The organism is Sphingobium sp. L-44, assembly GCF_056859495.1.
In genome coordinates this window covers 1-57,671 of sequence record NZ_JBSXOQ010000039.1, presented here as the reverse complement: position 1 = coordinate 57,671, position 57,671 = coordinate 1, and the positions used below count along the sequence as shown (strand labels likewise).

Genomic DNA, 57,671 nt, shown 5'->3' with positions numbered 1-57,671 from the left:
CGGCTCGATGCAGGCGCTCAGCCAGGAGGATTTCGACGCCGTGCTCGATGTCCATTTGCGCGGCGCCTTCCATGTCGCGCGCGCTGCCTTCCCGCATATGTGCAAGGCGCGCTATGGCCGCATCATCCTCACCAGCTCGATCGGCGGCCTCTATGGCAACAGGGATTGCGTCAATTACGGCATGTCCAAATCGGGCATGATCGGCCTCAACAATGTGCTGGCGCTCGAGGGGGAGGCCGAAGGGGTCAAATCCAACATCATCGTGCCCGGTGCCGTCACCCGCATGGCCGAGGGGCTGGATATCTCCCAATATCCGCCGATGGGGACGGAACTGGTCTCGCCGGTCGTCGCCTGGTTGGCGCATGAAAGCTGCTCGGTCACCGGCGAGATGCTGGTGTCGATCGCCGGCCGCGTCGCCCGCGCCTTCATCGCCGAAAGCAAGGGCGTCTATCAGCCCAGCTGGACGCCGGAGGATGTCGGCGCCCGCATCGACGCGATCATGGACAGCCAGGATCCGCTGGTCTTCGGGCTGGAGGGCCATGTCGACCATATCCGCTACAGCTTCGGTCGCGCCGTCGCGGGGGAATAAAGGCCGCGTTCCGACTGTATCCGGCCGGTCGAATCCCGGCGGTCGATGCGCTATGGACCGGGCATCCCCGTGCGGAGTCGGAACCCATGAAGGCGGAACGGATCGACGAGGCCAGCCTGCGCCAGCTGGTCGAAAGCTTCTATGCCCGCGTCCGCGCGGACGACCGGCTTGGTCCGATCTTCAACGACGCCGTGGATGACTGGCCGGCGCATATCGACCGGCTGGTCGATTTCTGGTCGTCGGTGATGCTGTCGTCGGGCCGTTACAAGGGACAGCCCGTCCCGGTGCATATGGCGCATCGCGACCGGATCACGCCCGCCCTGTTCGACCATTGGCTGAATCTCTGGTCGCAGACGACCGACGCCGTCATGGTTCCGGCGGCGGCCGCCGCCTTGCAGGACAAGGCGCAGCGGATTGCGGAAAGCCTGCAACTCGCGCTGTTCTTCCGGTTGGGGGCGCCGTCGGCCGCGGGGGCATGAAGGGCGCGCCGATACGCGCCCCTGTCCGCCCTATTCGATCGTCACGCCGACCACGCGCCAGGCCCCATTTTCGCGATCCAACGTCACCGTCTCGATCGCCTGCGCCTGGTTGGCGTAGCTGGCGCGGAACTTCACTACTTCATAGCCATGGGGCGGGGCGGGCAGTTCCTCCTGGCTCAGCAGGCTGCGCGACTGAAGGGCGCCGAACCGGCCGCGCATCGTCTGCGACACCTCGGTCCAGACCTGCACCGTATTGAGTTTCTGGAAAGCGCTGCCGGTGCCGCGATAGCTCTCGGCCCATTCGTCCTGGTCGATCAGCGCCAGCCATTGGCGCGCAGCGTCGACGACCTCGGCATTATGCGCCTGGGCGGCGGCCGGCATCGCTTGCGGTGTGGGGGCGGCATCGGGCAGGGCGGCGAGCGCCAGCAGGCCAAGGACAAAAGTCATGAGAAGCACTCCAAGCAGGATCGGGCGCCGGCGATCGGCCGGCCCCACGCCGACGACCGGCGCCTCGTCCTGATCCGCTTCGACCGGGGCTGCGTCTGCCCCCAATAGCCTGTCCCCCAGAAAATCGGGGGGCGATGTCTCGGGCGCACCTTCGGCTTCCAGCAACAGCCGGGCCGCCTCGCGGCTGCTCGACACCGCCATCTTGCGCCGGGCGTCGCGCAGCCGTTCGTTGATGGTATGGACCGACAGGTCCAGGCTGCGCGCGATGGATTTCGCGTCATGGCCCCGGACCATCAGGCGCAGCGTCTGCTTTTCCTTCTCGGTCAGCGCCCAAAGGCCGTCTGTCATCCCGCTGGTCATGGCGCCAGATGTACGAAGCCCCCGACGCGCCAGCTACCCCAAAAAATTCGTATCTTTGGCGGGGCCGGTCAGTCCGACAGGCTGCGCAGATAGGCGATCAGGTCGGCGCGCGCGAGCGGGTCGGGGATGCCGCTGAACTGCATCTTGGTGCCGGGCACGAAGCGCTGCGGATTGGCGATCCAGGCGTCGAGCGCCTTGTCGTCCCAAACGCCGCCCTTGGCGCGCAACGCGGCGGTATAGCCGAACCGGGCGCTGTGCTGGCCGATCGGCTGGCCGTAAATGCCGTGCAGATTGGGTCCGCCAGTGTCGGGTCCGCCAGCGCTGCTGGTGTGGCAGGCGGCGCAGGTGCCGAACAGGCGGGCGCCGGCCTTGGCATCGGCCACCGTCATCAGCTTTTCCAGCGTCGGATTGGGGCCGGCGGCCTTCAACCGCTCAGCGCGGCGATCATCGGAACAGCCGATCAGGCTCAGGGTCAGCAACAGGGCGGCGGAGGCGGGACGCAACATGGCGCGCCCATGCCCGATCGCACGGCGCGCGGCCAGCGGACCAATTGTCCTACGACGTTGCCGGTGCGGCCTCTTCCACCAGCCGGGCGCGGATCTGCTGTTTCAGCACCTTGCCGGCGTCATTCTTGGGCAGGGCGTCCCACAGCGCCACCGCCTCGGGATATTTGAAGCGGGCGACGCCATGGCTGGCCAGATGCGCAGCCAGCGCGGCGACATCCGGCGTGGCGCCGGGGCGCGGCACGATCACCGCCACCGCCCGCTCGCCGGTGCGCGCGTCGGGGACGCCGACGATCGCGATCTCGGCAATGGCGTCATGGCCCACCAGCAGATCCTCGATCTCCTTGGGCGCGATATTCTCGCCATTGCGGATGATCAGATCCTTGATCCGGCCGGTCACCACCAGATGGTCGCCATCGACCCAGGCGCCCTGGTCGCCGCTGCGATAATAGCCGTCCGGATCGAAGCTCGCGTCCTCATCCGCCTTGTGGATATAGCCGACCATCATCTGCGGCCCGCGCGCGCGAATCTCGCCATCCGGCGCGATGCGGACGGTGGCGATGCCGGGGCGGCCATCGGTCTCGGCGGCATGGGTGACATCGGCCCGGTCGATCACCCCCACTGTGGTCACCGGCAATTCGGTCGATCCATAGACGCGGCTGACCACCGCCTGCTCGAAATAGCCGGCGGCTTCGCGGATCAGCGCCGGCGGCACCGACGCCCCGCCACAGATGAACAATTTGAGCGCGGGCAACCGCGTATCCGCCGCGCGCGCCGCCGCCAGCAGATGCTGCAGGAAGGGGGTGGCGCCGGCCATATGGGTGCAATCGGCCTCGGCCATGATCCGCACCGCATCGTCCGGGTTCCACTGCTCCATCAGGATCGCCGTCGCGCCCAGCAGCAGCGGCGTCTCGAACGCATAGATCGACCCGCCAATATGGCTGATCGGCGACGGCACCAGGAAGCGGTCGCCCGGTTCGACCAGCCAGTGGCGGCCGATCTGGCGGATCAGCGCATTGATCGAATTATGGCTGTGCATCACCCCCTTGGGCCGGCCGGTGGTGCCGCTGGTGTACATGACCATGCGCACCTCGTCGGCATCCAGCGCGGGCAGCGGCCGGCCGGTGGTCGGGGCCGAAGTCAACAGGGCGTCATAAGCGCAAACTTTGCCCTCTTCCGCCCGGACGATGACGATCTCCGGCGGCCTCTCCATCTCCGTCGCCACCCGTTCCAGCATCGCGCCATAATCGTGGCCGCGGAAGCTTTGCGGCACGAAGATCATCCGGCAGTCCACATCCGCCAGGATGAAGCGCAGATCATGGTCGCGCAGCGACGGCAGGATCGGGTTGGCGACCATGCCGGCGAGCGTCGCGCCCATGTAGATGACCGCCGCCTCCTGCCAGTTGGGCAGCATGAAGGATATGACGCTGCCGACCGGGAAGCGCGCCAGCAGCGCCTGCGCCAGCCGCTGTGCCTGATCGTGCAGGTCGGCGGCGGTCAGGCAATGGTCGCCGTCGATCAGCAGGATGCGATCGGGCGTGTCGCGGGCGGCGCTCACCAGCGCATCGGCGGCGGTGTCCGATCGCCACCAGCCATCGGCATAGGCCTGCGCTGCCTGATCGGCGTCCCAGCGTATGTCCCATCCTGCGGCGGTGATCCGCCGTCCTGCTCCTGTCCCGGCCATGCTCGCTCCGCTGTCGATGGACGAGCCATGCGAAAGAAGCGCCGACCGGGCAAGCGCGGCGCTGATCCACCGTCCCCGCGATCAAATCGGCTGGCCGGTTCCGACCCTTCCGATCCTCCTTTATGGCCGACCCGATCCGTTTCGAGAGGGCAGCATGCGCATAGTCGACAATTTCATCGGGGGGCAGCATCGCGCATCGGCGTCGACGCGCCTGGGCGACATCTTCAACCCCGCCACCGGCCAGGTGCAGGCGCAGGTTCGCCTGTCGGCGCCCAGCGAACTGGATGAAGCGGTCGCCAATGCGCAGGCCGCGCAACCCGCCTGGGCGGCGATGAACCCGCAGCGCCGCGCCCGCGTGATGTTCAACCTCAAGGCGCTGATCGAACAGCATATGGACGAGCTGGCCGAACTGCTGTCGGTCGAACATGGCAAGGTTCATTCCGATGCCAAGGGCGATATCCAGCGCGGCCTTGATGTGGTCGAATTCGCCTGTGGCGTCCCGCATCTGCTGAAGGGCGAGTATACTGAGGGGGCAGGTCCGGGCATCGACGTCTATTCGTTGCGCCAGCCGATCGGCATCGCGGCGGGGATCACGCCGTTCAATTTCCCGGCGATGATTCCGATGTGGATGTTCGCGCCGGCGATCGCCTGCGGCAATGCCTTCATCCTGAAGCCCAGCGAGCGCAATCCCTCGGTGCCGGTCCGTCTTGCCGAACTGGCGATGGAAGCGGGCTTGCCGGCCGGCATCCTGAACGTCGTCCATGGCGACAAGCAGGTGGTGGACGCGATCCTCGATCATCCCGCAATCAAGGCGGTCAGCTTCGTCGGCTCGTCCGACATCGCCCAATATGTCTATGGCCGGGGTGCATCGAACGGCAAGCGGATGCAGTGCATGGGCGGCGCCAAGAATCACGGCATCGTCATGCCCGACGCCGATCTGGATCAGGCGGTCGCCGACATTCTGGGTGCGGCCTATGGTTCGGCGGGCGAACGCTGCATGGCGCTGCCGGTGGTGGTGCCGGTGGGCGAGCAGACGGCGGTGGCGCTGCGCGCCAAGCTGGAGGCGGGTATCGCCGGGCTGCGCGTCGGCGTGCCGAGCGATCCTGACGCTCATTATGGCCCGGTGGTCAGTGCCGCGCACAAGGGGCGGATCGAAAATTATATCCAGATGGCGGTCGATGAAGGCTCCGAACTGGTGATCGACGGTCGTGGCTTCGCACTGCAGGGCTATGAGGATGGCTTCTTCCTCGCGCCGACCCTGCTCGACCGCGTGACGCCGCAGATGAAAAGCTATCAGGAAGAGATTTTCGGTCCCGTCCTGCAGATGGTTCGCGCCGAGACGTTCGAGGAGGCGATCGGCTATCCGACCAGGCATCAATATGGCAACGGCGTCGCGCTCTTCACCCGCAATGGCGATTTCGCGCGCCGCTTCTGCGCCAATGTCGAGGTCGGCATGGTCGGGATCAACGTGCCGATCCCGGTGCCGGTCAGCTATCACAGCTTCGGCGGCTGGAAGCGCTCGGGCTTTGGCGACATGAACCAATATGGCATGGACGGCGTGCGGTTCTACACGCGGGTCAAGACCGTGACCCAGCGCTGGCCGAGCGGCGGCGCGGTGCTGGACCAGAGCTTCGTCATCCCGACCATGGGCTGACACGTCTCCTGAGGGGGAGAAGGCAAGGGCGGGCCGGGCAACCGGACCCGCCCTTGGTCCTTTTGCCGCGTGGTGAAACGCGCGCCGGCCGCTATAGGTTAGGGATCGACCACAGGAGAGAGGCGATCCATGACCCCAAAGGGCGACCAGGCATTATATCAGCAGACACGGCGTTCGGCGCAGGAGGCGGCTGCGCTGATCCCGTCGGGCGCCAAGATCTGCATGGCTTTGGGGACCGGCCAGCCGCCCGCCCTGCTCGCTGCCCTTGCCGAACGCGCCCGGTCCGCTTCTGTCGCTGATCTGCGTATCTATTATATGCTCTGCACCGGGATAGCCGGGGCCAGCCTGTTCGACTTCGCGCTGCGCGACCGGATCACGCCGATGAGCCTGTTCCATGGCGGCGTCGAACGGACGCTGGATCGCCAGCTGGGCGACGCGCATCTCCCGATGATCGATTTCCTGCCCTGCCATTTCAGCCAGGTGCCGCGCGCCATGGTCGAGCATGTTGGCGTCGACACGCTGATTGCGACGGTCGCGCCGATGGATGCGGACGGCAATTTCAGCCTGGGAACCGATGTCGACTATGCGCTGGCGGTGGCGCGCAAGCCGGGCACCCGGATCATCCTGGAGGTGAATGCGCATATGCCCTATGTCCAGGGCGACTGCATGATCCCCTTGTCGGCCGTGACCGCGCTGGTCGAGCATGATGTCGCGCTGCCGACTCTGCCGGCCATCACCCGCACGGCGGTCGACGACGCGATCGGCGCCACCGTCGCCGGTCTGATCCGCGATGGCGACTGCCTGCAGATGGGGATCGGCGCGCTGCCGGAGGCGGTGTGCGCGGGTCTCGCCAACCATCGGCATCTGGGCATCCATACCGAGATGATGACCACGGGCCTTGCCGGGCTGATGCAGTCGGGCGTGGTCGACAATAGCCGCAAGCAGATCCATGCCGGCAAGGCGATCTACACCTTCGCGCTCGGCGACCAGGCGCTGTATGATTTCCTGCACGACAATCCGACGGTCGAGGCGCATCCGGTCGATTATGTGAACAGCCCGTTCCTGATCGCGCGCAATGACAATATGGTGTCGGTGAACGCGACGCTGCAGGTCGATTTCCACGGCGCCTGCAATTCCGAATTCGTCAACGGGCGACAATTCAGCGGCACCGGCGGACAGGTGGATTTCGTGCGCGGCGCCTATGCTTCGCGTGGTGGACGATCGATCATCGCCTGCCATTCCACCGCCGCCAAGGGCACGATTTCCCGCATCACCCCGCGTCTGGACGGGCCGGTGACGACGCCGCGCATGGACACGCATCTGATCGTCACCGAATATGGCCTGGCCGACCTCAAGGGCAAGTCGGTGGGCGAGCGGGCCAAGGCCTTGATCGCCATCGCCCATCCCGATTTCCGGGAACAGTTGGAGCGTGCCGCGTTCGAGGCAGGCTTGTTCGCCGGCTGATCAGCGCGGACGGATCGTCAGCCATTGTGAGACGGTGCCGATCGCGCCGTCCCGGTCATGCAGGATGCTGTGAGTAAGGCCTATGCCGTCGGTGCCGAAGGAAACGGTGACGTCGCAACCCAGCCATTCGCCGACCGGTGCGCGGAAGATATGGGCGGTGAGGTCGAGATTGGGAAAGGCGGCGTCGGCAGTCGATACCAGAGGCGCCAGGCCATTGGCGGTATCGACCAGCCCCATGGCGCGGGCGAGCGGCGATACTGCCTCATCCTCGATCAGCGCATGGGGCGTGCGGATCCAGCCAATGGCGCGGCCCGGCGCGACATATTGGCGGCGGGCATCGATGCTGGCGATGAAGCCGCCGGGCCATTCGCCGGTGCCGTCCCAGGGTGCCATGGTTTCCGGGCCGGGAATGGGATCGAAGCCGCCGCCGGCGATCGCGCTTGTGTCATAAGCCTGGGCCAGCCAGGCGCGCAGCAGGATTGCCGGCCGGCCGCCATGGCTGAGCCGCGCTTCGACCAGTTCGATGGTGCGGCCGGGTCGGATGACGGTGACATCAATCTCGACCGTATCGAGCGGGATGGTGCCCAGGATATCATAGGACAGGCGCCCCAGTTGCAGCGGATCGGGCCGGCGCGCCTTGGCGTCCACCTCGATCGCATGGGCCAGCAGGCCGATTGCGGGGGCGACATGCTGTTCCGTCACGTTCCAGGCGCCGCCGACCAGTTCCGTCGGGGTGAAATGGCGGGCATCAAGCCGCCGGAAATAGGCCATGGGGTCCTCTTCATTGCCGTCTGGGCGGGTCGGATTTCCCCTATCAGCAGGAACCGGCCGCCCGCAAGCTGACGGCGATGATGACAGTCCGGCGTCGGTCGGATGACGATTGCCGCCTTCAAAATTTAACCCCACTGCCGCGCGAACGACACGAGCGTGACTCATGCGCCCGCTAGGGAGGAGGCAGGGGAATGAGGGATGGCGAAGCCTTTGCGTGCGATATTGGTCGCGAGCCTGGCGGTGTTGGCCGCCACGGGATCGCAGGGCGAAAGTCGGCGGAGCGATACTGCCGGGCTGGCGGCGACCGCGCCACAGCCGGATAGGCCGCTGTCGGTGATGACCTATAATGTGATGGGGCTGCCCTGGCCGATCGCCCTTGGCCGGGACGAGGCACTGGGCCGCATCGCCGATCGGCTGGTGGCGCTGCGCCGGGCCGGGCGCCAGCCGCATATCGTCCTGCTGCAGGAAGCCTTTTCGCCGCAGGCCGCGCAACTGGCGCGCCGTGCGGGCTATGCCCATGTCGCGACCGGGCCGGACATCGGGTTGCGCACGGCGATTGCGGCGGGATCGGATGACCGCGCCTATGTGCAGGCGGCGCGCTGGGACCGCGGCGAGACGGCGCCCAAGCAGCTGAACAGCGGTCTGCTCATCCTGTCCGATTATCCGATCACCGGCATCGATCGCATGGCCTTTCCCGATTTCGCCTGCGCCGGCTTCGATTGCCTGGCGAACAAGGGCGTGCTGATCGCCCATCTGGCGGTGCCGGGCTTCGACGGGCCGGTCAGCATCGTCAACACCCATCTCAACGCGCGCAAGGCGGCAGGCGTGGCGATCGCCCGGTCGCAGCGGGCGTTTGATCGGCAGGCCGGGCTGCTGGCCGACTTCGTGCGCGTCCATGTTCCCGCCGGACAGCCGATGATCCTGGGCGGCGACCTCAATATCGGCGGCGATCGCAACCGCATCCACGCCTTCTTCACCCGCTGGGCGCGGGCGGGCATGGGCTTTGTCGCGGCGCATCTGGGCGGCGCTCGGCGGGCTTTGGCGGACAGCCTGCCATCCGATGCCGGCACGCACCGGGATCTCGAACAGGCCAGCGCGCGCGGCAAGGATTGGCTGTTCGCGCGCGACGATCATGGTCGGCCGATGCGGGCCATCCACGCGGCCGTGCCCTTCGGTACGGAGGTGGAGGGCGCGCCGCTGTCCGACCATTTCGGTTACATGATCGCCTATGAACCGGAACGTCGCGCCGGGGCCGCTATCCAATTGGCGCAGGTGGCGTCATGACGATGATCCGCTGGATGGTGGTGTCGCTGGCAGCCCTGGCGTTCGCGGTCCCGGCATCGGCGCAGACGATTACCCCCGATCATGGCGGCTTTGTGCTGAAACGGCCCTTGCGTTTTTCCCTGCTGCCCGCGCCGCTGGACGGTGCAGCGAAGCCGGCGCGCATCTATGCGATCGAACTGGCGCCATCGCCGGCCGAGCCGGCGGCGATCGGCATCGCCGTCCAGCGCAAGCGCAACCGGATGGTGGCGCTGCCGGCTCGTCGGATCGGCGCGGTGCCGCTGCCTACCGACCTGTCTGGCGATGCCCAGCCGCGCAGCAGCCTGATGCTGGTCGACGCATGGCAGCCTGTCACTGGCGGACGGCTTGCAGGCCGAACTGGGCTGGCAGGGGGCCAAGCTCAACAATCGCGGGGCCAATGTGACGGCGCTCTATGGCAGCGACTCAATCAAGAGCCGCGACCTGTTCTTGCCGACGGGGCGGCTGGCCTATGACGCCGCGCCCGGCGTCACCCTGCGCGCGGATTATCGCGAGACGATAGAGGCCTATGCCGGGGTCGGCCTGTCGGGTGCGCTGGGGCTGACGCGGGAGGCGTTCCGCACATTGCAGGCCGGTTTGCGGCCGGAACGCGACAGCCGCATGCGGCTGGGCAGCGACTGGATGGTGGCACCGGACCTGACATTGGCGGTCGATGCCTTTGACGGCGAGGTCGAGGACCGGCTGGCCTTTGTCGAGGACGGCTATCTGCCGGTCAATCGCGGGTCGGCGCATGTGCGGCGGCTGGCGATGCGGGCGGAGCATCGGCTGACGCCCGCGCTCAGCCTGTCGGCGCGCTACCATATGGCGCAACTGCGCCAGGAGCGGGGCGGCCGCGTGCAGGAACAGCAACTGATTCTGGAAGGTCTGTGGGCGCAGGGCCTATGGCGATGCCGGGTTGCCGCGGCGCAGAGCAGCGCGCCGGCGCTGATGCAGGATGATGCTGGCCTGCGGCTGGAGGCCGGCGTCGATTATGCGTTGGCCGGGCGTCGACCGATGCGGGTCGGCCTGCACCTCACCGACCCCGACCAACTGGCGAGCAGCCGGCTCCTCCGCGCCGATGCCTCCGGCGCGGCGCGGCCGGAGGATCAGGCGCAGGCACTGATGCTGACCGCCGCCCTCGCCTGGTAAGGCAAAGGGCGGCGGCAGAGTATCTCATTAAAGCATCTCAGTTCAGGGCATAGGCGATCAGTTCATCGCCCACCGGCGTCTGCATGAAATGATGACCGCCGGCCATGATGACCAGATATTGCTTGCCATTCTGGCTGTAGGTCATCGGCGTCGCCTGACCACCGGCGGGCAGCACGTCCTGCCACAAAGTCTTGCCGGTCTTGAGGTCGATCGCGCGGATCAGATTGTCGGTCGCGGCGGCGACGAAGATCAGCCCGCCGGCTGTTACCACCGACCCGCCATTATTGGGTGTGCCGATCGTCAGCGGAAGCATCGAGGGGATGCCGAACGGCCCATTGGTCCGTGCCGTGCCGAAGGGGCGATCCCAGATGGTCTTGCCGGTGGCGATGTCGATCGCGCGGATGCCGCCATAGGGGGGCTGCTTGCAGAGCAGGCCGGTGAAGGGCAGGCGCCAGCCGGCATTGACGTCGATCGCATAGGGGGTGTGCGCCTGCGGATCGCCCGCGCCTTCCGCCCCGCCAATTTCGCCGCGTGCCTGATCGCGCGGTGCCCAGCCCTTCTTGTTGGCTTCCTTGCGGGGCACCAGCCGGACATAATTGGGCATGTCGTTATAATTGGCGACGATCACGCCACGCGCCGGATCGACGGCGATGCCACCCCAGTCGGTGCCGCCATTATAGCCGGGATATTCGATCGAGCGCTTGTCGGCTTCGGGCGGAGTGAAGAAGCCCTTGTAGCTCGCCCGGCGGAACTGGATGCGGCAGATCATTTGGTCGATCGGCGACATGCCCCACATGTCCTTTTCGGTGAGGTCGGGCTTGCGCAGCGTGTGGTAGAGCGAGATGCGCTGGGTGGCGGCGCGCTGCGCTGGCTCGACACCGATCTGCGGTGCCTTGATATCACCGATCGGGGTCAGCGGCCGGCCGGTGCGGCGATCGAGCACATAGATGTCACCCTGCTTGCTGGGCAGCAGCATCGCGGGCACCGGACCGCGCGCCGTCGGGAAATCGATCAGGGTCGCCTGGGCGCCGAAATCATAGTCCCACACATCCTTGCGCACCGCCTGGAAATTCCAGCGCGGCTTGCCGGTCATCACGTCGATCGCGACCAGCGAGGTGGCGTAGCGATTTTCCTCCGGCCGGCGCAGGCTGCTGTAATAATCGGCGGCGCTGTTGCCCATCGGCAGATAGACGAGGCCAAGCTGCTCGTCGCCCGAGGCGATCGTCCACATGTTCGGCGTGCCGCGGGCATAGGTCTGGCCGGCCGGCGGCGGACCGCTGCGTTCCGGGTGCATCATGTCCCAGGCCCAGCGCATCTTGCCCGTGACCGCGTCATAGGCCTGAATCACGCCGGACGGCGCCCAGCGATCCTGCCCGTCCAGCACCTGATGGCCGGTGACGATCACGCCGCGCACGATGGTCGGCGGCGAGGTGATGGAGACATAGCCCGGAGGGACCTGGCCCATGCCGTCGGTGATGCGGACCTGGCCATTATTGCCGAAGTCGCGGCACTGCACGCCGGTGCGGGCGTCCAGCGCCATGATCCGTGCGTCGAGCGTGCCCAGGATGATGCGCTGGGCGCAGGGCGTGTCGGCCGCAGCGCCGGGCACGGCATAATAGCTGACCCCGCGACAGGCGGCGGTGTATGGAATGGCCTCGTCCGACACCTTGGGATCGAAGCGCCATTTCTGCTTGCCGGTGGCGGGATCGAGCGCGATCACCATGCTCTTGGGCGTGCAGACATAGAGGGTGTCGCCGATCTTGAGCGGCGTGTTTTCCGCGCCATAGGTGTTGCGGATCTGGGCCGAGGCCGGCAGGTCGCCGGTGTGGATCATCCAGGCGCGCTTGAGGTTGCCCACATTGGCGGTGGTGATCTGGGCGAGCGGCGAGTAGCGACGGGCGCTGTTGGTGCCGCCATAGGCCGGCCAGTCGGCGCCGGTGGTGCCGATCGAGGGATCGGCCATGGCATAGCGGGCGTCGGGCAGACCCTGCAGCACCGGCGGAATGAAGTTGCTGGCGATGCTCCAGAAAAAGCCGATCGCGACAGCGAAAGTGACAGCCACCCCGACCCATGCACGGCGCCAGCGACCAGCGCTGCGGTCGAGCGTCGGCCACACCAGTTGCAGCGTGATCAGGAGGACCAGCGGGGCGACGACGCGCGGCACCAGCGCCCAGGGATCAAGGCCCACTTCCCAATAGGCCCAGAGCAAAGTGACAGCGAAGATGACAATGTAGAGCCAGCCGCCCGCCTTACGCCCGCGCGCCAGGAGAGTGCCCGAGACGATCAGGGCGATGCCGGTGACCAGATAATAAGGCGAGCCGCCCGAGATCAGCAGCCAGGCGCCGCCGCCGGTCAGCACCAGCCCGATAAGGCCGAAGACGATGCCCAATATCAGGGCGGCGATCGATCGGCGGGGCGGTGCGTTTGTCATGGTCGGATACTCCCTGGGCAGGAGGCACGGGCAGGTGCCGGTTTACAAAGGAGAAACCGACCAGCTTCGTTCCAGACATGAACAAAATTTCATCTTCGTGGCGCGATTGTCGCGCACATGCAATGCTAATGCGTTTGACTCGCATTCTGGACATGCCTAACGCGCGGCGCAGATAGAGAGCCATCGGGGAAATCAAAATGCGTCTGTCCTTGCGCCGCCTCCTGTTGAGCAGCGGCTTTGCCCTTGTCGTGATGCCGCATGTCGCCCGCGCGGCAGAAGCCGACAGCGCCGCAGAGGACGCGTCGCGCATCGTCGTGACCGCCGCCAACCAACCGTCCAGTTCCGCCACTGCCCTGTCGCTGTCGGTGCGCGAGACGCCGCAGTCGGTGACGATCATCAATCGCGAGCGGATCGAGGATTTCGCGATCACCAATGTCAACGACCTGCTCGACCAGACGATCGGCATCAATGTCGAGCGAGTCGAGACGGACCGCACCTATTTCAACTCGCGCGGTTTCGACGTGTCCAACTTCCAGGTCGATGGTGTCGGCCTGCCGCTCGCCTGGGGCATCCAGTTCGGCGACCTCGACACCGCCCTGTTCGAGAATGTCGAGGCGGTGCGCGGCGCCAATGCGATCATGACCGGCATCGGCAACCCGTCGGCGACGATCAACTATGTCCGCAAGCGGCCGCTCGACGAGTTCCAGGCCAAAGGCACGGCCCAGGTCGGCTCGCGCGACCTGTGGCGCGTGGAGGGCGACGTCAATGTCCCGGTGACCGATACGGTATCGGCGCGCTTCATCTATGCGCATGAGGATCGCGATACCCATCTGGACTATAACCACATCAATCGCGACGTCTTTGGCGCGATCGTCGCCTGGCAGGTGACCCCCGATCTCAAGGCGACGGTCGGATATACGCGCCAGGAAAATGACGCCGACGGCGTGCTGTGGGGGGCGATGCCGCTGGTGTTCACCGACGGCACCCGGATCGACTATGCGCGCTCGGCGACAACCTCGGCCGACTGGACCTATTGGAACACGAAGGACCAGAATAGCTTTGGCGAGCTGGTCTATACCATGGGCCAATGGACGCTGAGCGGGATGTTCACCTACAAGCGCTTCCAGGAGAATGCGAAGCTGCTCTATGCCTATGGCTATCCCGACAAGGAGACCGGCGAGGGCGTCTATGGCATGGCGGGCATCTACCCGTCCGACTATAAGCAATATCTGGGCGATTTCAGCGCCACCGGTCCGTTCAGCCTGTTCGGCCGCGAGCACAAGCTGGTGCTGGGCCTCTCCTATGCCAAGTCGAACGCCAAGGAGTGGGAGAATTTCGCCGAGGACAGCGCGCTGGTCTATCCGTCGGTCTATGACTGGGGCAGCGCGCAGGTGACCGAACCGGATTATCCGGGCGAATATCTGGCCGCCAAATATAGCGACGAGCTGACTCGCCTCTATGGCGCGGCCCATCTCAACTTCACTGACCAGCTGAAGGGCGTGGTCGGCGCCAGCGCGATGTGGATCAAGTCGTCCGGCTATTCCTATGGCACCGACCAGGCGCGCGACGACCACAAGATCAGCCCCTATCTCGGCCTGCTCTATGACGTGACGCCCAACGTCACCCTCTATGCCAGCTATACCGACATCTATAATCCGCAGGCGGAGGTCGACGCCAATAATCGCAAGCTGGACCCGGCCAAGGGCACCAGCATCGAGGGCGGCATCAAGAGCAGCTGGTTCGGCGATCGCCTCTATGCCACCGCCACCGTGTTCCGCGCCAAGCAGAAGGGACTGGCCGACTATGCCGGCACCTTTGGCGAGGATGGACCGGGCAAGGCCGGCGGCAGCTATTATGCCGGCGTCGATACCACCTCGACCGGTTTCGAGCTGGAAGTGGCGGGCAAGATCACCGACCAGTGGACGCTGAGCGGTGGCTATACCCAATATGATATCGAGGATGACGAGGGCAACGACACCCGCACCTGGTTGCCGACCAAGTCGCTGAAGCTGGCCACCACCTATCAGGTGCCGCAGCTCAACGACCTGAAGCTGGGCGCGCAGCTGCGCTGGCAGAATGCGATCAAGACGACGCTGACCGATGTCTATGACGGCGATGTTTACATGGGCGATGTGGTCGTTAAGCAGAAGAGCTATGCCGTGCTCGACCTGATGGCGGGTATCCGGGTGGTCGATCATCTGCGGGCGAGCGTGAACGTGAAGAATGTCACCAACACCAAATATCTGGGCAGCCTGATGTGGGGCCAGGCCTTCTATGCCGCGCCGCGCACGGCGGTGTTCACCTTGAGCGTCGACTATTGACGAAGGCGGCGGCTCTGCGCGCCCGTAGCGGCTGGCGTTATCGCGGCAATGTCGCGCTGCGCACGCTGGCGGGCACAGTGGGCGCCTATGCGGTTGCGGCGCTGGCGGCGATGTTGCTGGCCCGCACCCTGCCGATGGGCCGGCTGGAGGCTGTCACGGTCGCGACCATGTTCTCCTATCTGTTCGCCCCGGCGGCCAGCGTCTGGGCCTTTCTCGCGCGTGGGCCCTGGGTCGCTCTGGGCGGCGTGATAGTTCTTTCCGCACTGTTGGCGGGGCTGGTCTGGACGAGCGGAGGCTTTGCATGAGCGGGGCATCGGCCATGGTGCGCGACGGCGTGCGGCAGGCGATGGCCTGGCTGCACGGCTGGACCGGGCTGCTGCTGGGCTATGTGCTGTTCGTCATATGCCTGGCCGGGACGCTCAGCGTCTTCAAGCCGGAAATCGGCCGCTGGATGCGGCCCGAAGTGACGGCGCAGGCGGATAGCAAGAGCGCGATCGTCGCGGCGACCGGCTGGCTGTCGAAACATGCGCCGGGTTCCACCGGCTGGTATCTGACCGCGCCTGACGGCCGGGCCAACACGGTCGAGGCCTCCTATGACCAGGGCAGCGATTATCTGTATCGCGCGCTCGATCCGGTGACCGGCGCGCCGGTCGCGCGCGAGACGCTGGGCGGCGAATTTTTCTATCGCCTCCATTTCGAGCTGGAGATTCCCTATCCCTGGGGTCGGCTGCTCGCCTCGCTGGCGGCGATGGTCATGCTGGTCGCGCTGGTCACCGGCATCATCGCGCACAAGCGCATCTTCAAGGACTTCTTCACCTTCCGCCCGGCCAAGGGCCAGCGGTCCTGGCTCGACGGGCATAATGCGACCGGCGTGCTGGCCATGCCCTTCCACCTGATGATCACCTTCACCGGGCTGCTGACGCTGGCGTCGCTCAACATGCCCTGGCCGATCAGTGCCGGTTATGGTGACAAGGTGATGGAGATGTACGAGGCGCTGGCGCCGGGTTCGGTGACCCGTCCGGCGGCCGGCAAGCCCGCGTCGCTGGCACCGATCGCACCCATGCTGACGGCGGCCGAGCGCGCATTTGGCGGCGGCCATGTTGGCCGCGTCTATGTGTTCAATCCCGGCGACGCGGCATCGGTCGTCACCGTCTACCAGTCCGATGCCGACTCGATCGGCTATATGCGGGGGCAGGCGAGTTTTGACGGGACCACCGGCCGGCTGCTCAAGAGCTGGGTCGAGCGGCGGCCGGCGATGCGCACCTATCAGGTAGTCTATGGGCTGCACATGGCGCGCTTCGCACCGATGGCGACGCGCTGGCTCTATGTGCTGGGCGGGTCGATGCTGACGCTGGCGATCTCGACCGGCATGGTGCTGTGGATCGCCAAGCGGCGCGAGCGCCAGCCGCTCTCGATCGGCAATCGCATCCTTGAACGGCTGAATGTCGGCGTGATCACCGGCGTGCCGCTGGGCGCGGTCGCCTATTTCATCGCCAATCGCCTCTTGCCGATCGGCATGGCGGGGCGCCCCGAAGCGGAAGTGTCCGTGGCCTTGTGGACGGCGGGTGCGGCACTGCTGGCCGGGCTGGCGCTGCGTCCGGCCATCGGCTGGCCGTTGATGATGGGGCTGCTGGCCTTTGCCTGCGTGCTGGCGGCAGTGCTGGGGCCGGTCTGCTCGACCGAACCGGTCCTGCTGGCCGGCAATCTTCTGTTCCTGGCCATGGCGGCCGCGCTGGCGCTGATCGTGCGTCGGCAGATGCGACGGCGGCATGCGCCGACTCCGGCGCGTCGGCGGATGCGGGAGCAGCCGGCATGATCGTTGCGGGACTGCTCTATATCGGTTTCTTCGCATTGGCGGCGGCGATGACGCGGCATGGACCGGCGCTGCTCGGCCCCTGGCAGCGCCATGGGCTGGCCCGGCATCTGCCGCTGCTTGGCTGGAGCGCGATTGCCCTGTCGCTGCTCGGCGCGATCCTGTCCGGCACCGACGGGATCGGCATCGTCACCTGGTGCGGGCTGCTGCCGCTGATGGCGGGGGCGGTGCTGCTGGCGCTGACCTATGGTCCCCGGCTGGCGCGCGGCGGGCTGCTGCTGGCATTGGCGCTGATGGTCGTCGGCGCGGTTTAGGCCGCCTTCATCTCGATACTGGCGATCAGCCCGCCATCGGGTGCATTGCGCAGCGCGACGATCGCGCCGAAACTGAGGCCCAGCGACCGCGCGATGGTGAGGCCGATGCCGGTGCCGTGGCGGCCGCCAGGCTGGCTGCTGGCGCCGCGGGTAAAGGGTTCGAACATCTGGTCCAGATCCTGCGGCGGGATGCCGGGACCATGGTCGCGTATCTCGATCGTGACATGGCCGGGCGTGCGCAGGCAGCTGATCTCCGCGCATCCGCCATATTTGACGGCATTGTCGACCAGATTGCTCATGCAGCGGGTCAGCGCATTGGGCTTGACCCGGACCGACGCGCCGCAACCGGCGGCGAACTGGACCGGGGCGCCCAGTTCCTGCGCATCCTCGGCCATGCTGGCGAGCAGGGAATCAAGGTCGATCACTGACCATTCCTCATGCGTCTCGGTGCTGGCGGCAAGGTCCAGCCCTTCGCGCACCAGCCGCTGCATCGCCTCATGATCCTGCAGCAGGCGGGCGCGCAGTTCCTCATTCTCGACCAGTTCCAGCCGCAGCCGCAGCCGGGTGAGCGGGGTCTGGAGATCATGGCTGATCGCCGCCAGCAACTGGGTCCGTTCGGTGAAGCCGGCGCGGACGCGGCGCTGCATCAGGTTGAAGGTGGAGAGGGCGGCGCGCACCTCCTCCGGCCCGCGCTCGGGAATTTCCTCCGGATCGCGCGACACGGAAAAGGCTTCGGCGGCCTGGGACAGACGACGCAGCGGCTTGGCGGCGATCCGGCCGATCAGGATGGAGAGGCCGGCGGCCGAAAGCAGGATGACGACCAGATAGGCCGGGCTGAACAAGGAGCTGGGCGGCCGGGCGAGGCGCGGGAAGGTGAGCGCCATGCCGCGGCGCTGGCCGGTCGCGTCGGTCATGCGCACGATCCAGCAATCGGGCCGGGGCGCATCGATCAGGCCGGCAGCGCGGCTGCGCCCGGCATCCTTGTCGGGGAAACAGAGGCCGAAGGGCACCTGTCCCGCCTCCGGCTGGGCGCGGGGGCCGAAACGCCGGGCGAGCGCGGCTTCGAGATCGGGATCCGGCTCGTTGATGGAGATGCCGTCAGGGGCGATGGAAGCGCCGACAATGCCGTGATTTTCCAGCATCTGCTGAACGCGCACCGGATCGCGGCGCAGCCGGTCGGCGACGTCGAAGGCGCTGGCCAGCACGCGCTGGCGGCGGACGCGTTCGAAATCATGGCGGCGACCCTGTTCCGACACAGCGAGCGCGAGGATGGCCGAGAGCGAGATGCCGACGGTCAGCAGCACGAAGATATGCCCCGCCATCGAGCGGAAGAAATCCCGCACGCGCTGCACCGGCTGGCCGATCATTCGTAGCGCACCGGGCTGGCGAGAACATAGCCTTCGCCGCGAACGGTCAGGATCAGGTCGGCGCCGCCGGTGGCGCCGGCCAGCTTTTGTCGCAGGCGGCTGACCTGCAGGTCGATGGTGCGGTCGAAGGCGGCGGTGGCGCGCCGTTCGGGCAGCAAAGTCTCACGCGCGAGCACGACATTGGGCTCCTCTATGAAGCGGGAGAGCAGGCGGAATTCGGCGGAGGACAACATCACCAGCCGGTCGTCCGGGGCGATCAGCCGGCGTTGCAGCAGATCGAGCCGCCAGGGACCGAAGACGGCATAGCGGGACTGGTCGGCGGGCGCCGGGGGCTCGACGCGGGGGCGGCGCAGCAGGTTGCGGATGCGCACCAGCAGCTCGCGCGGCTCGAACGGCTTGGTCAGATAATCGTCGGCGCCCAGTTCCAGCCCCAGCACCCGGTCGATCGCGCTGCCGCGCGCCGTCACCATGATGATCTGGATGCCCGATCCTTCGGCGCGCAGCTCGCGGCACAGCGACAGGCCATCGCCATCGGGCAGGTTGAGATCGAGCACGATCAGGTCGACCGGCTGGTCGCGCAATGCCTGGCGCAGTTCGGCTAGGTTCGAGGCGGAAAGCAGGTCGTAATTTTCCTGCCGCAACTGATCGACGATCAGACCGCGAATATCGGCATCGTCGTCGACGACGATGACGCTGTTGCGGCGGGGATCGGACAGGTCAGCCATGTTGCGCTTCTAGCGGCGGATATTGCAAAAGTCTGTGCCTCTACCGGGGATGATACAGGGCGATACAAAGCGATACGCGTTCGGATGTCGCGCGACATGATGATGCGTCAGGATATCAACTTGGTCTAGCAGGATACGCCTCAAATCGCGATCAGGCGATCGTCGGCGCTGCCTGCCGGCGGTAACGATGTGAAGCCATGCCCATTTTCGCAGAGCTCCGGAGCCTCCGGGTCGCACCGATCGCATTATGCATCCTGATCACCGCTTGCGGACAGGAAAAGGCGCCAAAGAAAGGGCCTGTGGAAGTGGGCGTGGTGACGCTGGCGGCACAGAATGTGACCGTCTCGTCCGAATTGCCGGCGCGCACCGTGTCGACCATGCAGTCGGAAGTCCGGCCGCAGATCACCGGCGTGATCCAGAAAAGGCTGTTCACCGAAGGATCGATGGTGACGGCCGGCCAGCCGCTCTACCAGATTGACGAGAGGCTCTATCGCGCGTCGCGCGACGAGGCGCAGGCGGCGCTGGTCAGCGCGCAGGCGACGGCGGTGGCGGCACAGGCCAAGGCGCAGCGCTATCGCGGCCTGGGCGATACCGAGGCGGTGAGCGCGCAGGACCGCGACGATGTGATCGCGACGGCGCGCCAGGCAGCGGCCGCCGTGGGCCAGGCGCGCGCCTCGCTCGACACCGCCAATGTCAACCTGACCTTCACCCAGGTCCGTGCGCCGATCAGCGGCCGGATCGGCCGCACCCTCTTCACCCCCGGCGCGCTGGTGACCGCCAGCCAGACCGATCCGCTGACGACGATCCAGCAGCTTGACCCCATCTATGTCGACGTCACCCAGTCGAGCAGCCAGCTGCTGCAGCTGCGGCGATCGCTGGCGGCGGGCAAGACGCTGCCGGCCAGCGCGACGATCCGGCTGAAGCTGGACGACGGCAGCGAATATCCGCTGGAAGGGCGGATCGAATTTGCCGAGCCGATCGTCGATGTCGACAGCGGCACGGTGACGCTGCGCGCGCGCTTCCCCAATCCCGACGGCATGCTGCTGCCCGGCATGTTCGTGCGCGTCGTGGCGCCGCAGTCGGTCGTCCCCGGCGCGATCCTGGCGCCGCAGCAGGGCATCGCCCGCGACGCCAAGGGCAATGCGACCGCGCTGGTCGTGACCAAGGACAACAAGGTCGAGCGCCGCACCGTCACCGCCGCGCAGGCGATCGGCGACAAATGGCTGATCACCGCAGGCCTGAAGGCCGGCGACCGGCTGATCGTTGAGGGCACCGACAAGGTCCAGCCCGACGACAAGGTAAAGCCCGTCGCCGTCGCGGCGAAGAAGTAGGAGAGGCCCGGTGCTGAGCCGCTTTTTCATCGACCGGCCGATCTTTGCCTGGGTCATCGCCATCGGCATCATGCTGGCGGGCCTGGGCGGCATGCTGTCGCTGCCGGTCGCCCAATATCCCGACATCGCGCCGCCGGGCGTGGGTATCAGCGCCACCTATCCGGGCGCGTCGGCCGAAACGGTCGAGACCAGCGTCACCCAGGTCATCGAGCAGCAGCTGACCGGCATCGACGGGCTCATGTATTTCTCCTCCTCGTCGACATCGACGGGGCAGTCGCGCATCACCGTCACCTTCCAGAAGGGCACCGACCCCGACACCGCGCAGGTGCAGGTGCAGAACCGGGTGCAGCAGGCGCTGAGCCGCCTGCCCAGCGCCGTGCAGCAGCAGGGCCTGTCGGTCACCAAGCAGCAGACCGACTTCCTGATGCTGGTGGGTCTCTATGACGAGACCGACAATGCCACCCAGGCGGACATTGCCGACTATCTGGTCAACAATTTCCAGGATTCGATCGCCCGTATCGACGGCATCGGCGCGACCCAGATCTTCGGATCGCAATATGCGATGCGCATCTGGCTGGACCCCTATAAGCTGGCCGCGGTCAAGCTGATGCCGTCGGACGTCGAAACGGCGATCAAGGCCCAGAATATCGAAGTGTCGGCCGGCCAGATCGGTGCCGATCCGGCACCGGCGAACCAGCAGATCAACGCCACCGTCACGGCGCGCGCGCGCCTGGAAACGCCGGACCAGTTCCGCAATATCGTGGTGAAGACGCAGAGCGACGGGTCGGTCGTCCACCTGTCCGACGTGGCCCGCGTCGAGCTGGGCAATGAAAGCTATACCACCAGTGCGCGCCTCAACGGCCATCCGGCATCAGGCATGGCGTTGCAGCTGGCGCCGGGCGCCGACGCGCTCAAGACCGCCGAGCTGGTGAAGGCGCGCGTCGCCGAACTGGGTGGCAACCTGCCGCACGGCTACAAGATCGTTTATCCGCGCGACACCACGCCCTTCATCAAGCTGTCGGTCGAGGAAGTCGTGCAGACGCTGATCGAGGCGGTCGTGCTGGTCGTCATCGTGATGTTCGTCTTCCTGCAGAGCTGGCGTGCGACGCTGGTGCCCGCGATCGCGGTGCCGGTCGTGCTGCTCGGCACGTTCGGCATCCTTGCGCTGTTCGGCTATTCGATCAACACGCTGACCCTGTTCGGCATGGTGCTGTCGATCGGCCTGCTGGTCGACGACGCGATCGTCGTGGTGGAAAATGTCGAGCGCATCATGGAGGAAGAGGGGCTGTCGCCCCGCGACGCCACGATCAAGTCGATGATGGAGATTGGCAGTGCGCTGGTCGGCATCGCGCTGGTGCTGTCGGCGGTGCTGCTGCCCATGGCCTTCTTCGGCGGATCGACCGGCGTCATCTATCGCCAATTCTCGATCACGATCGTGTCGTCGATGCTGTTGTCGGTCGTGGTCGCATTGATCCTGTCGCCGGCCCTGTGCGCCACCATGCTGAAGCCGATCGACAAGGCGCATCGCGAGAAGGGCTGGTTCGGCAAGTTCAACCGCTGGTTCGAGCGGCTGACCAATGGCTATGTCCGCCGCACCCAGGGCGTGATCGGCAAGCGGGGCATCTTTTGGGGCCTCTATGTGGTGGTGCTGGGTATATTGGTCGTGCTGTTCATGCGCCTGCCGACCAGCTTCCTGCCGGTCGAGGATCAGGGCCAGGTGATGGTGCAGGTCACGCTGCCGTCCGGCGCCAAATCGAGCCGCACCAATGCGGCGATCGACCAGGTGCAGAGCTATTTCCTCAATGACGAGAAGGACAATGTCGCCTTCGCCTTCATCATGACCGGCTTCAGTTTCCAGGGGCAGGGCGAGAATGTCGGCCAGGGCTTCATCAACCTGGCGCCATGGGACGACCGCAAGGGCAAGACGAACGAGGCCGGCACGATCGCCAATCGGGCGACCAAGCAGCTGGGCGCGATCCGCGATGCCAAGGTGCTGGCGATGACCCCGCCGGCGATCCGCGGCCTGGGCCAGTCCAACGGCTTCACCTTCGAACTGCTGAACAGCGGCGGCCTCAGCCGTGAGCGCTTCCTGGAGCTGCGCAACCAGCTGATCGCGTCCGCGCAGCAGGATCCGGTTCTGGCAGGTGTGCGTGCGGCCTCGCTGGAGGATACGCCGCAGCTCAAGATCGACATCGATACCGAGAAGCTGACCGTGCTGGGCCTGACCCAGGCCAATGTCGACGATGTGCTCAGCTCCGCCTGGGGCAGCACCTATGTCAACGACTTCGTCGATCGCGGCCGGGTGAAGCGTGTCTATATGCAGGCCGACGCCCCCTATCGCGCCTTGCCGAGCGATCTCGACAACTGGATGGTGCGGTCGAGCACGACCGGCGAGATGGTGCCCTTCTCCGCCTTCGCCACCAGCCATTGGGTGATGGGGCCGAGCAGCGTGCAGCGCTTCAACGGTCTGTCCTCCTTCGAGATCCAGGGCCAGTCGGCGCCGGGCGCCAGCTCGGGCGATGCGATGGACCGGATGGTGGCGCTGCAGAAGCAGCTGCCGGCCGGCACCAGCTATGCCTGGAGTGGCCTCAGCTATCAGGAGCAATTGTCCGGCGGACAGGCGCCCCTGCTCTATGGCCTGTCGGTGCTGGTCGTCTTCCTCTGCCTCGCGGCCCTCTATGAAAGCTGGTCGATCCCGCTGTCGGTGCTGCTGGTCATTCCGCTCGGCCTGATCGGTGCGGTGCTGGCAGTGACGCTGCGCGGGCTGGAGAATAATATCTTCTTCCAGGTCGGCCTGCTGACCACCATGGGTCTGGCGGCGAAGAATGCGATCCTGATCGTCGAGTTTGCCGAACTGGCGCATCGCAATGGTCGCAATGCGCTGGAAGCGGCGCTGGAGGCGGCGCGGCTGCGCTTCCGTCCGATCCTGATGACCAGCCTGGCCTTCATCGCGGGCGTCATTCCGCTCGCCATCGCCACTGGGGCTGGCGCGCAGAGCCGCGTCGCGATCGGCACGGCGGTGGTCGGCGGCATGGTGACGGCGACGGTGCTGGCGATCTTCTACGTGCCGCTCTTCTTCGTCTCGATCGCCCGCCTGTTCGGCATGGACAAGAAGAAGCCGGGTGGCGAGCCGCCGGCCCAGGAACCGCCCGTGGACGGAGTGCCCGCATGACCCGCGCTGCATGGATGATGATGCCGCTGTCGGCGCTGGTGCTGGCCGGGTGCGACATGGCGCCCAAATATGTCCGGCCGCAAACGCCGGTGGCGCCGGCCTTCCCCACGGGTGAGGCCTATGCCCCGGCCAGCGCCGAGCCTGCGGGCCTGCCTTGGACCGCGCTGATCGGCGACGCGCGGCTCGAGACCGTGATCGAGCGGGCGCTGGCCAATAATCGCGACCTGCGGGTGGCGCTGGCCAATGTCCAGTCGGCGCGGGCGCAGTACAAAGTCGAGCGGGCGGCGCAGCTGCCGACGATCACGGGTGACGCGGCGGCGAGCTTCAGTCGCCAGAATGACAATCGGCAGAACAGCTATAGCGCCGATGTCGGTTTCAGCGCGTTCGAGATCGACCTGTTCGGCCGGGTCAAGAATCTGACCCGATCGGCGCTGGAATCCTATCTGGCGACGCAGGAAGGCATGCGGTCGACCCGCATCACCCTGATCGCCGAGACGGCGAGCGCCTATGCGACGATGGCGGCGGACCAGGAGTTGCTGGCGCTGTCGCGCCAGACGCTGGCGAGCGCGGAGCGCAGCCTGAAACTGACGCAGACGCTGAACACATCGGGCCTGGCCGGTAAGCTGGACGTGCATCAGGCCGAAACCACGGTGGAGCAGGCGCGCTCCGACATCGAGGCGAATGTCACTCAGGTCGCGCAGGACCGCAACGCGCTGGAACTGCTGGTCGGCGCGCCGGTCGAGGATGCGCTGCTGCCGCAATCGCTCGACAGCCTGTTGCAGTCGACCGCGAAGGTGCCTGCCGGCCTCTCCTCCGACGTGCTGTTGCAGCGGCCCGATGTGTTGCAGGCGGAACATCAGCTCAAAGCCGCCAATGCCGATATCGGCGCGGCGCGGGCGGCGATGTTCCCCAAGATCAGCCTGACCACGGCGATCGGCGTGGCCAGCTCGGCCCTGTCCTCGCTGTTCAGCGATGGCGGCTTTGCCTGGTCGGCGGCACCATCGGCCAGCATGCCGATCTTCGGCGGGGCGGCGCGCGGCAATCTGGACTATAGCAAGGCGCAGCGCGACCTTTATGTCGCGCAATATGAGAAGGCGATCCAGACCGCCTTCCAGGAAGTGTCGGACGGGCTGGCGCGGGCCGGCACGATCGACCGGCAGCAGGCGGCACAACAGGCGCTGGTGACGGCGAACCAGCGTTATTATGCGCTGGCGGACCAGCGCTATCGCGCGGGCATCGACACCTTCCTCAATTCGCTGACCAGCCAGCGGTCGCTCTACAGCGCGCAGCAGTCGGCGATCGCAACTGAGCTGGCGGCGGTGCAGAATCGCATCCTGCTCTACCGGGTGATCGGCGCCGACCAATAGGCGCCGATCCGCCCTCTTCTCCCGCTTTTCTAGGCCCGCGAATCCTGTTATTCTGCGGGCATAAAGAAGAAGGAGAGGGCCATGGCATTTCTGGCTCGGTGTCTGGACTGGCTGTGCGGCATCTGTGCATCCGCCGCGCAGGATGAGTGCGTCATCAACCAGCTGATCTCCAGCGTGACGCGATCCCGACATACGCCCTGATCCCTTCGCAGCCGCAACATAGTTCTTCACCTGCGCGCGCCGCCGTGTAGACTGGCGCTGCGGCACGATGCGCCGCAGGCTTGGGACATGGGGTGGCGCAAATGGCTCCCGACAGTCGTGATGCAGGCGATCGGCCCTGGTGGAAGGGCGCGGTCCTCTATCAAATCTATCCTCGCAGCTTTCAGGATTCGAACGGTGACGGCATTGGCGACCTGCCGGGCATCACCGCGCGGCTGGAGCATGTCGCCCGGCTGGGCGTGGACGCGATCTGGATTTCGCCTTTCTTCCCCTCGCCGATGCGCGATTTCGGCTATGATATCGCCGATTATTGCGGGGTGGATCCGATCTTCGGCACGCTCGCCGATTTCGACGCGCTGGTGGCGCGCGCGCATGAACTGGGGATCAAGGTCACGATCGACCAGGTCTATGCCCATAGTTCCGACCTGCATCCCTGGTTCGCGCAGAGCCGGCAGGACCGGGACAATGACAAGGCAGACTGGTTCGTCTGGGCCGATCCCAGGGCGGACGGCACGCCGCCCAACAACTGGCAGTCGGTGTTTGGCGGCCCGGCCTGGACCTGGGATGCGCGGCGGCGGCAATATTATATGCACCAGTTCCTGACCAGCCAGCCGCAGCTCAACGTTCACAATGTTGCGGTGCAGGATGCGCTGCTGGGCGCGATGCAATTCTGGCTGGATCGGGGCGTCGACGGCTTTCGCCTCGATGCGCTGAATCACGCGATGCACGACCTGGAATTGCGCGACAATCCGCCCGCGCCCGAGGGGGAAGGGCCACGCACCCGGCCGTTCGACTATCAGATTCGCCGTTACAGCCAGTCGCATCCCGGCGTGGTCGATTTCGTCGCGCGCATCCGCGACCTCACCGATCGCTATGGCGCGATCTTCACCGTGGCGGAGGTGGGCGGCGACCTCGCCGAGCAGGAGATGAAGGCCTATACGGCGGGCGAGGATCACCTCAACAGCGCCTATGGTTTCAACTTCCTCTATGCCCCGGCGCTGACGCCGGGCCTGATCGCCGATACGCTGGCGCGCTGGCCGGATGAGCCGGGCATGGGCTGGCCCAGTTGGGCGTTCGAAAATCATGATGCGCCGCGCGCCCTGTCGCGCTGGTGCGCGCCGGAGGATCAGCCCGCCTTCGCCCGGCTCAAGATGCTGCTGCTGATGGCGCTGCGCGGCAATGTCATCCTCTATCAGGGCGAGGAACTGGGCATAACCCAGGTCGATATCCCGTTCGAGAAATTGCAGGATCCCGAGGCGATCGCCAACTGGCCGCTGACCCTGTCGCGCGACGGCGCGCGCACGCCGCTGCCCTGGTCGGTCGATGCGGCGGAGGCGGGCTTTACCGATGGCGAGCCCTGGCTGCCGCTGGGTGCGGAGAATGTCGCGCGGGCGGTGGCGGCGCAGGAGGGCGACCCCGCGTCGCTGCTGCACTTCACCCGTGCGATGATCGCGCTGCGCAAGGCGAATCCGGCGTTGCGCCATGGGAGGCTGGACATCATGCGTGCCGACGACCAGTGCCTGGCCTTCCGTCGGGTGGCAGAGGATCAGGCGCTGACCTGCATCTTCAACCTGTCGCCGACACCCGCGCCCTGGCCGGAGGAAGTGGAGGCCGATGGCACGATCGTCGCGGCGATCGGCGACGCCGCGCCGGGGATGGCATTGCCGCCCTATGCGGCGCTGCTGCTGGCGCAGGATTAGGTCACACCTGCGTTCCACCGGGCAAAGTATATAGTGTCGTGCGGCCAAAAGGGCCGAATGCGCCCCACATGCCCCGGCAACGCCGCACCGACGCGACGCCTGGGGCACATTCGGGTCATGACGACGCGCCGGCCAAGCGACAGCCTCGCACCGCCCACGCTTCGGTTGGGGCACGAATGTTCGTTGGGAATCAAGGGCGCAGTGGTGCGATCCATCGTCGAGGATAGATCAGAGACGCGGCGAGTCGGACAGGGCTGTTGGAGATGCGCCAGACGTTTATCGTGAGACAGGCGCTTCTCGATCTTCGATAGCTGCGGCTCGTGAATCGGGTTAGATTTTCAATATGAGCATCGCCGACATCATCGAACGGGTCGCTGTCCTGCGGGCAGAAGCGGGTTTTGATGTGCCCGACTTATGGTTGACCTTCTATCTTTCGGGTTCTCTGGCGTCACTTGATAGGGTGGCGGAGGCATTATCCCGGATGGAAGCCGTCAATCTTGCCGACGGCGAAGGTGGCTTCCTCTATCCGAAATTGCGGGCGCCCGAAGCCACAGAAGATATAGCCGCCCTTATCGGGCAGGTTGGTCAGATTACGAAACAGTGCGGCGCTACCCTGCTCTCGGTCGATCTGGACACAAGCCGCGATCCATCGACATCCCGTTTTGCAGAAATCATCCGATATGATTGAGGGAGAGGAGCCGCCTCTCCCTCAAATTTCGCTTTAGCCTACTGCCGCCAGTTCCGGCGTGACGAAGCCGGCAAGGCGGTGTTGGATGATGGCGGTGGCGTCGTCGACGATGCGGGTGATGAGCTCCTGGCAGGTCGGGATGTCGTGGATCAGGCCCTGAATCTGGCCGGCCCAGATCAGGCCGGCGTCCAGATCACCGGTTTCGAGCGCGATCCGGCCCTTGGCGCCGGATACCAGGGGCTGGATGTCGGGGAAGACCGATCCTTCGCGCAGCGAGATTTCGACCACCTCGTCCGACACGCTGTTCTTGGCGACGCGAGCGCTATTCTTGAACTTGCGGAAGATGAGGTTGGTGCCGCGCTCGTCATTGTCGACCAGGAACTGCTTCACATTCTGGTGGATCGGCGCCTCGACCGTGGCGCAGAAGCGGGTGCCCATATTGATGCCTTCCGCGCCCAGCGCCAGCGCGGCGGCGAGGCCGCGGCCGTCGCCAAAGCCACCGCTGGCGATCATCGGGATGCTGAGCTTGTCGGCCGCCGCCGGGATCAGGATGAGGCCGGGAATATCGTCCTCGCCGGGATGGCCGGCGCATTCGAAACCGTCGATCGAGATGGCATCGACGCCCATCCGCTCGGCCGAGAGGGCATGGCGGACGGCGGTGCATTTATGGACGACGATGATGCCATGCGCCTTGAAATCATCGACATGTTCCTGCGGCTTGTGGCCGGCGGTCTCGACGATCGTCACGCCGCTGTCGATGATCGCCTGGCGATACTCCGCATAGGGCGGCGGATTGACCGAGGGCAGGATGGTGAGGTTCACGCCCAAGGGCTTGTCCGTCATCGTCCGGCAGCGGTCGATCTCGCGGCGCAGATCGTCCGGCGTCGGCTGGGTCAGGGCGGTAAGGATGCCCAGGCCCCCGGCATTGGAGACGGCGGCGGCCAGTTCGGCGCGGCCGACCCACATCATGCCGCCCTGCACGATCGGATGTTCGATGCCGCACAATTCGGTGAAACGCGTCTTCAAAGCCATCACAGTGCCTCCACGATCGTCACATTGGCGATGCCGCCGCCTTCGCACATGGTTTGCAGGCCATAGCGCTTGCCCCGCGCCTTGAGCGCATGAACGAGCGTGCTCATCAGCTTGGTGCCCGATGCGCCGAGCGGATGGCCGAGCGCGATCGCGCCGCCATGGACGTTGAGCCTGGCCGGATCGGCGCCGATCGCCTTGAGCCAGGCCATGGGGATGGAGGCGAAGGCCTCGTTCACCTCGAACAGGTCGATATCGTCGAGTTTCAGGCCCGATCGTTCGAACGCCTTGCGGGTGGCGGGGATCGGCTCCTCCAGCATGATGACCGGATCGCCCGCCGTGACGGTCAGGTTGACGATGCGAGCGAGGGGCGTGAGGCCGAAGCGCTTGATCGCCGCTTCGCTCGCCACCAGCACGCCCGACGCGCCATCCGTCATCTGGCTGGCATTGGCGGCGGTGATGGTGCCGCCTTCCTCCAGCGTCTTGACGCTGGCCATCGCCTCCATCGTGCCGCCGCGGCGCACGCCGTCGTCGGTGTCGAAAATACCCTCGGGCGTCAGCACCGGCACGATCTCCGCCTTGAAGGCGCCGCTGTCGATCGCGGCCGCTGCCTTGGCGTGGCTGGCGAGCGCATAGGCGTCCATATCCTCGCGGGTGAAGCCATATTTGTTGGCGATCGCCTGGGCGCCATGGAACTGGCTGAATTCGGCGACGCCATAGCGTTTCTGGATGCTCTTGGGCCAAGGGCCGTCGCCCAGGCCGGCGGCAGCGTGGAGCTGGAAGTTGGAGCCCATCGGCACGCGGGTCATGCTTTCGGCGCCGGCGGCAATCACCAGATCCTGGGTGCCGGACATGATCGCCTGCGCCGCGAAATGCAGCGCCTGCTGCGAGGAGCCGCATTGCCGGTCGATCGTCACGGCCGGCACGCTGTCGGGCAGTTTGGAGGCGAGGACGAGGTTGCGGCCGAAGGCGAAGCTCTGTTCGCCCGCCTGGCTGACGCAGCCGACGATCACATCCTCGATGGCGGCGGGATCGATGCCGGTGCGGTCGACCAGCGCGTTGAGAATGGTGGCGCCCAGATCGGCGGGATGGACGTCGATCAGCCCGCCCTTGCGGGCACGGCCACCGGCGGTGCGGACGGCGTCGACAATATAGGCCTCGGCCATGGGTCAGGCTCCTCTGAAATTCGGGGGACGCTTGGCGAGCAGGGCGGCAAGCCCTTCCTGCGCCTCACCGGCGCCGGCGACCGCCATCGATCGCAATTCGCGGTCGAGCTGGGTCTCGAATCCGGTGTCAAAACTGTCATGCAGCAGGGTGCGGGCGGCACCATAGGCGGCCGTCGGCGCGTCGGCGAGGCGGGTGGCGAGCGCCAGCCCTTCGGCCTCCAGCGCGTCATCATCGACCAGCCGGGTGACGAGGCCGATGGCTTCGGCCTCCTCGCTTTTGATGCGGCGGTTGGTGAGGATGATCTCTTGCGCGCGGCGCAGGCCGACGAGGCGTGGCAGCAGCCAGCTGAGCCCGCCATCGGCGGTCAGGCCGATCGCGCCATAGGCCGCGGTATAATGGGCTGAGCGGGCGGCCAGCACGACATCGCCCAATATGGCGAGACTGAAGCCTGCGCCCGCCGCCGGGCCGTTGACCAAAGTCACCAGCGGCTTGGCCATGCGGGCGAGGCGCGTGACGGCGGCGTGGAAGGTGGCGATGAGTTCGGTGAGGACGGTGGGCAGTTGCGCGCCCGCGCCGCCCATCAGCGCGACATCGCCGCCGGCGCAGAACAGCTTGCCATTGCCGGTGAGGACGACGCAGCGGACCGCCGCATCGCCCTCGCAGCGGATGGCGGCGTCGAGCAGCGCGCGGGCGAGCGGCAGGTCGATCGCATTGCCGACCGCCGGACGATCCAGCGTGATCCGGGCGATGCCGTCGGCGATCGCCAGCGTCACGCCGCTGCCCGACCCGCTCATCAGCGCGGCGCCATGCGGATGGCGCCGTCGAGGCGGATCACCTCGCCATTCAGCATCGGGTTGCGGACGATCGATTCGACCAGCTGGGCATATTCGGCGGGTTTGCCGAGGCGGCTGGGGTGAGGCACCTGCGCGCCCAGCGCATCCTGCACATGCTGGGGGAAGGCCTCCAGCATCGGCGTCAGGAAGATGCCCGGCGCGATCGTCATCACGCGGATCTTGTGCTGGGCGAGATCGCGGGCGATCGGCAGGGTCATGCCGACCACGCCGCCCTTCGACGCGGAATAGGCCGCCTGGCCGATCTGGCCGTCATAGGCCGCGACCGAGGCGGTGTTGACGATGACGCCCCGCTCGCCGTCACTCTCCTCGGCCGCTGCCGCGCGGGCGGCGAATTTGGATATCATGTTGAAGGTGCCGATCAGGTTGACGGTCACCGTCTTGGCGAAGCTGTCGAGCGGATGGGGCAGATTTTCCTTGCCCACCGTCTTCACGGCCGGGGCGATGCCGGCGCAATTGACCAGGATGCGGGCGACGCCGTGCGCGCCCTCCGCCGTGTCGAGTCCGGCGGTGACGCTGGCATCGTCGGCGACATTGACGCCAACATAAAGCCCGCCGATTTCGGCCGCGACTGCCTTGCCGGCGTCCTCATTGAGGTCGAAGATTGCGACCTTGGCGCCCTGCGCGGCGAGCATGGTGGCGGTGGCACGGCCGAGGCCGGAGGCGCCACCGGTGACGATGGCGGCCAGTCCCTTGATATCCATTATCTGTCCTCTCCCGGCAGAATTATACGAGTTCGACGGCCATGGCGGTGGCTTCGCCGCCGCCGATGCAGAGGCTGGCGACGCCGCGCTTGAGGCCGCGGGTTTCCAGCGCGCCCAAAAGGGTGGCGACGATGCGCGCGCCCGATGCGCCGATCGGATGGCCGAGCGCGGTGGCGCCGCCATTGACGTTGAGCTTGTCGGCCGGGATGCCCAGTTCCTTGGCGGCGATCATCGCGACCACGGCAAAGGCTTCGTTGACCTCGAACAGGTCGACATCCTCGACCGACCAGCCGGCCTTGGCCAGCAGCTTGCGCATCGCGGGCACCGGCGCGGTGGTGAACTTGGCGGGCTCATGGGCATGGGCGGCGGTGGCGACGACCTTCGCCACCACTTTAAGGCCCTGCTTTTCCGCGACGCTCTGGCGGGTCATCACCAGCGCGGCGGCGCCATCCGAAATGGACGAGGCATTGGCGGCGGTGATGGTGCCATCCTTGACGAACGCGGGCTTGAGGCCGGGAATCTTTTCCGGCCGGGCCTTGCCGGGCTGTTCGTCGGTGTCGATGACGGTGTCGCCGCCCCGGCCCGATACGGTGACCGGCGTGATCTCGCGGACGAAGGCGCCGCTGCCGATCGCCGCATTGGCGCGGTCGAGCGAGCGGATGGCATAATCATCCTGATCGGTGCGGGTGAACTGATAGTCGCGCACCGCCTCTTCGGCGAAGACGCCCATCGCCTTGCCGGGTTCATAGGCATCCTCCAGCCCGTCCATCATCATCGTGTCGATGATGCGGTCATGGCCGATGCGGGCGCCGCTGCGATGCTTGGGCAGGGCATAGGGGGCGTTGGTCATGCTCTCCATGCCGCCCGCGATGACGATATCGGCCGCGCCCGATGCCAGCGCCTCATGCGCCATGATCGCCGCCTGCATGCCCGATCCGCACATCTTGTTGACGGTCGTTGCTTCGGTATTGAGGCCAAGGCCCGCGCCCAGCGCGGCCTGGCGTGCGGGTGCCTGGCCCAGGCCGGCAGGCAGCACGCAGCCCATATAGATGCGATCGATGGCGTCAGTGGCGACGCCGGCCCGCTCGACCGCGGCCTTGACCGCCGTCGCGCCAAGGTCCGTGGCCTTGACGGCCGAGAGTGCGCCCTGGAACCCACCCATGGGGGTGCGGGCATAGCTCGCAATGACTACCGGATCGTCCTGCATCGAAATACTCCTTCAAAGGCTGCGCGCAATGACCATGCGCTGGATGTCCGACGTGCCCTCGTAAATCTGGCACACCCGGACATCGCGGTAGATTTTCGCGATTCCGAATTCTTCAAGATAGCCATAGCCACCCAGTGTCTGCATCGCGCCGGATACCACGGCCTCGGCCGCTTCGGAGGCGAACAGCTTGGCCATCGACGCCTGGGTCAGGGCCGGCTGGCCACTGTCCTTCATCGCGGCGGCGGACAGGACGAGCTGGCGCGCCGCCTCCAGCCGGGTGGCGAGGTCGGCGAGGCGGAAGCCAACCGCCTGATGCTCGATGATCGCCTTGCCAAAACTCTTGCGGTCCTTGGCATAGGCGACCGCAATCTCCAGCGCCGCCTGCGCCATGCCGACGCACTGGGCGGCGATGCCGATGCGGCCGGTCTCCAGATTGGCCAAAGCGATCCGATAGCCCTGGCCCGGCTGGCCGATCAGCAGATCATCCTCGACGAACATGTCGTCGAACCGCAGCGCGCAGGTGTCCGACGCGCCCTGGCCCATCTTGTGCTCGACCTTGTCGACCGCATAGCCTGGCCGGTCGGTCGGCACGATGAAGGCGGACAGGCCTTTCTTGCCGGCGTCGGGATCGGTGACGGCGATGATCATCACCAGTCCGCCGATCTTGCCGGAGGTGATGAACTGCTTGGCGCCGCTGATGCGCCAGCCGCCATCGACCTTGACCGCGCGGGTGCGCACGGCCGATGCGTCGGAGCCGGCGTCGCTTTCGGTGAGGGCGAAGGCGCCGATGGTGCGGCCGCCGATCAGGTCGGGCAGGAAGCGGGCCTTCTGCGCCTCGCTGCCATCCTTGAGCAGGCCGGAGACGAGGATCGAATTCTGGATCGAGACAATGGTGGAGAGGGCGCCGTCGGCGGCCGCCAGTTCCATCAAAGCGAGGGCGTAGGAGACGGAATCCGCCTCCGCGCCGCCATAGGCTTCCGGCGCGGTCATGCCCCAGAGGCCCAGGCCCGCCATCTCCTCGAACAATGCGCGGGGATAGCCGCCCTCCGCCTCGAACCGGGCCGAATGCGGGCGGATCGTCGCCTGGGCGAAATCCCGGACGGTATCGCGAATCGCGCTCTGGATTTCGGTCAGCATAAACCCTTGCGTCTCTCCTATACTCATGAGTAGGTTGCGCCTGTTGCGATTTCTTGTCAACAGGCGGCATGGAGGAACAGCGAGTGTCGGCGAAAAGCGCAGTGGCGATCCCGTCTCCCTTCCGCACGCGGGAGGAGAAGGCGCGCGAGCGAGAGGAAAAGCGCGAGGCGGTGCTGCGCGCGGCGGTGCGCATGTTCAACGCGCGCGGCTTTCATGCGACCTCGCTGGACGATGTCGCCGCGAGCCTGGGGATCAGCAAGCCGACCATCTATCATTATCTGGGCAACAAGGAGCAGGTGCTGATCGAATGCGTCACCCGCGGCCTGGAGATGCTGCGTGCGGCGGCCGACGAGGCGCGTGCAGGGGAAGGCAATGGCCTGGCCCGGCTCGGCTATTTCCTGCGTCGCTATGGCGCGGTGATCATGGATGATTTCGGCGCCTGCGTGGTGCGGACGGGTGACGAATGCCTGTCGGTCGAAGGCGCGATCCTGTTCCGATCGCGCAAGCGCGACATCGACCTGGCCATGCGCGGGCTGATCGCCGACGCGGTGGCGGACGGGTCGATCGCCCCGGTCGACGTGAAGCTGGCGGCCTTCACCCTGGCCGGCGCGCTCAACTGGGCGGCGCGCTGGCGTGACCCCGCTGGCGCGATGAGCGCCGAGGCGATCGCGGCGGCGCAGGTCGACCTGCTGATTGCGGGCCTCGCCCCGCGCGGCTGAGGCTGCCCGCTTCTCTCCTGTCCGAATTGGTCAAGCGACGCGCCATGGCGCGCGCCTATGACCGGCCCATGGACAGACAGCCCGCCGCGACGGGCGGGAAGGAGAGGGCCGGATGGAGATTGCCGCCACGCATTTGCAGGCGATGCTGGACCGGGAGGCGATCCGCGATTGCCTCGCCCGGCTGGCGCGGGGTGAGGACCGGCACGCCGCCGACCTGATCCGCGCCTGTTGCTGGCCCGACGGCAGCACCGACTATGGCGTGTTCGCCGGCGATTTCGACGCTTATCTCGCCTGGGTGGTGCCCGGTGCCGAAGCGATCCTCTGCACCCAGCATCTGCTGGGGCAGAGCGTCATCGATCTGGCGGGCGACACGGCGCGGGTCGAGACGCAGGTTCAATCCTATCATCGCATCGACATGGGCGATGCGCAGCGCGACGTCATGATCGGCGGCCGCTATCTCGACATTTTCGAACGGCGCGAGGGCCAGTGGCGGATCGCGCGGCGCACCATGCTCTATGACTGGGTGCAGGATATCGGCGTCTCAGCCGACTGGAGTCAGGGCGTGATGGGCATGGCGTTCAGCGCGCCGCATTTCACCGGCCGCGCGAACGGCGATCATAGCGTGCGCTTCTTCGCGCGCGAAACCGACTGAGGGAGAGGATCATGAAACCGCTGGACGGCAAGGTCGCGATCGTCACCGGCGCGAGCCGGGGCATCGGCAAGGGGATGGCGCTGGCGCTCGCCGAGCAGGGGGCGACGGTCTATGTCACCGGACGCACGGTCAAGGCGGGCGACCATGAACTGCCGGGCACGGTCGGCGAGACGGCGGCGCAATGCGATGCGCGCGGCGGCCGGGGCATTGCGGTGCAGGTCGACCATGGCGACGATGCGCAGGTGGCGGCCCTGTTCGACCAGGTCCGGCGCGAACAGGGGCGGCTCGACCTGTTGGTCAACAACGCCTTTGCGATCCCCGAGGATCTAACCGTGCCGGGCAGCTTCTGGGAAAAGCCCTTGTCCAACTGGGACATGGTCGATGTCGGCGTCCGCTCCAACTTCGTCGCGGCGCGCCATGCCGCGCAGATGATGGTGCCGCAGGGTTCGGGGCTGATCGTCGCGATATCGGGCTATGTCGGCGTGACCTATACCTATGGCGTCGTGTTCGGCACTGCCAAGTCGGCGGTCGACCGCATGGCGCGGGACATGGCGATCGAATTGCAGTCCCATGGCGTCGCCTCGCTCTCGCTATGGCAGGGGCTGACCATGACCGAGCGGGCACAGCGCAACATTGCCGCCAATCCGGCGATGAAGGCGCTGACCGTGACCAATCCGCTGGTCGGCTGCTCGCCCGAATTTCCCGGCCGGGTGATCGCCGCGCTGCTCGCCGATCCGGCGATCATGGCGCGATCGGGCGGCACCTTCATCACCGCCGAACTGGCGCAGGATTATGGCATCACCGATGTCGACGGAAAGACCATACCGTCGCTGCGGGCCGAGCGCGGCGCACCGATCTGGCAGCCGATCGCCCCGCGGACGGAGGCATAGGATGGCCGCGGATCGCCAGGCGCGGATCGACGCGCTGCTCGACCGGCAGGATATTGTCGACTGCCTGACCCGGTTCAGCCGGGGTATGGACCGGTTCGACCGGGCGTTGTTCCTGTCGGCCTTTCATGATGATGCCACGGTCGCGGCGGGCAGCTTCGCCGGCGCGCCCGATGCGCTCTATGCCTGGGCCAGCGCCCTGCATGAGGGCGGGCAGGTGGCGACCCATCATAATCTGCTCAACATGACGATCGATATCGACGGCGATGGTGCCCATGCCGAAACCTATTATCTGTTCGTCGGCCGCAACCGGGACGAGAGTAACTGGATCGCCGGGGGCCGCTATCTCGACCGGCTGGAACGGCGCGATGGCCAGTGGAAGATTGTGCTGCGCACCAACATGATCGAATGGTCCGGGCTGGTGCCGACGCTGCCGCTCCCCTTTGGCGACATAGCGGACCTGCATGCCAATGGCGCGCCGGCACGGGACAAGAGCGATCCTTCCTATCAGCGGCCGCTGGCCAACCGGCGGGCGCTGCATATTCCCCAATAGCGCGCATCGCGGGGTCGATCCTTGGGCGGGGACATTCTGTCCACGTTGACGCCGCCTGCCGCGCATCCCACCTTCGCATCGAAATGGGGCCATGCTGCGTTGGACGCAGCGATGGGCGCGCCCTGCGCCCCTTGCCCCGCATCCTGCCGAAGAAGGTGATCCGATGACCATAGCCCTTGCCGACCCCAGCCTGCTGCGCGAACAATGCTATGTCGACGGCCAGTGGATCGGCACTGCCAGCATCGACGTGACCGATCCTGCGACGGACGAGCGGCTGGCCGGCATTCCCGCGATCGACGAGGCGGGGACGCGCGCGGCGATCGAGGCGGCCGAGGCGGCACTGCCAGAGTGGAAGGCGAAGACGGCGGGCGAGCGGTCGCGCATATTGCGCCGCTGGTTCGAACTGCTGATCGCGCATCAGGATGACCTGGCGATGATCCTGACCCGCGAGCAGGGCAAGGCGCTGACCGAGGCCAAGGGCGAGATCGCCTATGCCGCCAGCTTCATCGAATGGTTCGGCGAAGAGGCCAAGCGCATCTATGGCGAGATCATTCCCAGCCATCGCGCCGACAGCCGCATCGTCGTCATCAAGCAGCCGGTCGGCGTGGTCGCCGCGATCACGCCTTGGAATTTCCCCGCCGCGATGATCACGCGCAAGGCGGCGCCGGCGCTGGCGGCAGGCTGCACCATGGTCTTGAAGCCCGCGACCCAGACGCCGCTCACCGCGCTGGCGCTCGCCGTGCTGGCCGAACGGGCGGGCGTGCCCAAGGGCGTGTTCAACGTCGTCACCGGATCGTCGCGGGTGATCGGCGCGGAACTGACCGGCAACCCGCTGGTGCGCAAGCTGAGCTTCACCGGATCGACCGAGGTTGGCAAGACGCTGATGGCGCAATGCGCGCCGACGATGAAGAAGCTGTCGATGGAGCTGGGCGGCAATGCGCCCTTCATCGTCTTTGCCGATGCCGATCTGGATGCTGCGGTCGAAGGCGCGATCGCGTCCAAATATCGCAACAGCGGCCAGACCTGCGTCTGCGTCAACCGCATCCTGGTGCAGCGCGACGTCGCGCCGGCCTTTGCCGAGAAGCTGAAGGCCGCCGTCGCCAAGCTGAAGGTCGGGCCGGGTACGGAAGCGGGCGTCACCCAGGGGCCGCTGATCGACGATAAGGCGGTCGAGAAGGTCGAGGAACATGTCGCCGACGCGCTGGCCAAGGGCGGCACGCTGGTGAGCGGTGGGCATCGCCACGCACTGGGCCACAGCTTCTTCGAGCCGACCATCATCAGCGGCTGCACGCCGGAGATGAAGCTGGCCGACGAGGAGACGTTCGGGCCGCTCGCCGCGATCTTCCTGTTCGACACGGAAGAGGAAGCGGTCGCGCTGGCCAACGCCACCGAAGTCGGCCTGTCGGGCTATTTCTACACCCGCGACCTGTCGCGCGCCTGGCGCGTGGGCGAGGCGCTGGAGGTTGGCATGGTCGGCATCAATACCGGCCTCATCTCGACCGAGGTCGCGCCGTTCGGCGGCATCAAGGAATCGGGCATGGGCCGCGAAGGATCGCGCCATGGCATCGAGGACTATGTCGAGATCAAATATCTGTGCATGTCCGGGATCTGACGCAGACTATCGAAAGGGGATGATGATGGCGGGAGTGGTGGCGGTAACCGGTGCGGCCGGTGCGCTGGGCCGGGCGGCGGTGCAGGTGCTGCGCGCGGCCGGCTGGACGGTGGCGGGTATCGACCTGGGCGATGTGCCGGCCGATGGCGTCGACCTGGCGCTGGGCGGCATTGACCTGTCCGACGAGCAGGCGGTGGCCGGCGCAGCCGAGAAGATCGGCGAAGCACTGGGCGGGCTCGACGGGCTGGTCAATATTGCCGGCGGCTTCAGCTGGGAGACGGTGGAGGATGGCTCGGTCGCCACCTGGGACCGGCTCTATGGCATGAATGTCCGCACCGCGCTGATCGCGACTCGCGCGCTGTTGCCGCTGCTGCGCGATGGCGGCGGCGCGATCGTCAATATCGGCGCTGCGGCGTCGGTGAAGGCGGCCGCCGGCATGGGCGCCTATGCCGCGTCCAAGGCGGGAGTCGCACGCCTGACCGAGGCGCTGGCCGAAGAACTGAAGGATGCGGGCGTGCGCGTGAATGCGGTGCTGCCCAGCATCATCGACACGCCGGCCAACCGCGCCGACATGCCCGACGCGGATGCCAGCCGCTGGGTCTCGCCCGAGGCGCTGGGCGGGGTGATCGCCTTCCTGCTGTCGCCCGCCGCCGCGCCGATCACCGGCGCGCTGATCCCGGTCACCGGCCGGGTCTGATCGCGATCGACCGGTTGCCGTTGCAAGGCGCGCAACCGGTCGATGGCGTTTCGTGCAACTGGCCTTGGCGCCTTTGCATTTGCGAAAAAAGCCGGGGAGGACCAGATGAACCTCGATGCTGCGACGCAGCAATATTCTTGTCCGAGGTTCTTATGTTTTCGCTCATCTCGCTCTATTTCGCCTATCGCCGGGACGTCGTCACCGCCGAGCGTTATATCGCCGCGCTGACCCCCGCTGCCGAGCCGGTTTCGGCCGACGTCGTGACCTTCCCGGTCGCCAAGGAAGAAAAGCTGGCCCGCGCCGCCTGATCGGCGCGCCAGCTGACGACTGACTACCTCTCCCGCTGACTGCCCATTTTCGGGGCAGCGCCGCGGCCAGAAGGCCGCCAAGGGATCGCCACAGCGCTAACAGCGCCGGCCCGCCGCTCCGCCATTGCAAGTCAACATATGTGTTGATTAACAAAATGGCGAGAACAGCGATCCCCAGGAGAGGTCATGACCTGCAAGCCGACGCAGACGCCTGCGGCTGACACATTCGATATCCCGACCCTGCGCGAGAAATATCGCGCCGAGCGCGACAAGCGGATGCGCGCCGACCGGGAAGGCCAATATCAGCCGACCACCGACGACACGACGCACAGCTATGACGTCGACCCGCATATGCCGGTCGTTGCCCGCGATCCGATCGTCGAGGAACTGGATGTCGTGGTGCTGGGCGCGGGCTTTGCCGGCCTGCTCGCCGGCTATCACCTGACCAAGCAGGGCGTCACCAATTTCCGCAATATCGACCATGGCGGCGATTTCGGCGGCGTCTGGTACTGGAATCGCTATCCCGGCATCCAGTGCGACAATGACGCCTATTGCTATCTGCCGCTGCTGGAAGAAACCGGCTTCATGCCGTCGAAGAAATTCGCCGACGGCGCGGAGATCCAGGCCTATTGCCGCCAGATCGCCGAAAGCTTCGGTTTCGCCGACAAGGCATTGTTCCACACCCTCATTACCTCGCTGAAATGGGACGAGTCGATCCAGCGCTGGCGCGTCGGCACCAGCCGGGGCGACGAACTGCTGGCCCGCTTCGTGGTGATGGGCTGTGGCGTGCTCAACATGCCCAAGCTGCCCGGCATCGCCGGCATCAACAGCTTCAAGGGCAAGATATTCCACACCGCCCGCTGGGACTATGAGTATAGCGGCGGCAGCTACGCCAATCCGGTGCTCGACAGGCTGGCCGACAAGCGGGTTGCCATCATCGGCACCGGCGCGACCGCGATCCAGGCGGTGCCCTATCTCGGCCGCTACGCCAAACAGCTCTATGTCATCCAGCGCACGCCATCGACCGTGGACGAGCGGCCCAATCCGGCGACCGACGCCGACTGGGCGGCGTCGCTCCAGCCCGGCTGGCAGGCGGATCGCCAGGCCAATTTCCACCGGGCCGCGATGGAATCCTTTGCGCCGGGCGAGCCGGACCTGATCTGCGACATCTGGACCGAGATTGCCCGCAACCTGTCGGCCGAGCTGGAAGCCGAAGGCTGGCCCGAAATGTCGATCGAGCAGTTCATGGCCAAGCGCGAAGTGGTCGATTATCGCGTGATGGAGCGGCTACGCGCCCGCGTCGACGAGATGGTCGAGGACAAGGCGACGGCCGAGGCCCTGAAGCCCTGGTATCGCTTCCTCTGCAAGCGTCCGCTGTCGAGCAATGAGTTCTACCCGACCTTCAACCGGCCCAATGTCACGCTGATCGACGTTGCCGACAGCAAGGGGCTGGAGAAGATCACCGAAAAGGGCTTCGTGTCGGGCGGCGTCGAATATGAGGTCGACTGCATCATCTTCGCCAGCGGCTTCGAGGTGACGAGCGAGCTGAAGCGCCGCTGGGGCATCGATGCGGTCGAGGGACGCGATGGCCTGTCCATCTACGATCATTGGGCCAATGGCCCGCGCACCCTGCACGGCACCATGACCCATGGTTTCCCCAACCAGTTCTTCATCGGCTATATCCAAGGCGGCCTCAACGCCAGCGTGACCGAACAGTTCGGCCGCCAGGCGGAGCATATCGCCCATATCATCCATGCGGTGATGGATAAGGGCGCCAAGGTGGTCGAGACCACCCTGCAGGGGCAGGAGGATTATGTCCGCCATTTCGAGGAAATGGAAATCGACATGACCGCCTTCCAGCAGGAATGCACCCCCAGCTATTTCACCAATGAAGGCCAGGTGAAGGCGCCCTGGGCGCTGTTCCGCAGCTATGGGCCGGGCTGGGGCGCATTCCAGAAACTGGTGCAGGACTGGCGCGCGAAGGGCGATCTCGACGGCATGGAATTGCGGTCCTGAGCCATGGGCCGGATCGCCCCGGGGATGGTTCGTAGCGGTCGCCGCTCTTCCCTTGGGACGCTCCCGCCAGTTGCGATAGGCAGGTTGAAAATATTGTCCTTGCGGACCCGGCGAGCGGACTCGCGGGCCGTACCCATCGGGCAACGCGGACGTTGCAGGAGGATGCCATGAGCAAGATCGACAATATCGATGTGGAGGCGCTGGCCAAGCCGCTGACCTACCCGACCGAGGCATTCCTGTCGAAGGACTATGCCCTGGCGGAGAAGGAGAAGCTGTGGCCCCATGTCTGGCAGATGGCGGCGCGGGTCGAGGAACTGCCCGATGTCGGCGACTGGATGACCTACGACATTTGCGACGAGTCGATCATCATCGTGCGGACCGCGCCCGACACGTTGCGCGCCTTCTTCAATGTATGCCCGCATCGCGGCCGCCAACTGGTCGATGTGCCCAAGGACGTGCATTCGGTGCGTGGCAAGAACCGGCGCAGCTTCGTCTGCGGCTTCCATGGCTGGACCTTCGATACAGAGGGTAACAACACCTACATCCTCGACCCGCAGGACTGGCAGGGCGCGCTCAATGCCGAATGCACCCGCCTGTCGGACGTCAAGATCGATATATGGGGTGGCTGGATCTGGATCCACATGGACCTGAATGCCGAGCCGCTGATCGATTTCCTGGGCGATGCCGGCCGCATCCTGTCCCACTTCGAAATGGACAAGATGCGCTACAAATGGCGCAAATGGGTGGTCTACCCGGCCAACTGGAAGACCGCGCTGGAGGCTTTCATGGAGCCTTATCATGTCGCGGGCACCCATACCCAGCTGCTCGATTATGGCGATTATTACGCCTACAGCGCGGCTTATGGCCTGCATGGGGTGAGCGGTTTCGACCAGCGCGACCCGGCCTTCCAGATGAGCCAGAGCAGCAGCGTCACCCGCGCCGGCAAGGGCGACGATCCGCGCCGCTCCACCTATGAGCTGATCCGCGAAAATTACGAGACATTGAACTATGCGGCCTCGACCGAGACTTTGGTCAATGCGGCGAGCCGGCTGGTCGACGAACTGCCCGAGGGCACGGCGGCGGGCGACGTCATCGCCCATTGGCTGAAATCCGCCAAGGCGGACGATGCCGCGCGCGGCGTCATCTGGCCGGAAATCCCGCCCGAGGTGATGGCCGAGGCGGGGCTTGCCTGGCACGTCTTTCCCAACATGTCGGTGCTGCAGGGGATCACCTTCGCCCTGTGCTACCGCACCCGTCCCTATGGCGACGATCCCGACATGTGCATCTTCGAATCCTACGCGATCGAGCGCTTTCCCGAAGGTGAAGTGCCGGTCACCGAATGGGAAGAGAGGGAAGCCACGGCCGAGGGCTGGGGCGCCGTCCTCGCCCAGGACTTCTCGAACATGGAATGGGTGCAGAAGGGCATGAAGTCGCGCGGCTTCCGCGGGCCGCTGCCCAACCCCCACCAGGAACGCAAGATCACCAATTTCCACCGCAACCTAGCCACGTACATGGGTACGGGCGCACCGAGGTTACTCAAATGAGCTATGACGATCCCAAGCCCGCCGTCAACGTGAACGCCACCGACAAGAAGGGCACGCCGGTCTACAAGCGGATGCTGGACCTGTTCGAGGCCGAAGGCATCAACACGCTGTTCGGCATTCCCGACCCGAATTTCGTCCACATGTTCCTGGAGGCCGAACGGCGCGGCTGGACCGTGGTTGCGCCCCATCATGAGGCCGCTGCCGGCTTCATGGCCGAGGCCGCGTCGCGCATCACCGGCAAGCCCGCCGTCGCGATCGGCACGCTGGGGCCGGGCATCGCCAATATGGCGCCCGCCATCCAGTGCGCGCTGGTCGAAAATTCGCCGGTCATCTTCCTGTCGGGCCAGCGCGCCCGCGTCACCGAACAGCGCGTCCGTCGCGGCCGCATCCAGTTTGTGAAGCAGATGCCGCTGTTCGAAAATAGCGTCAAATATGCTGCCTCGATCGAATATGCCGACCAGACCGACGAGGTCGTGCGTGAGGGCATTCGCAAGGCGATGGGCGGCACTCCCGGCCCGGTCTATATCGAATATCCCAGCCACATCATCCTGGAGGAACTGGACCTGCCCGCGCCGCTGGCGCCGGACCGCTATCGCCTGGTCAACCAGGGCGCGGACATCGACCGGGTCAAGGAAGCGGCCGACCTGATCCGCGCCGCCAAGAACCCGATCCTGCTGGTCGGCCATGCCGTCCACACCTCGCGCTCCGGCGCGGCGGTGAAGGAACTGGCGGACCTGATGAACTGCCCGGTGATCCAGACCTCGGGCGGCACCAGCTATATCAAGGGGCTGGAAGACCGCACTTTCCAGTATGTCTTCTCCAAGGCTTCGATCGAGGCGGTCACGGAATCGGATCTGGTGCTGGCGCTGGGCACCGAACTGGGCGAGCCGGTCCATTTCGGCAAGTGGCGCTACTGGATGAAGAATGAAGCGATCCGCAAGTGGATCTATGTCGAGCAGGACCCGGCCGCGATCGGCGTCAACCGGCCGATCGACGTGCCGCTGGTCGGCGACCTGCGCGGCGTCGTGCCGCAGCTGGTCGAGGCGCTGAAGGATACGCCGCGCCCGCCCGCGCCGATGCTGGAAGCCTTCATGCGTGATGGCCAGGCGGAACTGGACGAACTGGCGGCGGAATCGCGCACCAAGAGCGACGGCACCGGCGACCTGCCGATCCATCCCGCCCGTCTGGCGGTGGAAGCGACCGAGGCCTTCCCCAAGGACGGCATCCTGATCCGCGACGGCGGTGCCGGCGTGATCTTCCAGTGGACCTATTCGCAGTGCAAGCCGAATGACGTCATCTGGAACCAGAATTTCGGTCATATCGGCACCGGCATTCCCTATGCCACCGGCGCGATGCTGGCGGACAAGGCGGCCACCGGCGTCAGCCGTCCGGGCCTGTTGCTGACTTCCGACAGCAGCTTCATGTTCCATATCGCCGAACTGGAAGTGGCGGTGCGCACCAAGCTGCCGCTGGTCTGCGTCGTCGGCGTGGATAATCAGTGGGGCCTGGAAGTGGGCGTCTACAAGCGCACCTTCGGCCAGGGCACGGAAGAAACCGGCACCCATTGGAGCAAGGAAGTCCGCTTCGACAAGATCGGCGAGGGCTTTGGCTGCCACGGCGAATATGTGACCCGCGCGGAGGACATCAAGCCGGCGATCGCGCGCGCCTATGCCAGCGGCAAGCCGGGCGTCGTCCATGTCGTGATCGACCCCAAGGCCAATTCGGAAGAAATGCCGAAATATGCCGAATTCCGCACCTGGTACGCCGAAGGCACCCAGTAAAATGCCCTTCCTCCCCGGATAAGGGGAGGGGGACCGCCGCAGGCGGTGGAGGGGTGTCACCCTGGTGGGCACACCCCTCCGTCTGGCCTTTGGCCAGCCACCTCCCCTTCAGGGGGAGGATTTTGGAGAGGATGGGACATCGACATGCGCGACTATCGGAACTTCTATATCGACGGCCAGTGGGTCGCCCCGGTCGAACCGAAGACCGCGGATGTCATCAACCCCGCGACCGAGGCGGTGGCCGGCACCATTTCGCTCGGCGGTGTCGCCGACGTGAACAAGGCGGTCGCCGCCGCGCGCAAGGCCTTTGCCAGCTGGTGGCAGACCACACGCGAACAGCGGCTCGACCTGCTGCTCGCCATCCAGGCCGAATATGCGCGGCGCCAGACCGAACTGGGCGACGCGATCATCGAGGAGATGGGTGCGCCGTCCTCGCTGGCCCATGGCTTCCATGTCGGGCTGGGGGCGGGGCATCTGCAGACCGCGATCGAGGTGCTGCGCGAATTCAAGTTCGACGAGCCGCATGGCGCGACGATGATCGCGCGCGAGCCGATCGGCGTCTGCGCGCTCATCACGCCGTGGAACTGGCCGATGAACCAGACCTGCGTGAAGATTTTCCCGGCGCTGGCCACTGGCTGCACCATGATCCTGAAGCCGCCACAACTCGCCCCCTTCTCGGCCCAGATCCTGGCCGAAATTCTCGATACGGCGGGCGTGCCGGCGGGCGTGTTCAACATGGTGCAGGGCAGCGGCAGCGTGATCGGCACCGCGCTTTCCACCCATGAGGATGTCGACATGGTGTCCTTCACCGGGTCGGAGCCGGTTGGCGTGCAGATTCAGAAGGACGCGGCGACCACGATCAAGCGGGTCGGCCTGGAACTGGGCGGCAAGAGCGCCTTCATCGTGCTCGACGATGACGCGCTGGCCGCCAATGTCGCGGGCGCGACCGGTGGCATGATGGGCAATTCGGGCCAGACCTGCAGCGCCGGATCGCGCCTGCTGGTGCCCGCGTCGCGCATGGACGAGGTGATCGCCGCAGCCAAGGCGGCGGCGGACGCGGTGACGGTCGGTGATCCGACCGGCAATGTCGCCATGGGTCCGGTCGTGTCGAAGAGCCAGTACAACATCATTCAGGATTATATCCAGAAGGGCCTGGACGAGGGCGCGACCCTGATCGCCGGTGGCGCCGGTCGCCCGGACGGGATCGACAGGGGCTGGTTCGTGAAGCCGACGGTGTTCGTTGGCACCAACGACATGGTGATCGCGCGGGAGGAGATATTCGGCCCGGTGCTGGTGATCATCGGCTATGACGATATCGACCATGCGGTCGAGATCGCCAATGACAGCAATTTCGGCCTCGCCGGCTATGTCAGCGGCACGGATGTGGACCAGTGCCGTGCCGTCGCCCGACGGATGCGCACCGGCTGGATCAGCATCAATGGCGGCTTCGATTTCCACGCCCCCTTTGGCGGCTACAAGCGCAGCGGCAATGGCCGCGAGTGGGGCGAGCATGGCTTCCTCGAATATCTCGAAGTGAAGTCGCTGCTGGGCTACGCCTGAGATGGCGGTCCAGTCCGGGCGTTATGGCGCCGCCAGTGCTGCGGCCGCTGCCGAGGGCTGGACCCTCGCGCGGCTGACCCCGCCCAGTCGTCTGCACGGCGCCAATGGCCTTGCGACCGGGCCGGACGGGCGCCTCTATGTCGCACAGGTCGGTGGCAGCCAGGTCAGCGCGATCGATGTCGACAGCGGCGCGATCGAAACGATCAGCGCGATGGGCGGCGCCATCGTCGCGCCCGACGATCTGGTGTTCGATGATGCGGGCAATATGTATCTGACCGAGATTACCGAGGGCCGGGTCGCGATGCGCACGCCGTCGGGCGATGTGCGGGTGGTGCGCGGCGACATTCCGGTCGCCAACCCGATCACCTGGCATCAGGGTCGGCTGATCGCGGGCGAATGCCGCATCGGCGCGCGGATCATGGAACTGGACCTGGATGGCGGCGAACCGCGCATCATCCTCGACAATATCCCGATGGCGAACGCCTTTCAGGTCGGGCCGGACGGCAAGCTCTATTTCCCGGTGATGGGCGCCAACGAGATCTGGCGGGTGGACCTGAATGGCGGCGCGCCCGAAGTGGTGGCCGGCGATCTGGGCGTGCCGGATTCGGTGAAGTTCGACAGCAAGGGGCGGATCGTCACGACCCAGGTGGCCAGCGGTCAGGTGTTGCGGCTCGATCTGGTGAGCGGCACGCGCGAAGTGCTGGCCGACCTTGGCCCCGGCCTCGACAATGTCAGCTTCATCGGTGACCGCATCTTCGTGTCGAGCATTCCGGGCGAGATCACCGAATTGCTGGGCGATGGCAAGGTCCGCTCCGTCGTGCCGCGCGCACTGCAATGGCCGCTGGGCCTCGCCATGGGTGCGGATGGGGCGCTGTTCGTTGCCGATGGCACCTTCGGCTATACGCTGCGGGCCGGCGAGGCGCTGACCCTGGCCGGCATGATCTTCTACCCCGGCTGCCCCGGCTATATGCGCGGCGTTGCCGCCGGCGCGCAGGCGGCCGAATGGATCATCAGCACCGGCCTGGGCGCGGTGGCGCGCTATCGGCCGGGGCAGGGGGAAAGCGATTTCCTGGCCACCGGCCTCGACCAGTTGATGGGGGTGGCGGTCGCGCCGGGCGGGGCGGTGGTGGTTGCCGAATATGGCACTGGCCGGCTGCTCTCGATCGAGAATGGCGCGGTCAGCGAACTCGCGACCGGACTCGACAAGCCGATGGGCGTGGCGCTGGCGCCGGACGGGACAGCCTATGTCGCCGAGGCCGGGGCGGGGCGCGTGCTGCGCATCGCGGGCGGTCGCAGCGAGACGATCATCGATGATCTTGGTCGGCCGGAAGGGTTGGCGATCCATGACGGGCAATTGGTCGTCGTCGATACGCGGACCAAGACATTGGTCGCCACCAACCTGTCGGGCGGCGCGCGCGCGACGATCGCCAGCGCCCTGCCGGTCGGCGCGCCCGCCGGCGTGACGCCCAAATTCCTGGGCCCGATCGGTGACATGGCCGGGCCGATGATCAATTTCGCCGATGTGACGGCGGGACCGGACGGCACGCTCTATGTGTCGGGCGACGCCGAAGGGAGCGTGCTGGCGCTACGCCGCCGGTAAGGGACGGTCGCCGCTGAGCTGCTCGCTGAGCGCGTCCGCCGCCTCGACCAGCGCCTGCTGCAATGCGCCCAGCCCCTCGCGTTGCAGTGCGGCGCCGATGCCGATCGCCACCAGCGCATGGACCGGGCGGCCCGCGCCTTTCCACACCGGCGCGGAGACGACGGTGACGCCGGCAATATATTGGCCCTCGTCCACCGCGAAGCCCTGCGCGCGGGTCTGGCGCAGTTGCTCCATCCAGTCGGAAAAGGGCGGCGGATCGTCCCAGCGCAGCGTGTCGAACCGCGCCTTCAGCTCCTTCTCGCCATAATCGCCAAAGGCGGCGATGCAGCGGCCGGTGGCGCTGATGAGCGCAGGAAAGCGGCTGCCGACCTGGGCACTCAGCTGGAAGCCGCTGCCCGACTGCGCCATGGCGACGACGATCATATGATCGAGGCCCACCGCCTGCACCCCCAGCATGGTGAGGCCGAAGCGCTGGGCCAGCCGATCCAGCACCGGCTGGGCAAGGTCGTTGAAGGCGTCGCGGCGCAGCCAGTTGCGCGCCAGCGTCAGCACGCCGGCCTGCAGCGCATAGCGTTTGGTGTCGGGATCGAAGGCGACCAGTTCCTCCTCCACCAGCGCGCGCAGCACATAGAGGCAGGTGCTGGGCACCAGCCCCAGTTCCTTGGCGATCGCCTGCACGCCCAGCGGCCGGTCGCTCTTGCCCAGCAGGCGCAGGATCGCGGCGGCACGGGCGATGGCGGGCGCCTTGCTCTCCTGCACGGCCTTGGCGACCTTGCGGACGGTGGAGGGCGGGCGGGGCGTGGTGCGGCTGTCGGTCATGGCGTCATCCTATCGCGCCACCGATGGGCTGTCATTCGAAATATAGAACATCATTCACTATTTACAACAAATGAGTCGCTGTGACATCGCTTGTGGCAAGCAGCGACGGGGGTTTGACCCGTTCGCCCAGTTGAATGCCGGACCGATGGGATGGGATGATGGCGAAGCTAACCGACTATCGCAGCTATGCCGATGCACAGGCACATGCGACCTCAGCGGCGCTGTGGGATCTGTTCGACGGCGACCGCGACGAACTGAACATCGCCCATGAATGCATCACCCGCCATGCCGACGGATCGGGCCGCGCCGCCGTGCGCATCGCTCATGCCGCCAATGGTGATGATGGCGGCCGGGACGAGATATTGAGCTTCGACGCGATCGCGGCGGGCGCCGCGCGCTTCGCCCATTGGCTGGACGCCGAGGGCATTCAGCCGGGCGAACGCATCGCTTTCATGCTGGAGCCTTCGCTGCCCTTCTATGTCTGTCTGTTCGGCGCGATGCAGACCGGCGCGATCTCGGTGCCGCTCTTCACCCTGTTCGGCCCGGATGCGCTGCGGCTGCGGGTGGATGATTGCAAGCCGACCATCCTCATCACCAATGCGGAAAAGGCGGAGCTGGCGCGCAGCATGGACGGGCCGCGCGTGATCGTCGCCGACGACGCATTGCTGGCCGATCTCGCCCGCTTCCCGGCGACTTACAGCCCGAAGACCAAGGCCAATGACCTGGCCGTCTTCCAATATACGTCGGGCACGACCCGCGAACTGCCCGAAGCGGTCAAGCACAGCCATCGCGCGCTGGTGACGTTGATGTTCGCCGCCCTCTACGGCACCGGCATTCGGCCGGGCGACGAGTTTTTCTGCCCCTCCTCGCCGGCCTGGGGGCATGGCCTGTGGCATGGCACGCTGGCGCCGCTGGGCCTGGGCGTCACCACCGGCACCTTTGCCGGCCGGTTCGATCCGGTGCGGCTGATGCAGGCGCTGGACGCTTATGGCATCACCAATATGTCGGCCGCCGCGACCCATTATCGTATGATGAAGAATAGCGGCCGGGCCGCCGACTTCGCCTTCCATTTCGACAAGCTGTCCTACACCGGCGAGCCGATCGACCCGGCGACGCTGGAGTTCATCGACGCCCATTTCAAGGTGCCGGCCTGTTCCATGTACGGCACGACCGAGATCGGCGTGGTGCTGGTCAACTATCCCGGCGCGCAGGATTTCATGGTGAAGCCGGGTTCGCTGGGCAAGGCGGTGCCGGGCCAGAAGCTGGAAGTGCAGCGCCCCGATGGCAGCGCCTGCGACCCCGGCGAGATTGGCGAACTGATGCTGTGGCGGCGCGACCGGTGGGAAACCACCAAGGACCGGGCGAAGATCGACGCCGACAGCTATTTCTACCATTGCGGCCGCGCCGACGACGTCATCATTTCGGCCGGCTGGACGATGAGCGCGGTCGAGATCGAAAATACGCTGCTCAAGCATGAGGCGGTGCTGGAATGCGCGGTGATCGGCGTGCCCGATGACAAGCGCGGCCAGGTGGTGAAGGCCTTCATCATCCTCAATCGCGACGGCAGCGACGCGCTGGTCCGCGAATTGCAGGACTTCACCCGCGAAAAGCTCGCCCAGCACGAATTTCCCCGCATCGTCGAATTCGTGACCGACCTGCCCAAGACGCCGGCCGGCAAGGTCCACCGCAAGATTTTGAGAGATCGTGAGGCCGCCAAGGCGGTCGAACTCGCCAACTGAAGTCAGGAGAAGAGAGATGGCAACATTGGCCGAAGCGCCCGTGAACAAATTCCCCAAGATCACCGAGGAGGGGCTGGACGACCTGCGCAAGCGCATCGGCGTCAAGATCGAGAATACGGTCGAACCGTGGAATTACGAAGCCACGCGCGACGCGATCCGCCATTATGCCCATGGCATCGGCGACGATAATCCGCTGTGGTGCGACCCGGCCTATGCCGAAAAGACCAAGCATGGTTCGCTGGTCGCGCTGCCGAGCTTCCTGTTCACCACCAGCCGTATCATCTCGGGCTATTGCGGTGGCCTGTCGGGCGTCCATGCGATGTGGGCCGGTGCCGACTGGACCTGGCACAAGCCGGTGCTGCGTAACGACACCATCCGCACCGAGGCCTATTTGAAGGATCTGGTCGAGCATCAGACCAAGTTTGCCGGCCGCAGCTTCCAGCAGATCTACCATGTCGATTTCTTCAACCAGTCGGGCGACAAGGTTGCCGAAGGCGACAGCTGGGTGTTCCGCACCGACCGCGACGAAGCGCGTGAGCGTGGCACCAAGTACACCGAAGCCCGTGGCCGGGTGGAGCCCTTCACCGACGAACAGCTCGCCGAAATGTACAAGCTGTACGAGAAGGAAGAAATTCGCGGCGCCACGCCCCGTTATTGGGAAGATGTGCAGGTCGGCGACGAGTTGCCGCGCATGATGAAGGGGCCGATGACCGTCACCGGCTTCATTTGCTATGCACAGGGCTGGGGCGGCCTCTATATCCGCGCCAACAAGCTGGCGTGGAAGATGCAGCAGAAGCATCCCGGCACCGGCATCAAGAACCGCTTCAACGTGCCCGACTGCCCGGAACGCGTCCATTGGGACGAGGCGTTCGCGCTCGAAGTCGGCGCGCCGGGCGCCTATGACTATGGTCCCGAACGCTGCAGCTGGCTGACCCATCAGGTCACCAACTGGATCGGCGACGACGGCTTCCTGCACAAGAGCAAGTGCCAGATCCGCCGCCACAATCCCGATGGCGACGTGATCTTCATCGACGGCAGCGTGATCCGCAAGTTCGAGGAGAACGGCAAGAAATATGTCGAGATCCAGCAGCGCGCGGAAACCCATCGCGGCGAAGTCTCGGCCTTCGGCACCTCGATTGCCGAACTGCCCAGCCGCCCGGCCTGATCCGGGCGCGGCGGGCCGTTCCTTCCCCCTGGGGAGGATTTGGGATGGGACGGCCCACCGAAAGATGCATGATGGACAGCCACGACAAGAATATATGGGCGGGGCCGCTGGCCGGGGTGCGGGTGCTGGATTTCACCCGCGTTCTCGCCGGCCCCTCGGCTGCCTTGGCGCTCGCCGATCTGGGCGCGGAGGTGATCAAGGTGGAGCCGCCGGGCAGTGGGGATGACACCCGCAGCTTCCCGCCGCTGCGCGAAGGCGAGAGTCATTATTTCCTCAGCGTCAATCGCGGCAAGAAGAGCATCGTGCTCGACTTGAAAGCCCCCGAGGGGCTGGCGATCGCCCGCGATCTGGCGGCCAAGTCGGATATCGTCATCGAAAATTACCGGCCCGGCGTGATGGACCGGCTGGGCCTTGGCTATGAGGCGTTGTCGGCGATCAACCCCGACCTCATCTATTGCGCCATTTCCGGCTTCGGCATGACCGGGCCACTCAAGGACCGGCCGTCCTTCGACATCGTGCTGCAGGCCATGTCCGGCGCGCTCAGCGTCAATGGCGAGCCGGGCGGGCTGCCGACCAAGCTCGGCATTCCGCTGGGCGATCTGGTCGGCGGCATCAACGGGCCGATCGCCATCCTCGCCGCCCTGCATGAGCGCCATGCCACCGGGCGCGGCCGGCTGATCGACATCAGCCTGATGGACGGGATGATCGGCCTGCTCGGCTATCTGGCGCAACTCAGCTTCTTCACCGGGCAGGATCCGGTGCCGCAGGGATCGCAGCATCCCAATCTCGTCCCCTATGGCGTGTTCCCCGCCAGCGACGGGTCGATCGTCATCGCCTGCCTCACCAATCATTTCTGGGGCAAGATCTGCGCCGCGCTGGGGCTCGACGCGCTGGCCGACGATCCGCGCTATGACATGCTCGACAAGAGGCGCGAGCGGCGGGCGGAGGTGAATGCCCTGCTGTCGGCGGTGACCCAGACCCACACCGTGGCTGACCTCGCCGACCTGTTCGCCGCGCATCAGGTGCCGCATGCGCCGATCCTGACCATCAGCGAGGCGCTGGCCCAGCCGCAGACGCTGGCCCGCAACATGGTGGTGGAGACCGAGCATAAGAGTTTGGGCACGATCCCGATCGTCAACCGTCCCTTCCGCTTCCCCGGTGCGGAGCAGCCGGTGCCGAGCGCGCCGCCGGTGCTGGGCGAGCATAGCGATATGGTGTTGGCAGACCTGTTGGGCATGGATGCGGAGACCATCGCCCGGTTGCGCGGCGCGGGCGTCGTCGCCTGAGCGATCATTTCCCCTCCTGCTTGGGGAGAGGACGCACGCACCGCTAAGCTCCCCGCCAATCATCATCCGGGAGAGAGACTATCATGTTGCGATTTGACGACCGCGTCGCCCTGATCACCGGCGCCGGGCGTGGCCTCGGCCGGGCCTATGCGCTGCTGCTGGCGGCGCGCGGCGCGAAGGTGGTGGTCAATGATCCCGGCGTCAGCATGCAGGGCGAGGGGACCGATGCCGGCCCGGCCCAGTCGGTGGTGGACGAAATCCGCGCCGCCGGCGGCCAGGCGATCGCCTCGACCGACAGCGTCGCCACGCCCGAAGGCGGGCAGGCGATGATCGACCTCGCCCGCGACCATTTCGGCAGCATCGACATCCTTATCCACAATGCCGGCATCGTCCGACGCGGCGGTCTGGCGGAGCTAAGCTATGCCGATTTCGAGACGGTACTCGACGTCCATCTGCGCGGCGCCTTCCATGTCGTGCGCGCCGCCTTCCCGCATATGTGCGCCGCCAATTATGGCCGCATCGTCCTGACCGGATCGATCAACGGCCTCTACGGCAATGCCGGGGTGGTCAATTACAGCGTCGCCAAAGCCGGGATGATCGGCCTGTCCAACGTCGCCGCGATCGAGGGGGCGGCCCATGGCGTGAAGAGCAACATCATCCTGCCCGGCGCCGTCACCCGCATGGCCGAGGGCCTCGATACCAGCGCCTATCCGCCGATGGATCCGGAACTGGTCGCACCGGCCGTCGGCTATCTTGCGCATCAGGATTGCGCGGTCAGCGGCGAGATGCTGATCGCCATGGCCGGGCGCGTCGCGCGGGCCTACACGATGGAAACCGTCGGCCTGTTCCAGCCCGACTGGACGATCGAGCAGATCGCCGATCGGCTGGAGGGGATCCGCGACACGCAGGACGCGTTGCTGTTTCCGCCGGTGCCGACCGGCCATCTCGACCATCTGCGCTACAGTTTCGCAATGGCCAGTCAGGGTGCAAAACAGGGCTGATCGCTCAGCCCTGTTTCGCCGCCATCATTGCCTGGATCAGTGGCTTGATCTGGGCTTCCACCGGCGCCGGGTTGAAATGCTCGGCGACCGACGCGATCCGGCCGTCGCGGATGCGCAGCAGGAAGACATAGCGATTGGCGAAGGGCTCGCCATTCACCAGCATGCCCGCCGACCGCACTTCGGCCGCGACCCGGTCCCCTTCCGCCGTCAATGAATCGACGGTGAAGCTCAGCCCGCCCTGGAACAGCGACCCCAGCATTGCCACGCCGCGCTGATAGGCAGCGCGCGGCGCATCGACGCCCGACGTCGTCGTCCAGGCGGTCATGTCCTCGGTCAGCAATTCGTCCGGCAGTGCCGCCGCCGACAGGGCGGCGAAGAAGCGGCGGGCCAGGTCATGATGGGCCTGCGTCATCGGATCAGGCCTTCACGGGGATCGAGAAGCGGTCGGTATAGGCCTTGAAATGGGCGTGGATCTGCGCCCGATCGAGGCCATAATCGGCCAGGTCATAGCTGTGCTTGCCATGCTTGCCCTGTGGATTGGCTGCCAGCATCGCAGTCATGCCGGCTTCCGCTTCCGCCGTGAACGGTTCGTCGAACCGGGCATAGAGCTTGCGCATCTCGCCGATCGGGTCGCGCAGCTGGTCGTCATACTGGATGTCGTGGATCGCATCCTGGCCATGCTTTTCGCGATAGGCCAGCATCCGCTCGATCATCAGGTCGAAGGTGCGCAGTTGCGAGCGGCCGACCTCGATCGGATCGACATCGGCGCTGAACATCTTGCGCACCTGATAGACGAGGCTGCAGGCCGAGCCGACGACGTCGGCCGGATCGCGATGGGTCATGACCAGCTGGGCATCGGGATAGACGCTGGTCAGGTCGTCCAGGAACAGCGGATGCCAGGGATTCTTCAGTGTCCAGCGGCCGCCATTTTCTGCCTGCAGCAATTGCAGCAGCCGCTTGTGATAGCGGAAGGCGGGCAGGTAGCTCGTGGCGAACAGCCATTTCTGATAGCTCGGGATGTGCAGGACCGAGTCATAATATTGGGCGCAGAAGGACGGCGCCATGGCGAACTGGCATTCGGTCGGGCTGTCGGCATCCTCATGATGGATGGCCGAAATATGCGGCGCATATTTGAGCGACATGTCGAGCCGCGCCTGTTCCGCGACATAGCGCGGGTCGCTGCTGAGCGTGCCGGCGGCAGCGGGTGGCGCCGAATTGAACGCCTCCCAGCGCAGGAAGGAGCGGCGGGCTGGATCGGCGTTCAAGAGGTTGATCGTCAAGGTTGTGCCGGTGCGCGGCAGGCCGAAGACGAACATCGGCTTCTCGATCGGGGTGTCGAGCAGGTCTGGATGGCGGGCGAGCCAGTCCTCGACCTGCAAGCGGTTGGCGAGCGTCGCGGTCAGCTGCTGCGCCCAGCGGCCCTGCGCCGCTTCGGTCAGATGGGCCTCGCGATTGATCGCGTCGACCAGCACGTCCAGACCTTCCAATATGGCGTCGTCGCCCAGATCGGTGAGGCCGGTCTGTTCGCGCGCGGCGGCGACCAGGGCGTCGGCGTCGAGGCCGATGGTGTCGGTGATCATGATCCTCTTCCCTTCTGTTTTCAGGCGGCCTGCGCCGCGATCTCGGCCAAGGCCCCCAGCACGCTGTCGGCATGTTCGTGCCGACAGATGAGGAGGTCTGGCATGTATGTGTCTTCTTGGTTGTAGATGAGCGGCGATCCGTCGATGCGGGAGGCGTGGAGGCCGTGGGCGAGTGCGACGGCGGCGGGCGCGCAACTGTCCCATTCATATTGGCCGCCGGCATGGAGATAGATGTCGGCCTGGCCCAGGATCACGGCCATGGCCTTGGCGCCGGCGCTGCCCATGGGGACCAGTTCGGCGCCCAGCGCCTCTGCGACCGCGACCGCCTGGGGTGCGGGGCGGGTGCGGGAGACGACCATGCGGAGCTTCTCGGGCGCGGGCGGGATTGCGCGCGGCTGGTCGGTGCGCAGGACGATGCCGTCGTCATGGCCGGGCAGCGCAACCGCACCGATGGTCGGCACGCCGTTTATGGCAAGACCGACATGGACGGCCCAGTCGGCGCGCGCCTCGCCATATTCGCGGGTGCCGTCGACCGGATCGACGATCCACACCCGGCTGTGGGTAAGTCTGGCTCCATCGCAGGCCATCTCCTCGGAGAGCAACCCGTCCTCGGCCCGCTGTTCGCGCAGCGCAGCAACAAGGAACTGGTTGGCGGTCTGGTCGCCGGCCTTGCCGAGCGCCTTGGCGCTGAACAGGCCCGAGGCGCGGACCTCCAGCAGCAGGCGGCCGGCGGTCTCGGCGAGATGGGCGGCCAGGTCCGCGTCAGTCATGCTGCCCTCCCTCATTTGAGCGGCATGATCTTGCGGATGATATGCTCGGCGGCCTCTTCCGGCGTCATCTCGACGGTGTTGACCCGTATTTCCGGAGCGGTGGGCGCCTCATAGGGACTGTCGATGCCGGTGAAGTTCTTGAGGGCGCCCGATCGGGCCTTCTTGTAGAGACCCTTGACGTCGCGCGCCTCGGCGACCTCCAGCGGCGTGTCGACGAAGATCTCGATGAACTCGCCGTCCGGCAGCATCTCGCGCACCATCTCGCGCTCGGCGCGGAAGGGGGAGATGAAGGCGGTCAGCACGATCAGGCCCGCATCCGCCATCAGCTTGGCAACCTCGCCGACCCGGCGGATATTCTCGATCCGGTCCGCCTCGGTAAAGCCCAGATCCTTGTTGAGGCCATGACGGATATTGTCGCCGTCCAAGAGGAAGGTGTGGCGGTTCATCAGCGCGAGCCGCTTTTCCACCTCATTGGCGATGGTCGACTTGCCCGAGCCCGAGAGACCGGTGAACCAGAGGATGCGGGGCACCTGGTTCTTGAGCTGGGCATGGGCCTCGCGGCCGATGTCGGTCGCCTGCCAATGGACATTCTGAGCGCGGCGCAGCGAGAAGTGGAGCATGCCCGCCGCCACGGTGCGGTTGGAGATCTTGTCGATCAGGATGAAGCCGCCGAGCGTGCGGTTGTCGGCATAGGGCTCGAACGTGATCGGCTTGTCGGTCGCCAGTTCGGCAACGCCAATGGCATTGAGGTCCAGCGTCTTGGCCGCCAGATGCTCCATGGTGTTGACGTTGACGACATATTTGGGCGCCTGGACGGTGGCCGAGACGCTCTGCGTGCCGATCTTGAGCCAATAGGGCCGGCCCGGCAGCATCGCCTCGTCATCCATCCACACGATGGTCGCCTCGAACTGGCTGGAGACCTCCGGAGGATTGTCGGCGACGGCGATCACGTCGCCGCGCGAACAGTCGATCTCGTCGGCGAAGCAGAGCGTGACCGACTGGCCGGCGATCGCTTCGTCGAGGTCGCCATCGCCACCGGTCCCGCTTGCCGGGCCGGTTCCACCCGGCATCGTCACGATGCGCGAGATGGTGCTGGTCTTGCCCGAGGGCAGCACCCGCACGGCATCGCCCGGCTTGACCGAGCCGCTGGCGATCAGGCCGGCAAAGCCGCGAAAGTCGAGATTGGGGCGATTGACCCACTGGACCGGCATGCGGAAGGGCTTGGCCGCCGCAGTGGTGGCATCGACCTCGACGCTTTCGAGATGCGCCATCAGGGTCGGCCCCTGATACCAGGGGGTTTTGTCGGACCGGGCGGTGATATTGTCGCCCTTGAAGCCGGAGATGGGGATGGGCGTGAAGGCGCTGATGCCGATGCTCTGCGCGAACGCGGCATAATCGGCGACGATCTTGTCGAACACCGCCTGGTCATAGCCGACCAGG

At 66.1% G+C, this 57,671-nt stretch carries 49 protein-coding genes (1 of these 49 running past the window's edge); 31 read left to right on the top strand and 18 right to left on the bottom strand.

The features are described from left to right. Together AC13EK_RS02980 and AC13EK_RS02975 are read left to right on the top strand one after the other, a co-directional pair. On the top strand, positions 1-589 hold the 3' portion of the coding sequence (locus AC13EK_RS02980; protein WP_069337276.1) for an SDR family NAD(P)-dependent oxidoreductase. 320 nt of this gene lie to the left of the window's left edge; the window shows 589 of its 909 coding nt (coding positions 321-909); the start codon falls outside the window, past its left edge; it ends in the stop codon at positions 587-589. 86 nt (positions 590-675) lie between these two features. Next, positions 676-1,068 (top strand): group III truncated hemoglobin, encoded by a 393-nt coding sequence (locus AC13EK_RS02975; RefSeq protein ID WP_069337277.1) that lies wholly within the window; start codon positions 676-678, stop codon positions 1,066-1,068. A 30-nt stretch (positions 1,069-1,098) separates the two neighbouring features. Here the strand turns inward: AC13EK_RS02975 and AC13EK_RS02970 are convergent, their stop codons facing one another. From AC13EK_RS02970 to AC13EK_RS02960, 3 genes are all read right to left on the bottom strand, one after another. Further along, a complete protein-coding gene (locus AC13EK_RS02970) occupies positions 1,099-1,875 on the bottom strand; it encodes a helix-turn-helix domain-containing protein (protein ID WP_069337278.1) in 777 nt (258 codons plus the stop codon). Between the two features lie 68 nt (positions 1,876-1,943). Further along, positions 1,944-2,381 carry a c-type cytochrome gene (locus tag AC13EK_RS02965; RefSeq protein WP_069337279.1) on the bottom strand — a complete coding sequence of 146 codons (438 nt, stop codon included), beginning with the start codon at positions 2,379-2,381 and terminating at the stop codon, positions 1,944-1,946. A gap of 49 nt (positions 2,382-2,430) precedes the next feature. Next, complete coding sequence (locus tag AC13EK_RS02960) at positions 2,431-4,062, bottom strand: AMP-binding protein (protein WP_139150005.1); 1,632 nt, start codon at positions 4,060-4,062, stop codon at positions 2,431-2,433. Between the two features lie 154 nt (positions 4,063-4,216). On the opposite strand from AC13EK_RS02960, the gene AC13EK_RS02955 reads away from it, so the two are divergent. Both AC13EK_RS02955 and AC13EK_RS02950 read left to right on the top strand, forming a co-directional pair. After that, positions 4,217-5,716 (top strand): CoA-acylating methylmalonate-semialdehyde dehydrogenase, encoded by a 1,500-nt coding sequence (locus tag AC13EK_RS02955; RefSeq protein WP_069337313.1) that lies wholly within the window; start codon positions 4,217-4,219, stop codon positions 5,714-5,716. A gap of 129 nt (positions 5,717-5,845) precedes the next feature. Then, positions 5,846-7,180 (top strand): acetyl-CoA hydrolase/transferase family protein, encoded by a 1,335-nt coding sequence (locus tag AC13EK_RS02950; protein WP_069337280.1) that lies wholly within the window; start codon positions 5,846-5,848, stop codon positions 7,178-7,180. On the opposite strand, the gene AC13EK_RS02945 is transcribed toward AC13EK_RS02950, so the two are convergent. After that, the gene (locus AC13EK_RS02945) at positions 7,181-7,951 is read right to left on the bottom strand and encodes a thioesterase family protein (protein WP_069337281.1); all 771 of its coding nucleotides are present in this window, start codon (positions 7,949-7,951) and stop codon (positions 7,181-7,183) included. Between the two features lie 198 nt (positions 7,952-8,149). On the opposite strand from AC13EK_RS02945, the gene AC13EK_RS02940 reads away from it, so the two are divergent. Next, positions 8,150-9,235 carry an endonuclease/exonuclease/phosphatase family protein gene (locus tag AC13EK_RS02940; RefSeq protein ID WP_069337282.1) on the top strand — a complete coding sequence of 362 codons (1,086 nt, stop codon included), beginning with the start codon at positions 8,150-8,152 and terminating at the stop codon, positions 9,233-9,235. Between the two features lie 363 nt (positions 9,236-9,598). Then, positions 9,599-10,399: a porin family protein gene (locus AC13EK_RS02935; RefSeq protein WP_234792385.1), complete on the top strand. Its 801-nt coding sequence runs from the start codon at positions 9,599-9,601 to the stop codon at positions 10,397-10,399. 37 nt (positions 10,400-10,436) lie between these two features. Here AC13EK_RS02935 and AC13EK_RS02930 read toward each other — a convergent pair whose 3' ends face one another. Next, positions 10,437-12,830 carry a membrane-bound PQQ-dependent dehydrogenase, glucose/quinate/shikimate family gene (locus tag AC13EK_RS02930; protein ID WP_069337283.1) on the bottom strand — a complete coding sequence of 798 codons (2,394 nt, stop codon included), beginning with the start codon at positions 12,828-12,830 and terminating at the stop codon, positions 10,437-10,439. A gap of 197 nt (positions 12,831-13,027) precedes the next feature. Here AC13EK_RS02930 and AC13EK_RS02925 point away from each other — a divergent pair, with 197 nt between their 5' ends. Genes AC13EK_RS02925 through AC13EK_RS02910 form a run of 4 tightly spaced genes read left to right on the top strand, consistent with a single transcriptional unit; the run spans position 13,028 to position 17,278 of the window. Continuing rightward, the gene (locus AC13EK_RS02925) at positions 13,028-15,151 is read left to right on the top strand and encodes a TonB-dependent siderophore receptor (RefSeq protein WP_069337284.1); all 2,124 of its coding nucleotides are present in this window, start codon (positions 13,028-13,030) and stop codon (positions 15,149-15,151) included. Beyond that, a complete protein-coding gene (locus AC13EK_RS02920; RefSeq protein ID WP_069337285.1) occupies positions 15,148-15,456 on the top strand; it encodes a ketohydroxyglutarate aldolase in 309 nt (102 codons plus the stop codon). Before AC13EK_RS02925 ends, AC13EK_RS02920 begins: the two co-directional genes overlap by 4 nt. Then, positions 15,453-16,967: a PepSY-associated TM helix domain-containing protein gene (locus AC13EK_RS02915; protein WP_069337286.1), complete on the top strand. Its 1,515-nt coding sequence runs from the start codon at positions 15,453-15,455 to the stop codon at positions 16,965-16,967. The genes AC13EK_RS02920 and AC13EK_RS02915 overlap by 4 nt, the downstream gene beginning before the upstream one ends. Next, positions 16,964-17,278: a DUF3325 family protein gene (locus AC13EK_RS02910; protein WP_069337287.1), complete on the top strand. Its 315-nt coding sequence runs from the start codon at positions 16,964-16,966 to the stop codon at positions 17,276-17,278. The genes AC13EK_RS02915 and AC13EK_RS02910 overlap by 4 nt, the downstream gene beginning before the upstream one ends. On the opposite strand, the gene AC13EK_RS02905 is transcribed toward AC13EK_RS02910, so the two are convergent. Together AC13EK_RS02905 and AC13EK_RS02900 are read right to left on the bottom strand one after the other, a co-directional pair. Continuing rightward, entirely contained in the window at positions 17,275-18,645 is a 1,371-nt protein-coding gene (locus AC13EK_RS02905; RefSeq protein WP_017500811.1) for an ATP-binding protein, read from the bottom strand. The genes AC13EK_RS02910 and AC13EK_RS02905 overlap by 4 nt on opposite strands. Continuing rightward, positions 18,642-19,370 (bottom strand): response regulator, encoded by a 729-nt coding sequence (locus AC13EK_RS02900; protein ID WP_069337288.1) that lies wholly within the window; start codon positions 19,368-19,370, stop codon positions 18,642-18,644. Before AC13EK_RS02900 ends, AC13EK_RS02905 begins: the two co-directional genes overlap by 4 nt. 197 nt (positions 19,371-19,567) lie before the next feature. On the opposite strand from AC13EK_RS02900, the gene AC13EK_RS02895 reads away from it, so the two are divergent. From AC13EK_RS02895 to AC13EK_RS02875, 5 genes are all read left to right on the top strand, one after another. After that, positions 19,568-20,701 carry an efflux RND transporter periplasmic adaptor subunit gene (locus AC13EK_RS02895; protein ID WP_004209097.1) on the top strand — a complete coding sequence of 378 codons (1,134 nt, stop codon included), beginning with the start codon at positions 19,568-19,570 and terminating at the stop codon, positions 20,699-20,701. A 10-nt stretch (positions 20,702-20,711) separates the two neighbouring features. Beyond that, positions 20,712-23,873, top strand: coding sequence for an efflux RND transporter permease subunit (locus AC13EK_RS02890; RefSeq protein ID WP_010336212.1), 3,162 nt, complete (start codon positions 20,712-20,714; stop codon positions 23,871-23,873). Continuing rightward, positions 23,870-25,240: an efflux transporter outer membrane subunit gene (locus tag AC13EK_RS02885; protein WP_069337289.1), complete on the top strand. Its 1,371-nt coding sequence runs from the start codon at positions 23,870-23,872 to the stop codon at positions 25,238-25,240. The genes AC13EK_RS02890 and AC13EK_RS02885 overlap by 4 nt, the downstream gene beginning before the upstream one ends. A 302-nt stretch (positions 25,241-25,542) precedes the next feature. Further along, on the top strand, positions 25,543-27,159 hold the full coding sequence (locus AC13EK_RS02880) for an alpha-amylase family glycosyl hydrolase (protein ID WP_069337290.1): 1,617 nt from the start codon (positions 25,543-25,545) through the stop codon (positions 27,157-27,159). A gap of 343 nt (positions 27,160-27,502) precedes the next feature. Beyond that, complete coding sequence (locus AC13EK_RS02875; RefSeq protein WP_069337291.1) at positions 27,503-27,847, top strand: hypothetical protein; 345 nt, start codon at positions 27,503-27,505, stop codon at positions 27,845-27,847. A 33-nt stretch (positions 27,848-27,880) separates the two neighbouring features. Here the strand turns inward: AC13EK_RS02875 and AC13EK_RS02870 are convergent, their stop codons facing one another. The 6 genes from AC13EK_RS02870 to AC13EK_RS02845 are packed head-to-tail and all read right to left on the bottom strand — an operon-like array spanning position 27,881 to position 33,942. After that, positions 27,881-28,879: an NAD(P)H-dependent flavin oxidoreductase gene (locus tag AC13EK_RS02870; RefSeq protein WP_069337292.1), complete on the bottom strand. Its 999-nt coding sequence runs from the start codon at positions 28,877-28,879 to the stop codon at positions 27,881-27,883. Beyond that, positions 28,879-30,042, bottom strand: coding sequence for an acetyl-CoA C-acetyltransferase (locus AC13EK_RS02865; protein ID WP_069337293.1), 1,164 nt, complete (start codon positions 30,040-30,042; stop codon positions 28,879-28,881). Before AC13EK_RS02865 ends, AC13EK_RS02870 begins: the two co-directional genes overlap by 1 nt. A gap of 3 nt (positions 30,043-30,045) precedes the next feature. Beyond that, positions 30,046-30,837, bottom strand: coding sequence for an enoyl-CoA hydratase/isomerase family protein (locus AC13EK_RS02860; protein ID WP_069337294.1), 792 nt, complete (start codon positions 30,835-30,837; stop codon positions 30,046-30,048). After that, on the bottom strand, positions 30,837-31,598 hold the full coding sequence (locus AC13EK_RS02855; protein ID WP_069337295.1) for a 3-hydroxyacyl-CoA dehydrogenase: 762 nt from the start codon (positions 31,596-31,598) through the stop codon (positions 30,837-30,839). Before AC13EK_RS02855 ends, AC13EK_RS02860 begins: the two co-directional genes overlap by 1 nt. A gap of 22 nt (positions 31,599-31,620) precedes the next feature. Continuing rightward, a complete protein-coding gene (locus AC13EK_RS02850) occupies positions 31,621-32,805 on the bottom strand; it encodes an acetyl-CoA C-acyltransferase (protein WP_010336219.1) in 1,185 nt (394 codons plus the stop codon). Between the two features lie 12 nt (positions 32,806-32,817). Then, positions 32,818-33,942, bottom strand: a complete 1,125-nt coding sequence (locus AC13EK_RS02845) for an acyl-CoA dehydrogenase family protein (RefSeq protein ID WP_069337296.1) — start codon at positions 33,940-33,942, stop codon at positions 32,818-32,820. A gap of 83 nt (positions 33,943-34,025) precedes the next feature. Between AC13EK_RS02845 and AC13EK_RS02840 the strand changes: the two genes are divergently transcribed. From AC13EK_RS02840 to AC13EK_RS02785, 12 genes are all read left to right on the top strand, one after another. Next, the gene (locus tag AC13EK_RS02840; RefSeq protein WP_069337315.1) at positions 34,026-34,661 is read left to right on the top strand and encodes a TetR/AcrR family transcriptional regulator; all 636 of its coding nucleotides are present in this window, start codon (positions 34,026-34,028) and stop codon (positions 34,659-34,661) included. Positions 34,662-34,773: 112 nt separating this feature from the next. Then, positions 34,774-35,313, top strand: coding sequence for a nuclear transport factor 2 family protein (locus tag AC13EK_RS02835; RefSeq protein WP_069337297.1), 540 nt, complete (start codon positions 34,774-34,776; stop codon positions 35,311-35,313). Between the two features lie 11 nt (positions 35,314-35,324). Beyond that, on the top strand, positions 35,325-36,203 hold the full coding sequence (locus AC13EK_RS02830) for an SDR family NAD(P)-dependent oxidoreductase (protein WP_069337298.1): 879 nt from the start codon (positions 35,325-35,327) through the stop codon (positions 36,201-36,203). Position 36,204: 1 nt separating this feature from the next. Beyond that, positions 36,205-36,753: a nuclear transport factor 2 family protein gene (locus AC13EK_RS02825; protein WP_069337299.1), complete on the top strand. Its 549-nt coding sequence runs from the start codon at positions 36,205-36,207 to the stop codon at positions 36,751-36,753. A 163-nt stretch (positions 36,754-36,916) separates the two neighbouring features. Then, the gene (locus tag AC13EK_RS02820) at positions 36,917-38,365 is read left to right on the top strand and encodes an NAD-dependent succinate-semialdehyde dehydrogenase (protein ID WP_069337316.1); all 1,449 of its coding nucleotides are present in this window, start codon (positions 36,917-36,919) and stop codon (positions 38,363-38,365) included. A 19-nt stretch (positions 38,366-38,384) separates the two neighbouring features. Further along, positions 38,385-39,062, top strand: coding sequence for an SDR family oxidoreductase (locus tag AC13EK_RS02815; protein WP_069337300.1), 678 nt, complete (start codon positions 38,385-38,387; stop codon positions 39,060-39,062). 152 nt (positions 39,063-39,214) lie between these two features. Beyond that, positions 39,215-39,370 carry a hypothetical protein gene (locus AC13EK_RS02810; protein WP_004209077.1) on the top strand — a complete coding sequence of 52 codons (156 nt, stop codon included), beginning with the start codon at positions 39,215-39,217 and terminating at the stop codon, positions 39,368-39,370. A gap of 186 nt (positions 39,371-39,556) precedes the next feature. Further along, entirely contained in the window at positions 39,557-41,386 is a 1,830-nt protein-coding gene (locus AC13EK_RS02805) for a flavin-containing monooxygenase (RefSeq protein WP_069337301.1), read from the top strand. 167 nt (positions 41,387-41,553) lie between these two features. Next, positions 41,554-42,930, top strand: coding sequence for an aromatic ring-hydroxylating oxygenase subunit alpha (locus AC13EK_RS02800; protein WP_483022012.1), 1,377 nt, complete (start codon positions 41,554-41,556; stop codon positions 42,928-42,930). After that, positions 42,927-44,711 carry a thiamine pyrophosphate-binding protein gene (locus AC13EK_RS02795; RefSeq protein WP_069337302.1) on the top strand — a complete coding sequence of 595 codons (1,785 nt, stop codon included), beginning with the start codon at positions 42,927-42,929 and terminating at the stop codon, positions 44,709-44,711. Before AC13EK_RS02800 ends, AC13EK_RS02795 begins: the two co-directional genes overlap by 4 nt. Before the next feature lie 144 nt (positions 44,712-44,855). Continuing rightward, positions 44,856-46,271, top strand: a complete 1,416-nt coding sequence (locus tag AC13EK_RS02790; protein ID WP_069337303.1) for an aldehyde dehydrogenase family protein — start codon at positions 44,856-44,858, stop codon at positions 46,269-46,271. Position 46,272: 1 nt separating this feature from the next. After that, positions 46,273-47,871, top strand: a complete 1,599-nt coding sequence (locus AC13EK_RS02785) for an SMP-30/gluconolactonase/LRE family protein (RefSeq protein ID WP_069337304.1) — start codon at positions 46,273-46,275, stop codon at positions 47,869-47,871. On the opposite strand, the gene AC13EK_RS02780 is transcribed toward AC13EK_RS02785, so the two are convergent. Further along, complete coding sequence (locus AC13EK_RS02780) at positions 47,857-48,690, bottom strand: IclR family transcriptional regulator (RefSeq protein ID WP_069337305.1); 834 nt, start codon at positions 48,688-48,690, stop codon at positions 47,857-47,859. The two genes, AC13EK_RS02785 and AC13EK_RS02780, sit on opposite strands and share 15 nt — an antisense overlap. 155 nt (positions 48,691-48,845) lie before the next feature. Here AC13EK_RS02780 and AC13EK_RS02775 point away from each other — a divergent pair, with 155 nt between their 5' ends. From AC13EK_RS02775 to AC13EK_RS02760, 4 genes are all read left to right on the top strand, one after another. Continuing rightward, on the top strand, positions 48,846-50,429 hold the full coding sequence (locus AC13EK_RS02775; RefSeq protein ID WP_234792386.1) for an acetate--CoA ligase: 1,584 nt from the start codon (positions 48,846-48,848) through the stop codon (positions 50,427-50,429). 16 nt (positions 50,430-50,445) lie between these two features. Continuing rightward, complete coding sequence (locus tag AC13EK_RS02770) at positions 50,446-51,594, top strand: FAS1-like dehydratase domain-containing protein (RefSeq protein ID WP_010338881.1); 1,149 nt, start codon at positions 50,446-50,448, stop codon at positions 51,592-51,594. 68 nt (positions 51,595-51,662) lie between these two features. Continuing rightward, positions 51,663-52,880: a CaiB/BaiF CoA transferase family protein gene (locus AC13EK_RS02765; protein WP_234792387.1), complete on the top strand. Its 1,218-nt coding sequence runs from the start codon at positions 51,663-51,665 to the stop codon at positions 52,878-52,880. Between the two features lie 83 nt (positions 52,881-52,963). Next, complete coding sequence (locus AC13EK_RS02760) at positions 52,964-53,881, top strand: SDR family NAD(P)-dependent oxidoreductase (RefSeq protein ID WP_069337307.1); 918 nt, start codon at positions 52,964-52,966, stop codon at positions 53,879-53,881. A gap of 4 nt (positions 53,882-53,885) precedes the next feature. On the opposite strand, the gene AC13EK_RS02755 is transcribed toward AC13EK_RS02760, so the two are convergent. The 4 genes from AC13EK_RS02755 to cysC form a co-directional block, all read right to left on the bottom strand. Continuing rightward, complete coding sequence (locus AC13EK_RS02755) at positions 53,886-54,293, bottom strand: nuclear transport factor 2 family protein (protein ID WP_069337308.1); 408 nt, start codon at positions 54,291-54,293, stop codon at positions 53,886-53,888. Positions 54,294-54,297: 4 nt separating this feature from the next. Beyond that, positions 54,298-55,461, bottom strand: a complete 1,164-nt coding sequence (locus tag AC13EK_RS02750; RefSeq protein ID WP_069337309.1) for a sulfotransferase family protein — start codon at positions 55,459-55,461, stop codon at positions 54,298-54,300. Between the two features lie 20 nt (positions 55,462-55,481). Beyond that, positions 55,482-56,231, bottom strand: coding sequence for a 3'(2'),5'-bisphosphate nucleotidase CysQ (locus tag AC13EK_RS02745; RefSeq protein WP_170828692.1), 750 nt, complete (start codon positions 56,229-56,231; stop codon positions 55,482-55,484). Between the two features lie 11 nt (positions 56,232-56,242). Then, positions 56,243-57,671, bottom strand: a 1,429-nt coding sequence (gene cysC, locus AC13EK_RS02740; protein WP_483022011.1) for an adenylyl-sulfate kinase, incomplete at its 5' end; no start/stop codon positions are given.

Coding starts and splice junctions, on each gene's coding strand:
- AC13EK_RS02975 (WP_069337277.1), top strand. CDS start 676: ATGAAGGCGGAACGGATCGACGAGGCCAGCCTGCGCCAGCTGGTCGAA.
- AC13EK_RS02970 (WP_069337278.1), bottom strand. CDS start 1,875: ATGACCAGCGGGATGACAGACGGCCTTTGGGCGCTGACCGAGAAGGAA.
- AC13EK_RS02965 (WP_069337279.1), bottom strand. CDS start 2,381: ATGTTGCGTCCCGCCTCCGCCGCCCTGTTGCTGACCCTGAGCCTGATC.
- AC13EK_RS02960 (WP_139150005.1), bottom strand. CDS start 4,062: ATGGCCGGGACAGGAGCAGGACGGCGGATCACCGCCGCAGGATGGGAC.
- AC13EK_RS02955 (WP_069337313.1), top strand. CDS start 4,217: ATGCGCATAGTCGACAATTTCATCGGGGGGCAGCATCGCGCATCGGCG.
- AC13EK_RS02950 (WP_069337280.1), top strand. CDS start 5,846: ATGACCCCAAAGGGCGACCAGGCATTATATCAGCAGACACGGCGTTCG.
- AC13EK_RS02945 (WP_069337281.1), bottom strand. CDS start 7,951: ATGGCCTATTTCCGGCGGCTTGATGCCCGCCATTTCACCCCGACGGAA.
- AC13EK_RS02940 (WP_069337282.1), top strand. CDS start 8,150: ATGGCGAAGCCTTTGCGTGCGATATTGGTCGCGAGCCTGGCGGTGTTG.
- AC13EK_RS02930 (WP_069337283.1), bottom strand. CDS start 12,830: ATGACAAACGCACCGCCCCGCCGATCGATCGCCGCCCTGATATTGGGC.
- AC13EK_RS02925 (WP_069337284.1), top strand. CDS start 13,028: ATGCGTCTGTCCTTGCGCCGCCTCCTGTTGAGCAGCGGCTTTGCCCTT.
- AC13EK_RS02915 (WP_069337286.1), top strand. CDS start 15,453: ATGAGCGGGGCATCGGCCATGGTGCGCGACGGCGTGCGGCAGGCGATG.
- AC13EK_RS02910 (WP_069337287.1), top strand. CDS start 16,964: ATGATCGTTGCGGGACTGCTCTATATCGGTTTCTTCGCATTGGCGGCG.
- AC13EK_RS02905 (WP_017500811.1), bottom strand. CDS start 18,645: ATGATCGGCCAGCCGGTGCAGCGCGTGCGGGATTTCTTCCGCTCGATG.
- AC13EK_RS02900 (WP_069337288.1), bottom strand. CDS start 19,370: ATGGCTGACCTGTCCGATCCCCGCCGCAACAGCGTCATCGTCGTCGAC.
- AC13EK_RS02895 (WP_004209097.1), top strand. CDS start 19,568: ATGCCCATTTTCGCAGAGCTCCGGAGCCTCCGGGTCGCACCGATCGCA.
- AC13EK_RS02885 (WP_069337289.1), top strand. CDS start 23,870: ATGACCCGCGCTGCATGGATGATGATGCCGCTGTCGGCGCTGGTGCTG.
- AC13EK_RS02880 (WP_069337290.1), top strand. CDS start 25,543: ATGGCTCCCGACAGTCGTGATGCAGGCGATCGGCCCTGGTGGAAGGGC.
- AC13EK_RS02875 (WP_069337291.1), top strand. CDS start 27,503: ATGAGCATCGCCGACATCATCGAACGGGTCGCTGTCCTGCGGGCAGAA.
- AC13EK_RS02870 (WP_069337292.1), bottom strand. CDS start 28,879: ATGGCTTTGAAGACGCGTTTCACCGAATTGTGCGGCATCGAACATCCG.
- AC13EK_RS02865 (WP_069337293.1), bottom strand. CDS start 30,042: ATGGCCGAGGCCTATATTGTCGACGCCGTCCGCACCGCCGGTGGCCGT.
- AC13EK_RS02860 (WP_069337294.1), bottom strand. CDS start 30,837: ATGAGCGGGTCGGGCAGCGGCGTGACGCTGGCGATCGCCGACGGCATC.
- AC13EK_RS02855 (WP_069337295.1), bottom strand. CDS start 31,598: ATGGATATCAAGGGACTGGCCGCCATCGTCACCGGTGGCGCCTCCGGC.
- AC13EK_RS02850 (WP_010336219.1), bottom strand. CDS start 32,805: ATGCAGGACGATCCGGTAGTCATTGCGAGCTATGCCCGCACCCCCATG.
- AC13EK_RS02845 (WP_069337296.1), bottom strand. CDS start 33,942: ATGCTGACCGAAATCCAGAGCGCGATTCGCGATACCGTCCGGGATTTC.
- AC13EK_RS02835 (WP_069337297.1), top strand. CDS start 34,774: ATGGAGATTGCCGCCACGCATTTGCAGGCGATGCTGGACCGGGAGGCG.
- AC13EK_RS02830 (WP_069337298.1), top strand. CDS start 35,325: ATGAAACCGCTGGACGGCAAGGTCGCGATCGTCACCGGCGCGAGCCGG.
- AC13EK_RS02825 (WP_069337299.1), top strand. CDS start 36,205: ATGGCCGCGGATCGCCAGGCGCGGATCGACGCGCTGCTCGACCGGCAG.
- AC13EK_RS02820 (WP_069337316.1), top strand. CDS start 36,917: ATGACCATAGCCCTTGCCGACCCCAGCCTGCTGCGCGAACAATGCTAT.
- AC13EK_RS02815 (WP_069337300.1), top strand. CDS start 38,385: ATGATGATGGCGGGAGTGGTGGCGGTAACCGGTGCGGCCGGTGCGCTG.
- AC13EK_RS02810 (WP_004209077.1), top strand. CDS start 39,215: ATGTTTTCGCTCATCTCGCTCTATTTCGCCTATCGCCGGGACGTCGTC.
- AC13EK_RS02805 (WP_069337301.1), top strand. CDS start 39,557: ATGACCTGCAAGCCGACGCAGACGCCTGCGGCTGACACATTCGATATC.
- AC13EK_RS02800 (WP_483022012.1), top strand. CDS start 41,554: ATGAGCAAGATCGACAATATCGATGTGGAGGCGCTGGCCAAGCCGCTG.
- AC13EK_RS02795 (WP_069337302.1), top strand. CDS start 42,927: ATGAGCTATGACGATCCCAAGCCCGCCGTCAACGTGAACGCCACCGAC.
- AC13EK_RS02790 (WP_069337303.1), top strand. CDS start 44,856: ATGCGCGACTATCGGAACTTCTATATCGACGGCCAGTGGGTCGCCCCG.
- AC13EK_RS02785 (WP_069337304.1), top strand. CDS start 46,273: ATGGCGGTCCAGTCCGGGCGTTATGGCGCCGCCAGTGCTGCGGCCGCT.
- AC13EK_RS02780 (WP_069337305.1), bottom strand. CDS start 48,690: ATGACCGACAGCCGCACCACGCCCCGCCCGCCCTCCACCGTCCGCAAG.
- AC13EK_RS02775 (WP_234792386.1), top strand. CDS start 48,846: ATGATGGCGAAGCTAACCGACTATCGCAGCTATGCCGATGCACAGGCA.
- AC13EK_RS02770 (WP_010338881.1), top strand. CDS start 50,446: ATGGCAACATTGGCCGAAGCGCCCGTGAACAAATTCCCCAAGATCACC.
- AC13EK_RS02765 (WP_234792387.1), top strand. CDS start 51,663: ATGATGGACAGCCACGACAAGAATATATGGGCGGGGCCGCTGGCCGGG.
- AC13EK_RS02760 (WP_069337307.1), top strand. CDS start 52,964: ATGTTGCGATTTGACGACCGCGTCGCCCTGATCACCGGCGCCGGGCGT.
- AC13EK_RS02755 (WP_069337308.1), bottom strand. CDS start 54,293: ATGACGCAGGCCCATCATGACCTGGCCCGCCGCTTCTTCGCCGCCCTG.
- AC13EK_RS02750 (WP_069337309.1), bottom strand. CDS start 55,461: ATGATCACCGACACCATCGGCCTCGACGCCGACGCCCTGGTCGCCGCC.
- AC13EK_RS02745 (WP_170828692.1), bottom strand. CDS start 56,231: ATGACTGACGCGGACCTGGCCGCCCATCTCGCCGAGACCGCCGGCCGC.